Annotated in this window: 60 protein-coding genes and 2 pseudogenes (1 of these 62 running past the window's edge); 52 read left to right on the forward strand and 10 right to left on the reverse strand. The window is 36.4% G+C overall.

Annotated elements, in window-relative coordinates:
• Window positions 1–307 precede the first annotated feature (307 nt).
• Complete coding sequence (locus ACFYKT_RS13465; protein WP_389220369.1) at window positions 308–748, forward strand: GNAT family N-acetyltransferase; 441 nt, start codon at window positions 308–310, stop codon at window positions 746–748.
• An 83-nt stretch (window positions 749–831) separates the two neighbouring features.
• Here ACFYKT_RS13465 and ACFYKT_RS13470 read toward each other — a convergent pair whose 3' ends face one another.
• The 3 genes and pseudogenes from ACFYKT_RS13470 to vanR form a co-directional block, all read right to left on the reverse strand.
• The gene (locus tag ACFYKT_RS13470) at window positions 832–1,779 is read right to left on the reverse strand and encodes a D-alanyl-D-alanine carboxypeptidase family protein (RefSeq protein WP_389220371.1); all 948 of its coding nucleotides are present in this window, start codon (window positions 1,777–1,779) and stop codon (window positions 832–834) included.
• A gap of 92 nt (window positions 1,780–1,871) precedes the next feature.
• The gene (vanS, locus tag ACFYKT_RS13475; RefSeq protein WP_389220374.1) at window positions 1,872–2,999 is read right to left on the reverse strand and encodes a vancomycin resistance histidine kinase VanS; all 1,128 of its coding nucleotides are present in this window, start codon (window positions 2,997–2,999) and stop codon (window positions 1,872–1,874) included.
• A pseudogene (gene vanR / locus ACFYKT_RS13480) lies at window positions 2,989–3,683 on the reverse strand (VanR-ABDEGLN family response regulator transcription factor). The gene vanS and the pseudogene vanR overlap by 11 nt, the downstream one beginning before the upstream one ends.
• 321 nt (window positions 3,684–4,004) lie before the next feature.
• Here vanR and murB point away from each other — a divergent pair.
• From murB to ACFYKT_RS13495, 3 genes are all read left to right on the forward strand, one after another.
• Window positions 4,005–4,928, forward strand: coding sequence for a UDP-N-acetylmuramate dehydrogenase (murB, locus tag ACFYKT_RS13485; RefSeq protein ID WP_389220377.1), 924 nt, complete (start codon window positions 4,005–4,007; stop codon window positions 4,926–4,928).
• Window positions 4,929–5,022: 94 nt separating this feature from the next.
• Window positions 5,023–6,012, forward strand: coding sequence for an oxygen-dependent tRNA uridine(34) hydroxylase TrhO (trhO, locus tag ACFYKT_RS13490; protein WP_389220380.1), 990 nt, complete (start codon window positions 5,023–5,025; stop codon window positions 6,010–6,012).
• 202 nt (window positions 6,013–6,214) lie between these two features.
• Window positions 6,215–6,502: a hypothetical protein gene (locus ACFYKT_RS13495; protein ID WP_389220383.1), complete on the forward strand. Its 288-nt coding sequence runs from the start codon at window positions 6,215–6,217 to the stop codon at window positions 6,500–6,502.
• Window positions 6,503–6,568: 66 nt separating this feature from the next.
• Here ACFYKT_RS13495 and ACFYKT_RS13500 read toward each other — a convergent pair whose 3' ends face one another.
• Window positions 6,569–6,910 carry a cupin domain-containing protein gene (locus tag ACFYKT_RS13500; RefSeq protein WP_389220385.1) on the reverse strand — a complete coding sequence of 114 codons (342 nt, stop codon included), beginning with the start codon at window positions 6,908–6,910 and terminating at the stop codon, window positions 6,569–6,571.
• A gap of 247 nt (window positions 6,911–7,157) precedes the next feature.
• Here ACFYKT_RS13500 and ACFYKT_RS13505 point away from each other — a divergent pair, with 247 nt between their 5' ends.
• From ACFYKT_RS13505 to ACFYKT_RS13530, 6 genes are all read left to right on the forward strand, one after another.
• Window positions 7,158–7,358, forward strand: a complete 201-nt coding sequence (locus ACFYKT_RS13505; RefSeq protein ID WP_389220388.1) for a DUF1657 domain-containing protein — start codon at window positions 7,158–7,160, stop codon at window positions 7,356–7,358.
• A 60-nt stretch (window positions 7,359–7,418) separates the two neighbouring features.
• Window positions 7,419–7,625, forward strand: a complete 207-nt coding sequence (locus ACFYKT_RS13510) for a DUF1657 domain-containing protein (RefSeq protein WP_389220391.1) — start codon at window positions 7,419–7,421, stop codon at window positions 7,623–7,625.
• A 15-nt stretch (window positions 7,626–7,640) separates the two neighbouring features.
• Window positions 7,641–8,501 (forward strand): DUF421 domain-containing protein, encoded by an 861-nt coding sequence (locus ACFYKT_RS13515; protein WP_389220394.1) that lies wholly within the window; start codon window positions 7,641–7,643, stop codon window positions 8,499–8,501.
• Window positions 8,502–9,103: 602 nt separating this feature from the next.
• Complete coding sequence (locus tag ACFYKT_RS13520; RefSeq protein WP_389220397.1) at window positions 9,104–10,333, forward strand: coiled-coil domain-containing protein; 1,230 nt, start codon at window positions 9,104–9,106, stop codon at window positions 10,331–10,333.
• 163 nt (window positions 10,334–10,496) lie between these two features.
• A complete protein-coding gene (locus ACFYKT_RS13525) occupies window positions 10,497–12,674 on the forward strand; it encodes a malate synthase G (protein ID WP_389220400.1) in 2,178 nt (725 codons plus the stop codon).
• Between the two features lie 64 nt (window positions 12,675–12,738).
• Window positions 12,739–13,509 carry an IclR family transcriptional regulator gene (locus tag ACFYKT_RS13530; RefSeq protein WP_389220403.1) on the forward strand — a complete coding sequence of 257 codons (771 nt, stop codon included), beginning with the start codon at window positions 12,739–12,741 and terminating at the stop codon, window positions 13,507–13,509.
• A 72-nt stretch (window positions 13,510–13,581) separates the two neighbouring features.
• On the opposite strand, the gene ACFYKT_RS13535 is transcribed toward ACFYKT_RS13530, so the two are convergent.
• The gene (locus ACFYKT_RS13535) at window positions 13,582–14,439 is read right to left on the reverse strand and encodes a glycerophosphodiester phosphodiesterase (RefSeq protein WP_389220406.1); all 858 of its coding nucleotides are present in this window, start codon (window positions 14,437–14,439) and stop codon (window positions 13,582–13,584) included.
• 304 nt (window positions 14,440–14,743) lie between these two features.
• On the opposite strand from ACFYKT_RS13535, the pseudogene ACFYKT_RS13540 reads away from it, so the two are divergent.
• The 22 genes and pseudogenes from ACFYKT_RS13540 to ACFYKT_RS13645 all read left to right on the forward strand — a co-directional run.
• Window positions 14,744–14,902, forward strand: a pseudogene (locus ACFYKT_RS13540) (hypothetical protein); the annotation flags it as partial.
• Complete coding sequence (gene fdhF, locus ACFYKT_RS13545) at window positions 14,882–16,807, forward strand: formate dehydrogenase subunit alpha (RefSeq protein WP_389221179.1); 1,926 nt, start codon at window positions 14,882–14,884, stop codon at window positions 16,805–16,807. The pseudogene ACFYKT_RS13540 and the gene fdhF, both read left to right, overlap by 21 nt.
• 282 nt (window positions 16,808–17,089) lie before the next feature.
• Window positions 17,090–17,485 carry a GntR family transcriptional regulator gene (locus ACFYKT_RS13550; protein ID WP_389220409.1) on the forward strand — a complete coding sequence of 132 codons (396 nt, stop codon included), beginning with the start codon at window positions 17,090–17,092 and terminating at the stop codon, window positions 17,483–17,485.
• Window positions 17,472–18,377 (forward strand): ABC transporter ATP-binding protein, encoded by a 906-nt coding sequence (locus ACFYKT_RS13555; protein ID WP_389220412.1) that lies wholly within the window; start codon window positions 17,472–17,474, stop codon window positions 18,375–18,377. Before ACFYKT_RS13550 ends, ACFYKT_RS13555 begins: the two co-directional genes overlap by 14 nt.
• Window positions 18,352–20,301 (forward strand): DUF6449 domain-containing protein, encoded by a 1,950-nt coding sequence (locus tag ACFYKT_RS13560; RefSeq protein WP_389220415.1) that lies wholly within the window; start codon window positions 18,352–18,354, stop codon window positions 20,299–20,301. Before ACFYKT_RS13555 ends, ACFYKT_RS13560 begins: the two co-directional genes overlap by 26 nt.
• Before the next feature lie 32 nt (window positions 20,302–20,333).
• Window positions 20,334–20,855 (forward strand): RNA polymerase sigma factor, encoded by a 522-nt coding sequence (locus ACFYKT_RS13565; RefSeq protein WP_389220418.1) that lies wholly within the window; start codon window positions 20,334–20,336, stop codon window positions 20,853–20,855.
• A gap of 127 nt (window positions 20,856–20,982) precedes the next feature.
• Entirely contained in the window at window positions 20,983–21,666 is a 684-nt protein-coding gene (locus ACFYKT_RS13570) for a response regulator transcription factor (RefSeq protein WP_389220421.1), read from the forward strand.
• A 1-nt stretch (window position 21,667) separates the two neighbouring features.
• On the forward strand, window positions 21,668–22,669 hold the full coding sequence (locus ACFYKT_RS13575) for a sensor histidine kinase (protein WP_389220423.1): 1,002 nt from the start codon (window positions 21,668–21,670) through the stop codon (window positions 22,667–22,669).
• A gap of 229 nt (window positions 22,670–22,898) precedes the next feature.
• On the forward strand, window positions 22,899–23,582 hold the full coding sequence (locus ACFYKT_RS13580) for an ABC transporter ATP-binding protein (RefSeq protein ID WP_389220426.1): 684 nt from the start codon (window positions 22,899–22,901) through the stop codon (window positions 23,580–23,582).
• Window positions 23,579–26,164, forward strand: a complete 2,586-nt coding sequence (locus tag ACFYKT_RS13585; RefSeq protein WP_389220429.1) for an ABC transporter permease — start codon at window positions 23,579–23,581, stop codon at window positions 26,162–26,164. Before ACFYKT_RS13580 ends, ACFYKT_RS13585 begins: the two co-directional genes overlap by 4 nt.
• A gap of 115 nt (window positions 26,165–26,279) precedes the next feature.
• On the forward strand, window positions 26,280–27,005 hold the full coding sequence (locus tag ACFYKT_RS13590) for a (S)-benzoin forming benzil reductase (protein ID WP_389220432.1): 726 nt from the start codon (window positions 26,280–26,282) through the stop codon (window positions 27,003–27,005).
• 194 nt (window positions 27,006–27,199) lie between these two features.
• Window positions 27,200–27,889: an RNA polymerase sigma factor gene (locus ACFYKT_RS13595; RefSeq protein WP_389220435.1), complete on the forward strand. Its 690-nt coding sequence runs from the start codon at window positions 27,200–27,202 to the stop codon at window positions 27,887–27,889.
• 16 nt (window positions 27,890–27,905) lie between these two features.
• Window positions 27,906–28,487, forward strand: coding sequence for an ATP-dependent Clp endopeptidase proteolytic subunit ClpP (gene clpP / locus ACFYKT_RS13600; RefSeq protein WP_389220437.1), 582 nt, complete (start codon window positions 27,906–27,908; stop codon window positions 28,485–28,487).
• A gap of 133 nt (window positions 28,488–28,620) precedes the next feature.
• Entirely contained in the window at window positions 28,621–29,184 is a 564-nt protein-coding gene (locus ACFYKT_RS13605) for a hypothetical protein (RefSeq protein ID WP_389220440.1), read from the forward strand.
• A 281-nt stretch (window positions 29,185–29,465) separates the two neighbouring features.
• A complete protein-coding gene (locus ACFYKT_RS13610) occupies window positions 29,466–30,044 on the forward strand; it encodes a hypothetical protein (RefSeq protein WP_389220443.1) in 579 nt (192 codons plus the stop codon).
• 104 nt (window positions 30,045–30,148) lie between these two features.
• Window positions 30,149–30,709, forward strand: coding sequence for a GNAT family N-acetyltransferase (locus ACFYKT_RS13615; RefSeq protein ID WP_389220445.1), 561 nt, complete (start codon window positions 30,149–30,151; stop codon window positions 30,707–30,709).
• 77 nt (window positions 30,710–30,786) lie between these two features.
• The gene (locus ACFYKT_RS13620) at window positions 30,787–31,521 is read left to right on the forward strand and encodes a hypothetical protein (RefSeq protein ID WP_389220448.1); all 735 of its coding nucleotides are present in this window, start codon (window positions 30,787–30,789) and stop codon (window positions 31,519–31,521) included.
• Between the two features lie 96 nt (window positions 31,522–31,617).
• Window positions 31,618–32,319 carry a hypothetical protein gene (locus ACFYKT_RS13625; protein ID WP_389220451.1) on the forward strand — a complete coding sequence of 234 codons (702 nt, stop codon included), beginning with the start codon at window positions 31,618–31,620 and terminating at the stop codon, window positions 32,317–32,319.
• A gap of 28 nt (window positions 32,320–32,347) precedes the next feature.
• A complete protein-coding gene (locus ACFYKT_RS13630; protein ID WP_389220454.1) occupies window positions 32,348–32,686 on the forward strand; it encodes a DnaJ family domain-containing protein in 339 nt (112 codons plus the stop codon).
• 193 nt (window positions 32,687–32,879) lie between these two features.
• On the forward strand, window positions 32,880–33,425 hold the full coding sequence (locus ACFYKT_RS13635; protein ID WP_389220457.1) for a GNAT family N-acetyltransferase: 546 nt from the start codon (window positions 32,880–32,882) through the stop codon (window positions 33,423–33,425).
• A 102-nt stretch (window positions 33,426–33,527) separates the two neighbouring features.
• Window positions 33,528–33,713, forward strand: coding sequence for a DUF4177 domain-containing protein (locus tag ACFYKT_RS13640; RefSeq protein WP_389220460.1), 186 nt, complete (start codon window positions 33,528–33,530; stop codon window positions 33,711–33,713).
• Between the two features lie 64 nt (window positions 33,714–33,777).
• Window positions 33,778–34,242 carry a hypothetical protein gene (locus ACFYKT_RS13645; protein ID WP_389220463.1) on the forward strand — a complete coding sequence of 155 codons (465 nt, stop codon included), beginning with the start codon at window positions 33,778–33,780 and terminating at the stop codon, window positions 34,240–34,242.
• An 84-nt stretch (window positions 34,243–34,326) separates the two neighbouring features.
• Here ACFYKT_RS13645 and ACFYKT_RS13650 read toward each other — a convergent pair whose 3' ends face one another.
• Complete coding sequence (locus ACFYKT_RS13650) at window positions 34,327–35,814, reverse strand: MDR family MFS transporter (protein WP_389221182.1); 1,488 nt, start codon at window positions 35,812–35,814, stop codon at window positions 34,327–34,329.
• A gap of 134 nt (window positions 35,815–35,948) precedes the next feature.
• Between ACFYKT_RS13650 and ACFYKT_RS13655 the strand changes: the two genes are divergently transcribed.
• The 5 genes from ACFYKT_RS13655 to ACFYKT_RS13675 all read left to right on the forward strand — a co-directional run bounded on the left by ACFYKT_RS13655 (window position 35,949) and on the right by ACFYKT_RS13675 (window position 41,873).
• The gene (locus tag ACFYKT_RS13655; protein WP_389220465.1) at window positions 35,949–36,890 is read left to right on the forward strand and encodes a sugar-binding transcriptional regulator; all 942 of its coding nucleotides are present in this window, start codon (window positions 35,949–35,951) and stop codon (window positions 36,888–36,890) included.
• Between the two features lie 568 nt (window positions 36,891–37,458).
• Window positions 37,459–38,640 carry a NupC/NupG family nucleoside CNT transporter gene (locus ACFYKT_RS13660; RefSeq protein ID WP_389220468.1) on the forward strand — a complete coding sequence of 394 codons (1,182 nt, stop codon included), beginning with the start codon at window positions 37,459–37,461 and terminating at the stop codon, window positions 38,638–38,640.
• A gap of 50 nt (window positions 38,641–38,690) precedes the next feature.
• Window positions 38,691–39,311, forward strand: a complete 621-nt coding sequence (locus tag ACFYKT_RS13665) for an AmiS/UreI family transporter (protein WP_389220471.1) — start codon at window positions 38,691–38,693, stop codon at window positions 39,309–39,311.
• Window positions 39,312–39,860: 549 nt separating this feature from the next.
• Complete coding sequence (locus ACFYKT_RS13670; protein ID WP_389220474.1) at window positions 39,861–40,628, forward strand: 3-hydroxyacyl-CoA dehydrogenase; 768 nt, start codon at window positions 39,861–39,863, stop codon at window positions 40,626–40,628.
• A 345-nt stretch (window positions 40,629–40,973) separates the two neighbouring features.
• Window positions 40,974–41,873: an aminoglycoside phosphotransferase family protein gene (locus ACFYKT_RS13675; protein WP_389220477.1), complete on the forward strand. Its 900-nt coding sequence runs from the start codon at window positions 40,974–40,976 to the stop codon at window positions 41,871–41,873.
• A gap of 45 nt (window positions 41,874–41,918) precedes the next feature.
• Here the strand turns inward: ACFYKT_RS13675 and ACFYKT_RS13680 are convergent, their stop codons facing one another.
• Entirely contained in the window at window positions 41,919–42,791 is an 873-nt protein-coding gene (locus ACFYKT_RS13680) for an AraC family transcriptional regulator (RefSeq protein WP_389220480.1), read from the reverse strand.
• 302 nt (window positions 42,792–43,093) lie between these two features.
• Here ACFYKT_RS13680 and ACFYKT_RS13685 point away from each other — a divergent pair, with 302 nt between their 5' ends.
• The 6 genes from ACFYKT_RS13685 to ACFYKT_RS13710 all read left to right on the forward strand — a co-directional run bounded on the left by ACFYKT_RS13685 (window position 43,094) and on the right by ACFYKT_RS13710 (window position 46,373).
• Window positions 43,094–43,417, forward strand: a complete 324-nt coding sequence (locus ACFYKT_RS13685) for an ArsR/SmtB family transcription factor (RefSeq protein WP_389220483.1) — start codon at window positions 43,094–43,096, stop codon at window positions 43,415–43,417.
• A 3-nt stretch (window positions 43,418–43,420) separates the two neighbouring features.
• The gene (locus ACFYKT_RS13690) at window positions 43,421–43,810 is read left to right on the forward strand and encodes an SRPBCC family protein (protein ID WP_389220486.1); all 390 of its coding nucleotides are present in this window, start codon (window positions 43,421–43,423) and stop codon (window positions 43,808–43,810) included.
• A gap of 78 nt (window positions 43,811–43,888) precedes the next feature.
• Window positions 43,889–44,260, forward strand: a complete 372-nt coding sequence (locus ACFYKT_RS13695; protein ID WP_389220488.1) for an iron chaperone — start codon at window positions 43,889–43,891, stop codon at window positions 44,258–44,260.
• A 15-nt stretch (window positions 44,261–44,275) separates the two neighbouring features.
• Window positions 44,276–44,983, forward strand: a complete 708-nt coding sequence (locus ACFYKT_RS13700; protein WP_389220491.1) for an FAD-dependent oxidoreductase — start codon at window positions 44,276–44,278, stop codon at window positions 44,981–44,983.
• 28 nt (window positions 44,984–45,011) lie between these two features.
• A complete protein-coding gene (locus tag ACFYKT_RS13705) occupies window positions 45,012–45,605 on the forward strand; it encodes a YdeI/OmpD-associated family protein (RefSeq protein ID WP_389220494.1) in 594 nt (197 codons plus the stop codon).
• 60 nt (window positions 45,606–45,665) lie between these two features.
• On the forward strand, window positions 45,666–46,373 hold the full coding sequence (locus ACFYKT_RS13710) for a DNA alkylation repair protein (protein ID WP_389220497.1): 708 nt from the start codon (window positions 45,666–45,668) through the stop codon (window positions 46,371–46,373).
• Between the two features lie 56 nt (window positions 46,374–46,429).
• Here ACFYKT_RS13710 and ACFYKT_RS13715 read toward each other — a convergent pair whose 3' ends face one another.
• Window positions 46,430–47,092 (reverse strand): DUF3885 domain-containing protein, encoded by a 663-nt coding sequence (locus ACFYKT_RS13715; protein ID WP_389220500.1) that lies wholly within the window; start codon window positions 47,090–47,092, stop codon window positions 46,430–46,432.
• Window positions 47,093–47,246: 154 nt separating this feature from the next.
• On the opposite strand from ACFYKT_RS13715, the gene ACFYKT_RS13720 reads away from it, so the two are divergent.
• Complete coding sequence (locus ACFYKT_RS13720; RefSeq protein WP_389220503.1) at window positions 47,247–48,518, forward strand: flavin monoamine oxidase family protein; 1,272 nt, start codon at window positions 47,247–47,249, stop codon at window positions 48,516–48,518.
• Between the two features lie 195 nt (window positions 48,519–48,713).
• Here the strand turns inward: ACFYKT_RS13720 and ACFYKT_RS13725 are convergent, their stop codons facing one another.
• Window positions 48,714–49,298, reverse strand: a complete 585-nt coding sequence (locus ACFYKT_RS13725; RefSeq protein ID WP_389220505.1) for a TetR/AcrR family transcriptional regulator — start codon at window positions 49,296–49,298, stop codon at window positions 48,714–48,716.
• Between the two features lie 144 nt (window positions 49,299–49,442).
• On the opposite strand from ACFYKT_RS13725, the gene ACFYKT_RS13730 reads away from it, so the two are divergent.
• Window positions 49,443–50,357 carry an ABC transporter ATP-binding protein gene (locus ACFYKT_RS13730; protein ID WP_389220508.1) on the forward strand — a complete coding sequence of 305 codons (915 nt, stop codon included), beginning with the start codon at window positions 49,443–49,445 and terminating at the stop codon, window positions 50,355–50,357.
• Window positions 50,357–51,967: an ABC transporter permease gene (locus ACFYKT_RS13735; RefSeq protein WP_389220511.1), complete on the forward strand. Its 1,611-nt coding sequence runs from the start codon at window positions 50,357–50,359 to the stop codon at window positions 51,965–51,967. The genes ACFYKT_RS13730 and ACFYKT_RS13735 overlap by 1 nt, the downstream gene beginning before the upstream one ends.
• Window positions 51,968–52,225: 258 nt before the next feature.
• Here ACFYKT_RS13735 and ACFYKT_RS13740 read toward each other — a convergent pair whose 3' ends face one another.
• Window positions 52,226–52,666, reverse strand: a complete 441-nt coding sequence (locus ACFYKT_RS13740; protein ID WP_389220514.1) for a cell wall hydrolase — start codon at window positions 52,664–52,666, stop codon at window positions 52,226–52,228.
• Window positions 52,667–52,957: 291 nt separating this feature from the next.
• Between ACFYKT_RS13740 and ACFYKT_RS13745 the strand changes: the two genes are divergently transcribed.
• The 6 genes from ACFYKT_RS13745 to ACFYKT_RS13770 all read left to right on the forward strand — a co-directional run.
• Window positions 52,958–53,302, forward strand: coding sequence for a MerR family transcriptional regulator (locus tag ACFYKT_RS13745; protein ID WP_389220517.1), 345 nt, complete (start codon window positions 52,958–52,960; stop codon window positions 53,300–53,302).
• Window positions 53,299–53,751, forward strand: coding sequence for an SRPBCC family protein (locus ACFYKT_RS13750; protein WP_389220520.1), 453 nt, complete (start codon window positions 53,299–53,301; stop codon window positions 53,749–53,751). Before ACFYKT_RS13745 ends, ACFYKT_RS13750 begins: the two co-directional genes overlap by 4 nt.
• Before the next feature lie 182 nt (window positions 53,752–53,933).
• Window positions 53,934–54,476 carry a D-lyxose/D-mannose family sugar isomerase gene (locus ACFYKT_RS13755; RefSeq protein WP_389220523.1) on the forward strand — a complete coding sequence of 181 codons (543 nt, stop codon included), beginning with the start codon at window positions 53,934–53,936 and terminating at the stop codon, window positions 54,474–54,476.
• A gap of 133 nt (window positions 54,477–54,609) precedes the next feature.
• Window positions 54,610–54,756: a hypothetical protein gene (locus ACFYKT_RS13760; protein ID WP_389220526.1), complete on the forward strand. Its 147-nt coding sequence runs from the start codon at window positions 54,610–54,612 to the stop codon at window positions 54,754–54,756.
• 623 nt (window positions 54,757–55,379) lie between these two features.
• Complete coding sequence (locus ACFYKT_RS13765; protein WP_389220529.1) at window positions 55,380–56,075, forward strand: DUF2711 family protein; 696 nt, start codon at window positions 55,380–55,382, stop codon at window positions 56,073–56,075.
• 67 nt (window positions 56,076–56,142) lie between these two features.
• Window positions 56,143–57,671, forward strand: the 5' portion of a protein-coding gene (locus ACFYKT_RS13770) for a hypothetical protein (protein WP_389220532.1). Its footprint extends 298 nt past the window's final position; 1,529 of the gene's 1,827 nt are visible here — the first part of the coding sequence; it begins with the start codon at window positions 56,143–56,145; its stop codon lies beyond the right edge, outside the window.

Here is a 57,671-nt window from a genome sequence, read left to right on the forward strand (position 1 = left end):
CTAATTTGCGTTTCACTCGATTTTCTGTACGAGGAAAATCGAAGGTAGAGAACGAAATGGGGCTCGCATTAATGGCAGTGAATTTAAGAAAGTTCACTGCAAACAACTAAGGTAATAGAAGAGTTTATACGAAAATATAGAAAAAGGTGAATTTGAGTGCGCTCAAATTCACCTTTTTCTATATTTGAAGCTAGTTATGTCCCAGCCTCTTTTGTGTGAGAAGAAAATGAAAGTGAATTAGGTAGAAGGAAATTGTAGTATTAATGAAGAAAAAGATAAAAGTGAGTTAGCATAAGGAGTGTTGGTTATGAATATTACATATAAATATTATGATTCTATTCCAGATCAAAAGATACTGGAAGACATTGTATTACTGCATAAGAGTATTTTTGGCCATTCTGATCACTTGATTAGCCAAATGGAAAGTAAAACCAATTTATTAATTACTATTGCTTTGCAGAATACAAAAGTAATTGGTTATAAAATTGGTTATGCACTGGATCATGACAAATTTTATAGCTGGTTAGGCGGAGTGGATGATAAGTATAGAAATTTAGGAATTGCGAGCCATTTGATGGAAATGCAGCATGAAATGTTGAGAGATAAAGGATATAGGGCAGTTCAAACAAAAACGAAGAATAAATGGCGTAATATGCTAATTTTGAATATTAAAAATGGATTCGATGTCATTGGAACTTATACTGATGATCAAGGTGAACCAAAAATCATTTTGGAAAAGAAGTTATAATATAAGCTGAAAACCACTGAGTTGTCGAGATTTCATTTAAAATGGGGACCCCCGTTTGGGCTGTAGGAGGTTCCCTTGTACAATTATAATTGTTTATAAACTGCAAATGCATCGATAATGTTGTATTGCTCTGTATGATGACTTCCATTAGCACCTGCAGTAATAAGGAGATACTCTTGTCCATTAATTTCTGCGATGCTCGCTAGGCATAATCCCGCTTGCTCCGTATAGCCGGTTTTTCCCCCAATAATCTCCCCACCCATTAAATTGGCAGAATCGATATTTTTAAACATACTGCTCTTAAATGTTATCCCGTTTGGATGAAGATTGGTTGGCGAGGTGGAATACTTTTCTGCTGTAAAAATGGTGCGAAAGGTTTTATTATTTAATGCGTATTCCACTAGTACTGAAATATCCTTCACACTTGAATAGTGATCTGGATGATGAAGACCCGTAGCATTTGTAAAATGCGAATCTTTCATGCCGAGCTGATTTGCCTTTTTATTCATAAGTTGTACAAATTCTTTTTCTGAGCCCGCAACCTCATTTGCAAGTCCAATGGTTGCTTCTGCCCCAGATGGAAGCATCGCCCCATAAAGAAGATCAATGGCAGCTGCTTTTTCATTTGGAAGAAATCCTGCCATTGATGCATTAGCCGCGTAAAGGTCAGAAAATATCTTTTCAGGAAGTATGATCCGCTTTTGTAAATCAGGTATATTCTCAATAGCAACGATGACTGTCATTATTTTTGTTAGAGATGCGGGGAAGATGATTTCTTCACTATGTTTTTCCATCAGAATATTATGATCATCTAATTTTAATAAAATGGCATTTTGACTATGCAGATCACTTTTTACTGCTTCATTTCTGTCTAGTGTTGTATTGATTTCTATTGGATGTTCCGTTGTATCATCATTTAGTCTATCCAGTATCGGATTATAAAACTTTTCAAACGGTATAAAAAAAATCGTTAACACAATCAGAAAAGTAATTATCCAACCAGTACCATTTATCCGTTTTCTTTTTCTCATAAAAACAACTCCTAGTCTTATTGCTTCACTAATTAAAACATAAAAGAAGGAGGTAGTTTTTAATTTTTCATTATTGAAACCTTAAGATTTTCTTAAGAGTGTGTTGGAATAGTAACAGTAAAAACGGTATTTTCATCATTGCTTTCTGCAAAAATACTGCCTCCGTGTGCATGGACAATTTCTTTAGCGATAGCCAGTCCTAATCCAGCTCCACCAGTGTGTGAAGTGCGGGAAGAGTCCAGTCTATAGAATTTTTCGAAAATCATATCTAACTTATGAGGGGGAATAGCCTTTCCTTTATTCGTAAAAGTAATGATTGTATTTTCATCATTGCTAAAAGCACGAATTTCAATGATGCTGTTTTCATCGCTATAAGCAATGGCATTTTTTAATATATTATTAAAGACCCTTGCTATTTTAATTGCATCAGCATTAATTTTTAGACTTTCTTCCACATTTACAATTGCTTGCTTTCCATAAGGAGCAAGTAAAGGATAGAATTCATCTGCCATTTGCAAAAGCATATAGTTCAAATTGATTGTTTCTTTATCAAGTAAAATGGTTTGTAAATTGAATCTTGTAATTTCAAAAAATTCATTGATTAGTTGTTCTAAACGTGTTGCTTTTTCTAATGTGATTTTCAAGTATTTCTCTTTTTGCTCTAATGGCATATCTGATGCCTCATCTAAGAGACTTAAATAGCCGATTACGGATGTCAGAGGAGTCTTTATATCATGGGCTAAATATACGACAAGATCATTTTTCCGCTGTTCTGCTTCCTTCGCATCCTTCGCCCGCTTTTCTAGCTTACTTTTAACGGTCTTTAACTTTTTTTCCATAAACTCAAGCTCAGAAGGCAGATGAATTTCTGTTTCCGATTCCTCTGTAAGCAAATCTACTCCTTCACTGATTTCATTAAAATAGCGTGTAAAACGAGAGAGTGCTACATAAAAAATAATTAGAAGCAATAGTATGAACCCTATTGCCAGCCATAATGATTTATTCCGCCGAAATAAAGAGGAGTAAATATTCTGTGAAGAATAGAAATCAAGATGTAGTACGTTCTCGCAAAAGCTAATAAACATATCGGCAAAAGGTGCCTGCAAAACACCGTCAATCAGCACATAATAGATGAAAAAACCGACAAGGAGAGTTAAGAGTAAAATTAATGTAATTTGAAGAATGATTTTCCTTTTTAATTTACTAAATTCATTTTTCAATTGTATAACCTACTCCCCAGACTGTTTTAATGTATGTTGGATTTTCAGCAGAATCATTCATTTTTTCACGTAGATGTCTAATATGAACCATCACTGTATTATTGCTGCTCAGGTATTTTTCACCCCATACTTCCTTGAATAATTCCTCAGAACTTACTACACGTCCGCGGTTCACACATAGAAACCAAAGAATGGAGAATTCTGTCGGGGTTAGCGACAGGTTCTTTTCGTTTAATTGACATTTCCGCGTATTCTGATCAAGTACCAGTCCTGAGAGGGTAATGATATTGTCATTTTCTTCGGCATCTTGCTGATTATACTTTGTAAATCTCCGAAGCTGCGCTTTTACACGGGCAATTAGCTCCAAAGGACGAAAGGGTTTTGTTATATAGTCATCTGCGCCTAATGTAAGCCAGTAATCTTATCGATTTCTTCATCCTTGGCTGTTAGCATAATAATGGGGAAATGAAATTTTTCTCTGATTTTTTGACAAATAGCAAATCCATCTGTTTCCGGCAGCATCACATCAAGTATGGCAAGATCCAGTTTTTCCGTGTGAATGCAATTAAGAGCTTCCTTAGCAGTGTAAAACTTATACACGGTATAATTTTCATTTTTTAAATAAACTTCGATTAAATCTGCAATTTCCTTTTCATCATCAACGACTAAAATATTTATACTCATTAGTACAATTCCTCCAAAGTCTCTAACCTTCATACCTACTTTAACAGCTTTTTGAGAGGATTCAACTATTTGGGCAGGCTGATGGATCACTTATATGAAACCTAAGAAATCTGATTACTGCAAATAAATAGATGCCAATTCAAAAGGATGAAAAGATTAGTATAGTATGCTATAGTAGCAAGTAGTTTTTATACATTTAGGTATAAAAACTTAATAATGTTCTATCAGAGATAGTCATTTGATCGACACACATTTCTGGGATAGGTATCATTTAATATAGAAGGAAAAGGATATCTATATAGGGATTGAAGGAGAAAAATGATGAGTAAATATCAACATTTTATCAAAAGCATTTCGGCTGATGTAATGGAGGAAAATATTAAATTATTGGAGCCGATTAGAAATCATACGTTTACAAAACTTGGTGGAGAGGCTGATCTTTTTATTACGCCATCTAGTTTTGCTGAGATACAGACAGTCTTAAAGCAGGCAAAAAAGTTTAATCTGCCTGTCACCCTGCTTGGAAGTGGTTCAAATGTAATTGTGAGAGATGGGGGCATCCGGGGAATTACATTATGTTTCACTAAGTTTAATCAGATAAATATTAGAGATAATGTTATTATGGCCCAAAGCGGTGCCGCAATTATTGCTGCCTCAAATTTTGCCCTAGAACATGAATTGACTGGCTTAGAGTTTGCATGTGGCATTCCTGGAAGTGTTGGTGGAGCATTATATATGAATGCTGGTGCATATGGGGGACAAATTTCAGATGTACTTGAGAAAGCAACGATAATGACAAGAGATGGCGAAATCCATTCTTTATCAAAAGAAGAATTACAATTAGGCTATCGTAAAAGTATTTTCATGAATAATGATTATGTTATTTTAGAAGCGGAATTTCATCTTAAGAAGGCTGATCCAAAATGGATCAAACAGCAGATGGATGAATTCACGATTGCTAGACAATCAAAACAGCCGCTGGAATATCCATCTTGTGGAAGTGTTTTTAAGCGGCCACCTGGTCACTATGCTGGGAAATTAATTCAAGATAGCAAGCTTCAAGGTACAAGAGTTGGTGGAGCAGAAGTGTCGACAAAACATGCTGGCTTCATCGTTAATATTGATCAGGCTACCTCAAAAGACTATATTGATTTAATTAATGTAATTAAAGGGACAGTTAAGAAAAATTTCGATATTGATTTAGAAACAGAAGTAATTATTATGGGTGAAGAATCTAAGAACTAGTGAAATTGTAAGAATAAGCAATAAGGTAAGTTAAAGCCTGCCTAAATGCATTAATATCTTGCAAATATTAATAATGATAGGTGGTAACATGAAAATGTCAGATAAAAATAAACCGTTTAGAGTTCTTTTGTATTATATGTATGTTCCTATTACTGATCCTGAAGAGTTTGCAAGTGAGCATTTGAAATTGTGTAAAGAACTTGAATTAAAGGGCAGAATTCTTGTCGCTGAAGAAGGAATTAATGGAACTGTATCCGGGACAATCGAACAAACCGAGCAATATATGGACATAATGAAAGCTGATCCTCGTTTTGCTGAGATGGTTTTTAAAATAGATGACGCTGAACACCATGCTTTTAAAAAGATGCATGTACGTCCAAGAAAGGAACTTGTAACTCTTCGATTAGAGGATGACATCAATCCGAAGGAAGTAACTGGCCAATATTTAAGTCCGAAAGAATTCTATGAAGCGATGCAGGATGAGAACACAGTAGTGATTGATGCCAGAAATGATTATGAATTCGATTTAGGTCATTTCAGAGGGGCAGTAAGACCTGACATTACGGCATTCCGCGAATTACCTCAATGGATCAAGGAAAATAAAGAGGAGTTTGCTGATAAAAAAATCTTAACGTATTGTACAGGCGGCATCCGCTGCGAGAAATTTTCCGGCTGGCTAGTAAAAGAAGGATTCCAAGATGTAGGTCAGCTTCATGGGGGCATTGTGTCATACGGAAAAGATCCTGAGGTTCAAGGGGATTTATGGGATGGACAATGCTATGTATTTGATGAACGAATTAGCGTTCCGATCAATCAGAAAGAACATGTTATTGTAGGAAAAGATTACTTCACTGGGGAGCCATGCGAACGCTACGTAAACTGTGCTAATCCTGAGTGTAATAAACAAATTATTTGCTCTGAAGAAAATGATCACAAATATTTACGCGGATGTACACATGAATGCCGCGTTCATCCACGAAACCGATATGTGATAGAACATGAATTAAGTGATGAAGAAGTATCTGTGAGATTGAAGAAAATTGAAGAATATAAGTTAGAAATCAGAAATGAAATCGCCAAGTAATGCTCAAGAAAAAATTTGCATATTTATAATAAAACATGCTAACGGCCAAATTCGTTATCATGTTTCTTAATTAGATAATATTCAATAAAAAACTGTCATGCCCATCAATGTCAGCTTATTAGATATTGAGTTTTATCCCTATCCACGGACCTGCTAATATAGTTAGTAAAGTTTATACGATGAGGAAAATGGAGGGGGTTTAATGCAGCTATTATTTTGGCCATTTATGATCGCTTCACTGATTGTTTCTATTTTTGCAATAAGCTTAAAAAAGCCAAAGCTTCTTGTGTTAGCCTCGATTTTTATCTTGCCTTTATCTTTATATCTTGCAGCCACACCGAAATTCGCCATATGGGGCTTGCTCTTTCCCCTTTTTTATATTGGGGCCGCGTTCTCCTTAAGAAGAAAATATATAGGGCTAACAGTCTTATTAATCTCCCCCAATTTTTTTCTGATTGGTTGGCTAGCATTCATTGTTATAAATCAATAATTGAAACCAAAACAGAGCTTGGAATTTCCAAGCTCTGTTTTTTATCCCAGAATGCTATTTAATTAATCACACATTTTGTGCATATCGTTCATCTGGAATTTTATTTAACATAACATAGAGACTCGTATTTTCTTCACTGCTATTAGTAAAGGCAAATTCCTCTTCGCCACCAGCCAGGATCACATCTTTTTCTGTTACTTCTGTAGGGACACCATCAATTGTTAATGTACCCCCACCTTGGATCACCATTAAATAAACGGCAGATCCTGGGTGTTTATGAGCAGGAAGCTGTTGACCAGGCATAAAGTTTAAGACAAAAACGGTGCTTTCACCTTCACGAAAAAGAATCCTTTTAGTAAATTGTTTCTCATTAAATTCTTGTGCAGCGGCAATTGATTTCTTTTCCATTTATAAAACCTCCATATAGAGAATTATTTATCAATATCTTAATGATAATCAATTTCAATTAGGGGTGACGTGATATAAATCACAAAAACTTTCTTTGATCACTATATTGTTTGTCAATTTAAAGTTTATATGTGGATTCATTTTGAAGAGATAAGAGCTAATTTCCAGAAAAAAAATTAATAATCTAATGAGAAAAAGAAATAATACGATGTGTAAGTATTAATTCTAAATGAAAGTAGGGAATGATATGACTGTAGGGACAAATATTAAACAAACGATTGCAGGTTTAAAAAGCGCACAGGCAAGTTTTGAAACGTTTGCACTTGAGACAGATAATAAAGCTGCTAAGCAATTATACCAGGATGCTGCACAACAGACTCAGACCATTATTGACAATGTTCAACCTCGTCTGCAGCAAATACAGCAAGAGGAACCACAATATAAATAATAGCCCCAAACTGGTTGGCTTCTAGCCAACCTTTTCATTATTTAATTAGAAGGTGAGAAAATGACAATTGTTTCTAATGTAAATCAATGTGTAGCAACGATTAAGTCAATAGAAGCCCAGCTTTCAAGTTTGGCGTTAAATTCCCAAGACGATAATTCCCAGAAAATATTTCATGAAATGATGAACATGATGAATGAAATAAAGAAAGACCTTCAATACCGTGTAAATGAAATGGTACTAGAGGAACCGCAATATAAACAATCGTAGGCTGGAGCTGAGGAAATGTCTGATTGGAGCCATATTATCGTCCGTTCTATTTTATTTATGTTAGTATTGTTTTTCTTTACGAAGATACTTGGCAAAAAGCAAATTTCAGAAATATCCTTTTTTGAATATATCTCTGGAATAACAATTGGAAGTGTAGCAGGCGAAGTCATTATGGGTCTGGATAGCAATATGGGACATGGGATATTAGCTATTTTCTTATTTGGAATCATAACATTTCTGGTCGATTTTATTTCTTTAAAAAGCAATTCATTCCGTGATTTTGTTGAAGGGAAGGGCACCATATTTATTAAAGATGGAAAGATCATGGAGGACAATTTAAAGAAAGAAAAATATTCAACGGACGAGCTTGGCAGTCTGCTCCGGCAAAGAAGTGTTTTTAATGTCGCAGATGTAGAATTTGCTGTATTAGAACCAACAGGAGACTTAAGTGTTCTGTTGAAAAAAGAAAATCGGCCAATAACTGCAAAAGATTTAAATATGAAGATAGCAAGTGACAAGGTTCCGCAGATGATTATTCGAGATGGAGATATCGTTCATGATGCCCTTGCTGCTGCAGGCAAAACCCGCAAATGGCTAGACCTTGAATTAGAAAAGTTGAATGTGACCATTGACAATGTTTTTTATGGACAAGTTGATTCATATGGAGAATTGACCGTCGATTTATTCGATGACAAAATTCAAGTACCATCGCCACAAACAAGACCGCTTTTAATGGCGATGCTGAAAAAATGCCAAGCTGATTTAGAAATATTCGCACTAGAAACAGAATCAGAAGCGGCAAAACAAATGTACAATAAAAATGCAAAAAAACTGAATGAAGCCATTCAAATACTAAGTCCATACTTAAATAATTAATCTGTTTTCGTAAGGCTATTTTCTAAAAGATTGTTGTTTTTTAATAAATTTTTTTCTCAAAAAGACTAGTTGATTGGAGCGGAAGGTGCGAGACTCCTGCGGGAAGTGTGGGACAGGTGAGACCCCGCAGGAGCGGATGCTCCGAGGAGGCTCAGCGCCCACCCCGCGGAAAGGGAGCATCCTGGAGCGGAAATCAACTTCTACCATTACATATTAAATAGCAACAATGTTTGCTAAAACAGTCTTTCGTAAACAAGGCCTCCAGCTCAGGGTCAAGAAGGTAATTCATTAAATGCATAGGGTTTGGTATACCCCTTCTAAAATAAATTAGTTATAGAATAGGATGTTTGCTAGCTACTTTTCTATGAAAATGAGGGTCAAGAGAAACTACGAATTTGAAAATAATGGTACCAATTGAAATATACCTGTAATATTAATAACATCTTCCTGTCAAATTATGATGATATAATGCTTTTTGAGAGTGTAAATAATAAAATATTTGTCGAACCAGATAGAATAATAAAAAATAAATCATATAATTGTCAAAATAAGTAGTTTATACATATGAAAGCAACTAGGGGAAATGGAAGGCAGGCTGAATAATGAAAAAGAAGCTAGTAATCTTAAACACGACATTAATGCTTGGATTAGGGAGTGCGTTTGCAATCCCAGCTGTAAAAGCAGATTCCTTATATACTCAAAAATCAGAAATTCAAAAAGAAAGATTAGGGATTCAATCAAGTATCTCTAAGGCAGAACAAGAATTAACAGCTGTTCTCGAAGAACTTGCTCAACTGGATCTACAAATTAAGAGGGTCGATCAAGCAATTGCTGATAACAATAAATTAGTAAAGAAAACGGAAGCAGATATTATTGCTACAAATGCTGAAATTGAAACACTAAAAAAAGAAAAAGCCGTGATCCAAGAAAGAATTGATAAACGAAATATCATCTTGAAACAACGCGCAGTTTCTTACCAAGAAAATGGAAGCTCTTCGATCGGTTATGTTGAAGTTCTTCTAGGTTCTACAAGTTTCGGCGATTTTATTGAAAGAGTTGGGGCTGTAACTAAAATTGTACAGGCTGACCAAGATATATTAGCCGAGCATGATGCTGATAAGAAAGTTTTAGAAGAAAAACAAGCATCTATTGAAAAGAAACTTACTGATTTGCAGGATATGAAATTAGAGCTTGAAGGAATGCAAGCTTTAATGCAAGAACAAAAATCTCAAAATGACGAATTAAAACTACAGCTAGAAAACAAGAAGAAGGAAACAGCATCTTTAAAAGAAAGTTTAAAATATAAAGATGGCGAGCTTGCTTCAAAAGAAGCTAAAATCAGAGAAAGAATTGCTAACCAATTTGTGCATGTTTCCAAAAATACTTCAGTAAGTACAAATTCTGGTTCATCTAGTGACAATTCTACTGCTAGTGTACCTGTTTCAGGCGGAGATTTAGGTTCAATTATCTCTGCTGGGTATAAATATATTGGTAATTCTGTGTATGTATTTGGCGGAGGAAGAACGGCATCCGACATTGCGAATGGAAGATTTGACTGTTCAGGATTCGTTTCATGGGCTTTCGCACAAGGAGGAATCAGTGTACCATCAAGTACATCTGGCTTGAGACATTCAGGTTCTAAAGTTTCAACTAGTGACATGAAACCTGGTGATTTAGTATTCTTTGATACTTATAAAAAAGATGGACATGTAGGTATTTATCTTGGTGGAGGCAGATTCCTTGGTTCACAAAATTCAACTGGTGTTGCTATCGCTAGCTTAACTAGCGGTTATTGGAAAGATCATTTTAACGGACATGTTCGCCGTATATAATTAGTAACTGGCCATATTCGTATGCTTGCGAATATGGTCAGTTTTTTTGTGTATAATTTTTTGAAAATTATTGAAATTAACCTAACGGCATGTTATTCTCTTTTTAACAAAAGAATGAAACAGTGTTTCGTAATAACAAACAATATAACAGGAGGCATAATCAATGAGCAGTTACAAAGAAATTGGCAAGTTACAGGTAGCAGAGGAACTCTATGAATTTATTAATTTGGAGGCACTTCCTGGAACAGGAGTGAAGCAAGCAGAGTTTTGGGATGGATTGGCAGAGATCATCAAGGACCTCACACCTACAAATAAAGCATTATTGGCGGAGCGGGACAAACTTCAGAATGAAATAAATATTTGGCACAAGGAAAATACGAAGGGTAACTTTAGTGATTATAAAGCTTTTCTTGAACGTATAGGCTATCTTGAAGAAGAAGGCGATGATTTCGAAATAACGACTGAAGCGGTTGATGATGAAATTGCTATCCAGGCAGGGCCTCAATTAGTCGTTCCAGTAAATAATGACCGATATGCTCTTAATGCGGCTAATGCTCGCTGGGGCAGCCTCTATGATGCACTTTATGGAACAGATGTAATTAGTGAAGAAGACGGAGCAAGTCGAAGTGGAAGCTATAACCCTATTCGAGGTGAAAAGGTTATTGCCTTTGCACGGGCTTTTCTTGATAGAACAGCTCCGTTAAAGGAAGGATCTCATAAAGATGCCATTCACTATTGTATTGTGGATGAGCAATTAAGAGTGGTTCTAAGTAATGGACTTGAGAGTGGGCTGGCAAATGAAGAGCAATTTATAGGGTATCAGGGGGAATTAGACAAACCTGCTGCCATTCTATTAAAAAATAATGGGATTCATTTCGAAATACAAATTGACCGCAATCATCCAATTGGCAAGCTTGATCAAGCTGGAGTTAAAGATATCCTCCTAGAAGCAGCGTTAACAACGATTATGGATTGTGAGGATTCTGTAGCCGCTGTTGATGCACAGGATAAGGTTCAAGTATACCGCAGCTGGTTAGGGTTAATGAAGGGCGATTTATCTGTAACTTTTACAAAAGGAAATCAATCCGTAACAAGACAGTTGAATCCTGACCGCAGCTATATGGCTCCAGATGGCCAATCCATTGCATTATCTGGCCGCTCTTTAATGTTTATCCGTAATGTAGGGCATTTAATGACCATTCAGGCTATTTTAGATGAGAATGGGGAAGAAGTGTATGAAGGGATTATAGATGCGGCTGTTACAAGTTTAATTGCGAAGCATTCATTATTAGGCAATGGCCAGTACCAAAATTCTAAAAAGGGCTCTGTCTATATTGTTAAGCCAAAAATGCATGGTTCAAAGGAAGTAGCCTTTGCCAATGAATTATTTAAACGAGTAGAGGACTTACTTGGTTTTCAGCGAAACACAATTAAGATTGGGGTAATGGATGAAGAACGTAGAACATCAATAAATTTAAAAGCGTGTATCCGTGAAGTGAAAGAACGGGTTGCATTCATAAATACAGGTTTCCTTGATCGCACAGGTGATGAAATGCATACATCAATGGAGGCAGGACCAATGATTCGCAAAAATGATATGAAGTCATCAACTTGGTTACAGGCCTATGAAAAATCAAATGTCAATAATGGGTTAGCAGCAGGTTTTCAAGGCCGTGCCCAAATTGGAAAAGGAATGTGGGCAATGCCTGACTTAATGGCAGAAATGGTGAAACAAAAAGTGGGACATTTGAAAGCTGGTGCCAATACGGCGTGGGTGCCTTCGCCAACAGCTGCCACATTGCATGCACTCCATTATCATGAAATTGATGTAAGAGAAGTACAAAATCAATTATTGAATGAAGTTAAGGATCTAAGGGATGAGATTTTACAAATGCCAGTTGAAGCTAACCCGCAATGGAGTGCCGAGGAAATTCAGGAAGAGCTTGATAATAATACACAGGGGATTCTTGGCTATGTTGTTCGATGGGTGGAGCAAGGAATTGGCTGTTCGAAGGTTCCGGATATTAATCATATTGGGTTGATGGAAGACCGTGCGACATTAAGGATTTCTAGTCAGCATGTTGCTAATTGGCTTCATCATGGGATCTGTACACAAGAGCAAGTAGTTGAAACCTTAGAACGGATGGCATTAGTGGTAGATGAACAAAATGCTGGTGACCCAAATTATCAACCAATGGCTCCAAAATATGAAGAGTCCATTGCCTTCCAAGCAGCATGCGAATTAATTTTTGCTGGGTATGAACAGCCAAGCGGCTATACAGAACCGATCCTTCATCGCCGCAGACTAGAAGCAAAAGCAAAGTTAACTATTAAGCAATAATAAAGCAAGGAGTTGTTATTGCTCCAAAAAGTAGTGGATGTTTTTCCATCAGGAGTGAAGCATTTTGGATAGAGAAAATATGGTTAAATCAGTAAGTCGGGCGCTCGATATAATAATGCTAGTCAGTAGGAAGAAAGTTGGGCTTGGTGTTACTGAGATTGCAAACCAAATGGATATTAACAAAAGCTCGGTTTACCGAATCCTTTCAACGCTCGTTCAATATGGCTATATTGAACAGGATAAGGACACCGAAAGGTATAAATTAGGCTATAAATTTTTAGAAGTTAGTTCAAGGCTTTTAGAATCAATTGATTTAAGGACTGAAGCGAAGCCGTTTTTACAGGAGCTTGAAAAAGAGACGAATGAAGTGATCCATCTCGTTGTATATGATCAGGGAGAGGTTGTGTACATTGAGAAGCTTGATGGAAATGAAGCGCTGCGGATGCATTCTAAAGTGGGAAAAAGAGCACCGATGCATTGCACGTCAGTCGGAAAAGCAATCCTTGCTCATCTGCCGTCAGCATTGGTTCAAGATATTATTGAACGAAAAGGATTGCCTTCTCATACAGATAAGACCATTACTGATAAAGATGTGTTTCTTGAGGAGCTTGCTGAAGTAAGGAGTAAAGGCTTTGCATTGGATCTGCAAGAAAATGAGTATGGGATCACATGCATTGCTGTCCCTTTATTCGATCATTTAGGAAAAGTTGCTGCAGCGGTTAGTATTTCAGGCCCGTCAATAAGGATGACAGAGGAAAGATTGAAGCAGTTGCAGCCACGGATGATTGAAATTGGTAAGCAGATTTCCGCAAGGCTCGGGTTCCGTAACACCTAGTGTGGTGTTGCGGAACTTTTTTTAGTGAAACCATACTAATTTTGCAAAATTCATCTTTTATTTGCAAGAAGCTTATTTTCTCCATTCCTCTGAAAGTGAACCTGTAAAATCTGTAAATACGCCGGTAATTCCCCATTCAATTAATTGTTCCAGGTCTTGCTTAGAATTTACCGTATAAGGATGAACAAGCAGTCTTGCCTTTCTTGCCATTCTAATATAATCTTCATCAATCATCTGATAATTCGGGCCGATTCCTGCTGCATATTGCTTCCATTTTTTTATTTCTATTTCTGTTAAGCGCGCAGGACTTTTATACGATAGAAGTTGGATTAATGGAATGGTGGGCTCCTTAGCATGAATCTTTTTGAGGCTTTTTTCGCTAAAAGATTGGATCATCACCTTATCAATTAGACCATACTCCTGAATTAAGCGGATGAGCTTTTCCTCCATTTTCGAGTAGTTATCAGGTGCTTTTATTTCGATGTAGTAATTTGTTTCTTTCCCGAAATGGTCAAAAATTTCTTTCAAAGTGGGAACTGTTTGAATTTCGTAAATAGGGTTCGCGTATTGAGGGGATTTTTTATTGAACCAGGATCCTGCATCAAGCCTTTTTAATTCCTCTAATGAATGAGATTTCACATTGCCTATTCCGTTTGTAGTCCGGTCCACTGTCTGATCATGCATGGCTACAAGTATCCCATCCTTTGTCATTTGTAAATCAATTTCGATGTAATCAGCGCCAAACTCTTGAGCTAATTGATAGGATGCTAACGTATGTTCAGGGGCATAGGCGGAGGCTCCTCTGTGACCAATTATTATAAAAGAATCTGAGATGGTGGATGTAGTGAGTGCTTTCAATTGAGAGTATCCGTAAACAAATAGTAAGAGCAGCAAGCAAATAGCAATTATTTTCACATTCATGATCTTCATACTTATCTCCTTATATTTAATAGGAAGGCATACTTCTTGTTCAAGCCATTTTGATATTGTTAGCATATTTAAGATTTTTCCTAATTAGAATAAGATGAAGAGAAATACTTTCATTCTATAAAATACTGCTAGGGAGCAATTAAATGGATTTTTTTCTATAGCCGCTAACCTATTTTTCAAATATTCATAATGTAGTATAATAGAAAGTGTATTATGTGAATTTTGAAGCGGTGTAAAGGAAAATGGAATCGCTTTCAAAATAATTGGGAAGAGGATCATTTCCAATGAAAAGGGAGGATAAATGATGGGTGAGGCTGCAAAGGTAAAAACAGTCTGCGGCTATTGTGGCACAGGCTGTGGGCTCGTTGTCGAAGTTGAGAATAATAAAATTGTGAAAATACGCGGAGATAAGGAAGCACCAGTTAATAAGGGGCAAACATGTGTGAAAGGATCGTTTGCTTATGAATATGTTCATGCTAAGAGCCGTTTAACTTCTCCATTAATCCGCAAGGCGGGGGAACTTGTAGAAACAACTTGGGAAGAAGCGTATGCCTTTATTGCCGGAAAGCTTCAAGGAATCAAATCACAATTCGGTCCTGAAGCGATCACGATGTTTGCGACGGCTAGAAGTACGAATGAAGTGAATTATGTAACCCAGAAATTTATGAGAACAGTCATTGGCAGCAATAATATCGATGGCTGTAACCGAACGTGACACGCTCCAAGCGTTGCCGGTCTGGCAACTGTATTTGGTAGTGGATTTCCAACGAATAGATTAGAAGATTTTGATCATACAGAAGTTCTTTTGCTCATGGGTTCAAATACAACGGAAGCCCATCCGATCATTGCTAATCGCATGAAGAAAGCAGTGAAATCAGGATTGAAAATTATTGTGATTGATCCACGCCGGATTGATATGGTGAAAAGCTCACACCGTCATTTGCAAATTAATGTCGGCTCAGATATTGCCTTAATGAATGCCATGATCCATGTCATTATTGAGGAAGAATTATATAATCCTGCGTTTATTAATCAATTTACAGTTGATTTTGATTCGTTAAAAGAACAAGTGAAAAGGTATACGCCTGAGTTTGCCTCAACAATCACTGGTATCAAACCGCAAGATATTATCGACACAGCAAGAGAATACGCGAAAGCGGACAAAGCAATGATTGCCTACACACTCGGAATTACTGAGCATCATTGTGGGGTTAATAATGTTTTTGATATTGCCAACCTTGCTTTATTAACTGGCCATATTGGAAAACCAGGAAGCGGGATCATGCCACTTCGTGGGCAGAATAATGTGCAGGGTGCGGGAGATATGGGCTGTCTGCCTAACATGCTGCCGGGTGCTGTTAGCATAACGAACGATGAATACCGTGCGCGATTTGAAAAAGCATGGGGGATGGAGATAAATCCGATCTCTGGAGATACACAAACTAGAGCATTTGATAAGATGGATACTGGTGCAGTGAAAGCACTTTATTGCCTTGGGGAAAATCCGTTAGTAGCGGATGTTCATATGACACATACAAGAAAGCTTCTTGAAAAATTGGATTTATTAATTGTTCAAGATATTTTCTTAACAGAAACAGCTAAGCTTGCAGATGTTGTGTTGCCTGCTAGATCATGGGGAGAAGTTGAAGGAACGTATACAAATACTGACCGCCGAATTCAGCGGGTAAGAAAAGCCGTTGATGCCCATCCGAATACGAAGGATGACTGGGTTATTCTTTGTGAACTAGCTACATTAATGGGCTATCCGATGAGCTATAATACGAGTGAAGAAATTTGGGAAGAGCTACGTGAGCTGGCTTGGGAAATGTATGGCGGGATGCCATATTCAAGACTGGAGAAAGAATATAGTCTCCATTATCCTTGTCCAGATGAGTCACATCCAGGCACATTTATTCTGCATGAGAGGTATCATAATCAGGAAATAGCAAGTGGCAATCAATCGCCATTTGTACCGGTAATATATACAGAACCAGTAGAGCTGCCTGATGAAGAATATCCTTTTACTCTTACGACTGGTAGACGGTATGAATCATATAATACTCATACGCAAACCCGTTTTTATGCAGGCGGTGTGAAGATTAAACAAACAGAGGAATCACTTGATATTCATCCAGAAGATGCCGCCAAGCTTGGTATTGAAACTGGAGAACTAGTTGAGATCAGCTCAAGAAGAGGAAGCCTCCAGGTAAAGGCGAAAGTAACCGAGCAAGTTGCACCAGGACTTGTGTTCATGAGCTTCCACTTTAGTGATGTCCCGACGAATGTTTTAACAATCAATGAATTTGATCCGATATCAGGAACGGCAGAATTTAAGGCCTGTGCAGTAAAGATTCGTTCATTAAAATGATTGCTTAAAGGAAAAGTGCTGAGCACTTTTCTTTTTTTTGTCGTGAATAGAGTTCAGTTTACTAGTTAACTAACACATTTCTAGATTTATCTAGCATTTTTTTATCGTTATCTAGTACTTTATAAATCTAATCTAGCATTCTCTAAAGTTTATCGAGCATTTCAAAAAAATAACTAAAGTTTTATATAAAAGGGATTGATTTCCTTCTCATTTGTATTATAATCAAACTGTATCAACTGTACTAAGCATCATAGTACACTATATACAGATGGGAGAGTGCGTATGTTTGAGTTAGATATAAGAAGCCGAAAGCCGATCTATGAACAATTGGTTGAAAAGCTTAAAGAACTCATAATAACTGAAGTGTTAAAGACAGATGAACAGTTGCCTTCCGTCCGAATGCTAGCCCAACAGTTAACGATCAATCCGAATACGATTCAAAAAGCATATCGTGAACTTGAAGTTCAAGGATATATTTATTCAATTAAAGGAAAAGGCAGCTTTGTTAGTCCAGCAAGTGATGGACTTAATACGGAGAAGCTCCTTAAGGTAAAAAAGGATATTATGAAGCTGTTGTCAGAAGCGATGTACTTAGGTGTAACAGCAGATGAGCTAATAACAATGATTAAAGAAATAAATACTACCATCGGAGGAGGGATAGAAAATGATCAAAATTAGTCATATCCGCAAGTCATTTGATGAGCATGAAGCTATTGAGAATATAAGTCTTACAGTTAACAAAGGCTCAATATACGGATTGCTCGGTTCGAACGGTGCAGGGAAAACGACGCTTTTAAAGATACTTTCTGGACTTTATATACCAGATGAGGGATTAATTGCAATTGATGGGCAGTCGGTCTTTGAGAACCCAGATGTCAAAAACAAGATCTTTTTTATCCCAGATACACCTTATTTTCTTCCTCATTACACGCTCAAGCAGATGGCACAGTTTTATCAAAGCAATTATCCTAGGTGGAATGAGCAACGCTATCAAGAACTGGTTGATATGTTTCAAATAGATGTACATAAGAAGATCCATCGTTACTCCAAAGGAATCCAAAGACAAGTGGCATTTATCCTTGCTTTATCTACTGTGCCAGAGGTATTGCTTCTTGATGAACCTTTAGATGGGCTGGATCCAGTCATGAGGAAAAAGGTGAAAGGTCTTTTAATTGACGATGTGGCTGAAAGAGAAATGACTGTTTTAATTTCTTCTCACAATTTAAGAGAAGTGGAGGACCTTTGTGATTTTGTAGGGATTATGCATAAAGGACAAATGATGATTGAAAAGGAATTAGACGATCTTAAATCTGATACTCACAAAGTTCAGATTGCCTTTAAGGGCGGTGCGCCAGTTCCACCAGCTATATTAAAATCTGTTAAAGTCCTTCATAAAGAGAAGAGGGGAAGTATTCTCTTATTAATTGTAAAAGGAAAAGAAGAGGAAATTACAGCAAGTATAGAAAAATATCAACCTGTTATTTTCGATATCCTTCCACTGACACTTGAAGAAATTTTTATTTATGAAATGGAGGATGTTGGCTATGCAGTTGAAAATATCCTTGGTTAATAAAGAAATAAGAAAGATGATTATGAGAAGTGTCGGCTGGGTTGCGATTGTTCACTTTCTAGTACTAATCTTTTCGGTGCCATTAGAAATTTTAATGACGACTACTGGGGAACAACGGCAATATATTAGAGCAGAAAGCCTATTCTCATTTCACTATGAGATACAAGTCGTATTAAATATTGGTATTCCTGTCCTAATGGCTATTTTTTTATTCCGATTCCTTCAGGTGAAGTCCTATAGTGATTTCATGCATAGTCTTCCAATAAAGAGGGAGCGACTTTTTCATCAATATGCTTTAACAGGAATCATTCTTTTAATCATGCCGGTATTGCTGATCACTATCATCGTTTGTGCCTTGTATCAACCGCTGAACTTAGCTGAGTTTTTTTCATGGGCAGACATTTTTAAGTGGCTTGGTATCACAATTATGTTTAATCTTCTTGTCTTTTTGGCAGGGGTTTTTACTGGAATGATTTCGGGCATTTCCGCTGTTCAGGGCGCTCTCACATATGTATTTTTATTACTTCCAATTGGATTGCTCGTTCTTTTAGCGTATAATCTTCCATTTTACCTATATGGATTTGCTAATCGATATGTGATGGAAAGTAAGGTTGAAGCATTTTCGCCATTAGTTGCAATTAGTCAAGTAGATTATAGACCTCTAGGGCTAATTGAAATCATTGTTTATTGTGCACTCATCTTGATTTTATATGGTTTAGCTTTATGGGTTTACAAAAACAGAAAGCTTGAAGCTGTGACACAATCACTCGTATTTCCTTTGTTAAAACCCATTTTCAAGTATGGGATGACTTTTTGCTCGATGCTTCTCGGTGGATTGTACTTTGGGATCATGGAGGGAAATACAACTTGGCTGATTGCGGGCTATGTGATTGGCGCTATCCTTGGCTATTTACTCGCCGAGATGGTTCTGCAAAAATCTTGGCGGATCATTATTCACATTAAAGGACTTATTATATATGCAGGAGCAATAGCTCTCTTGGTCATTCTTTTTCAATTCGATTTTACCCAGTTTGAAAAAAAGGTGCCTAATTTAAGTGAGGTCGAACGAATTCACTTAAGTAATAGTAATTACATGTATAGTGATGCCGAAGATCCTTTTTTCCTGACCACTGTCGAAAATATGGATTTAATTAGAAGGCTGCACAAAGAAATCATTGCAAACAAAAGCAAGAATACAGTGACTAACAAGAGTGAGCATGCTTTTTTTGTTTATGAATTGAAAAATGGCAAGAAGCTTGTTCGGGATTATATGATCGACAAAAAAGAATATGCTCATTATTATAAATTGATTCATGAATCTGAAGAATATAAAAGGGTTACAAATGGGATTTTCAAAGTGAATGAGGATCAAATAGAAAAAATCACAATCAACCCTTATGGATCCATTCAGAAAAAAGCTGTAATAGTAGATCCAGCAGACTTGAAGGAAGCAATGGCCGTATTAAAAGATGAAATTAATACAGCAACCTATGAGGAAACAATCGATAATAGGGATCCTCTTGCATTCATTGAAATCATGCAAAAAAATGACAAAACGGTGGGGCTTGAATGGAGAATTTCATATAAGAAGTTTGAGGAATGGCTGGATAAAAAAGGGTTACTAGAGCAGGCAAAAGTATCAGCAACTGATATTTCATATGCCTATATTGTTGATGCAAATGATCTTGAAATCAATTATGCACAGGGGTATTCGTATGAAGAGCTATTTGAACAAATGAGTAAAATTAGCCATGCCATCAAAGTAACAGATAAAAACAGACTTGAAGAAAGCTTGATAAATGCCACCGGATTTCATGATGGGCCATACATGATTGGATTTTATTATAAAGCGGACGGGTCCATTGAGATTAAAAGCTTTACGGGTGAGCATATTCCTGATTTCGTTCAACAATATTTTAAATAAATCAGAGTTGAAGATGAGAGAGGAGGATATGAGTGAATTGCTTTTGCATGGATATGAATGAAATATGTAAATTGTACAGCAAACGATTATTTCAAGTCACCTACTGCATTACAAGAGACTATTACTTGGCTCAAGATGCCGTACAGGAAACATTGATTAAGGCCTATCAAAAGATGGACACAATTGAAGAACCGGAGAAAATAGGTGCTTGGCTTTCTGCGATCGCAACAAGAACAGCCATTGACATTGTTCGGAAGGAAAGAAAATTAAGTGAACGTACGGCGAGTCATATCGAAATCGAGACGACAAATATAAAAATGGATCAAAACGTCGAACAAGAAGTAGAAGTAAATCTCTTAAAAGAACAAATCTATCAAGCAATTGACTCACTTTCCCTCGATCAAAGGAAAGTGTTTCTACTAAAAATAAATAACGGATTAAAGGAAAAAGAAATAGCCAATCTATTGAAGCTGAATCAAAATACCGTAAAGACAAAAATCTATCGTGTAAGAAAGCAGCTAAAGGAAATGCTAATTGAAAGCTTGTCTGCATAATTTCAAGAGATGGAAAATAGAAAGCACATGGCCGATTAGGATAGAAAGTTGCCATGTGTTTTTTTGTAATGGCGATTATGATATTTTAAAGTAATACGAGAGACCAAAAAGGCAGGATGAGTATCAAATGAAAATATTAATAGTTGAAGATGATAAAACCATTGCAACGGGGCTTGAATATTCATTGCAGCAGGATTCCTATTCTACTGTCATTTGCTTTGATGTTGCTTCTGCGAAAAAAGTTCTTGTAGAACAATCGGATCAATTGAATTTATGTTTATTCGATTTATCCCTGCCAGATGGAAGCGGATATGAATTATGTAAGATTGTAAAGGAAAGTAGCGACATACCTGTTATATTTCTAACGGCAAATGATGATGAAATTAATGTTGTGATGGGGCTTGATATGGGGGCGGATGATTATATAACAAAACCCTTTCGTATTCGCGAACTTCTGTCACGAATAAAGTCAGTCTTAAGGAGATACCAGAAAAGTCCACAAAAAAATTCTAATATCTACATAGAAAACATTCGAATTAATACACTTGAAGGCAAAGTGTTTAAGCAGAATGAGGAGATGACCTTAACTGCATTGGAGTACCGATTATTGCTCATTTTCGCAAATCATATCGGACAAGTACTGACAAGAAATCAGTTGCTAGAACAAATTTGGGATGTGGCAGGTGATTTTGTAAATGACAATACGTTGACCGTTTACATTAAAAGACTGCGTGAAAAACTGGAGGATGATCCGCAAAAACCGACATTGATTAAAACGGTAAGAGGATTGGGCTATAAGGTGGGTGGATAGGATGCTCCGTAATCGCGAAATAACCATTTTATTAATAGCGATGTGTACAATTAGTTTAGCTTTGATTATGATTGCAGCCTATTTTTCATACACAGCTGCTTTATTCGTATTCATTACCTCTATTCTTCTTATTGGCTGCAGCCTATTATTCACACGCTGGCGATATAGGGAAATAGAGAAGCTCTCCAGCTATCTTCGCCATATAACTAATGGCAATTATTCTCTTGATGTCCGTGATAATCAAGAGGGAGAGCTGAGTATATTAAAAAATGATATATACAAGGTGACACTTATGCTATCTGAACAAAAGTCATTGTTAAAGCAGGATAAGGTTCTGCTAACCGATGCGATCTCAGATATTTCCCATCAGCTAAAAACACCGCTGACCTCGATGATGATGATGGCGGATTTCTTAAATGATGCCAAGCTGCAAAAGACAAAAAGAATGGAATTCACACACAGTATTCGTCAGCAGCTTGAACGAATGGAGTGGCTGGTTTCCTCCTTATTAAAGCTGTCAAAAATTGATGCGGGCACCGTTGCATTCAAAAAAGAACAAATATCTGTGAAAAGACTAATTGAAAAGGCGTTGGAAGCAGTTTTGATCCCGATGGATATTAAAGAACAATCTATTTCGATTGAAGGGGAAGAAAAGACTTCCTTTGTTGGGGATCTTAATTGGACGAGTGAAGCGCTTATAAACATACTAAAAAACTGTGTAGAGCATACTCCAACGGGTGGAGCCCTTACGATTTCCTTTTCAGAAAATATACTTTATACCGAAATAGTGATTGCAGATAACGGTGAGGGAATTCCAAAGGAGGATATTCCATACATTTTTAACCGTTTTTATAAAGGAAAGAATGCAGGAGAGGATAGTGTTGGTATTGGCCTTGCGATGGCCCACAGCATTATCAAAAGCCAAAACGGAGACATTCATGTAAAAAGCAAACAGGAGAAAGGCACGCAATTTCAACTGAAGTTCTATAAACAAATTATTTAATAATAGGCCATTTTTTAATGATTGTTATTGTTGAATAGATTGTATGAATGAAAACTATTGATGCAAAGGTCAATAAGCTTGGTTGATTGGAGCGGAAATCAACCTCTACTCACTACGTTTTAATTAGCAATAATGTATGTTAAGTGACTAAATTGTCATATTCTAAGTCACCTGTAAGTCATTTTAGGCAGATAAACTAAAAGCATCAGCAATATATGGAGGGATATCAATGGATATTTTAAAAATAGAAAATCTGTCTAAAATATACGGCAAAGGTGAAACCGCAGTAAAGGCGCTTGATAATGTTTCATTTTCGATCAGAAAAGGAGAGTTTGTAGCAATTATTGGTCCGTCAGGTTCTGGGAAGTCAACCTTGCTCCACATGCTTGGGGGAGTGGACAGGCCAACAAGTGGTAAGGTGCTTGTTGATAATACAGACATTTACCAGCTAAATGAAACCCAGCTTGCCATTTTTAGACGAAGACAAATTGGCTTAATCTATCAGTTTTATAATCTTATCCCTGTTCTAACAGTAGAGGAGAATATTACTCTTCCATTGCTGCTTGATGAACATAAAGTCGATAAGCAGCAATTGGCAGAGGTTGTAAAAATATTGAATTTGCAAAACCGTTTAAATCATCTTCCTAATCAGCTGTCTGGCGGACAGCAGCAAAGGGTTTCAATCGGCCGTGCGTTAATTAGTCATCCAGCAATTATGCTTGCTGATGAGCCAACAGGAAATCTTGACAGTAAAAACAGCGGTGAAATTATTGATCTTCTAAAAATGTTTAATAAAACATATAACCAAACACTAATCGTCATTACCCATGATGAACGAATTGCTCTGCAAGCGGATCGCGTGATCACAATTGAAGACGGAAGGGTTGCCAATGATGAGGTGATTCGTCCATGAACATCGTCAACAAACTAACGGTGAGACATTTAAAGCAAAATAAGAAACGGACGCTTGTCACCATTATCGGCGTTATTATTTCTGTTGCAATGATAACAGCTGTTGCAACGCTTGGATTCTCTTTTATGGATCTGATGCAAAGGCAGACAATCGCAAGTGATGGAGAATGGCATGTTCAATATAAGGGTGTCAATCAAGACCAGCTCAAGGCTATCGCAACAGATGAAGAAACGGAAAAAGTGGTCCTATCAAGGGAACTTGGTTATGCAAACTTAGAAGGAAGTCAAAATGAAAACAAACCGTATGTTTTTGTGAAGGAGTATGATACAGGTGGTTTCAAGCAGTTTCCAATTGAACTAAGTCAAGGCAGATTGCCAAAGGCACCGAATGAAGTCGTGCTATCAGAGGAAATTGCTTTAAATGCGAAGGTTGAATATACAATTGGGGATTCGCTACAGCTTGATGTGGGTGAACGTAAAGGTCTAGGTGACTATATATTAACGCAGATTGACTCACTGCAAAAAGAAAATGGAGAATTAATTGAAAGCTTGGATGGACAGGAATCAAAAAATTATACAATCGTCGGTTTCATCAAGCGCCCGACATGGGAACCGACCTGGTCACCAGGCTATTCGATTCTCACTTATTTAGATGAAAAGACGATTACAGAAGAGGATCCTGTTCATGCAACCGTCGTATTAAAAAAGGTGAAACGCTCATTATATGACCATGCAGAGAACTTGGCGAAGAAGAATAATATACCTCTAAAGTCTATTTCTTACAATAATGAGTTGTTGCGCTATTATGGTGTGACAAATAATGATGGACTAAAGAGTACACTTTTTTCTTTATCAGCGATAATTATGACCATCATTATTATTGGCTCGGTTTCATTGATCTATAATGCCTTTGCCATTTCAGTTTCTGAGCGGGCGCGTCATTTAGGAATGCTTTCAAGTGTAGGGGCAACGAAAAGGCAGAAGAGAAACTCGGTATTTTTTGAGGGTGTGATTATTGGGTTAATCAGTATTCCTATAGGTATTCTAAGCGGACTTGCTGGTATAGGGATTACTTTTTTGTTTATTAATTCGATCATCGAGGGTGCTCTAGGAGTTACGGAAAAGCTAACAGTCACTGTTACACTAGGCTCTATCCTAATTGCCTGTGGAGTATCCATCCTAACGATTTTTATATCAACCTTTGTCCCAGCAGTAAAAGCTTCCAAAATCTCTGCTATTGATGCCATCAGACAAACAGCAGATGTGAAGCTAACGAGAAAAGCCGTGAAAACATCCAAATTCATTCGAACACTTTTTGGCATCGAAGCAGAAATCGGTTTGAAGAACTTAAAGAGAAACAAACGCAGATACCGGGCCACTATTTTTTCATTGGTAATCAGTATAGTTTTATTTTTATCCGTATCTTATTTTACAACTAGCCTGAAGAAATCATTGGTACTGTCACAATCTGGTGTGGACTATGATATTCAGGTATCTGTCAATCAAGATAGGGATGACTTGATAAAGACAATTACTTCTCTTGAAGGTGTGACAGAATTTAATGTGGTGAAAGAATTAAACACTACCTCTTTTATAAAGGAATCAGCGATTGCGGATGAATTGAAGAAAATGGTAGATACTGGGGAAATTACTCTTGAAAATGGGAAGTATGCGTATTATATTCGCTTTCATGCGCTAAATGAGGATAGTTTGAAGTCTTATGCGAAACTAGTCGGTACTGATTATGATCAACTGAAAAATCCTGAGCAAATTTCTGGTATTGTCATTGATACAATTAAGTATGAAGATATGAATGCAGGAAAGTACGTTGAAACAAAAGCAATTCATACGAAAATAGGAGAAAAATTTAATGTATTATATGAAGATTGGGAAACAGGAGAGAAGACGAATTTAGACAATGTTGAGATTGCAGCAACAACTGACCAATACCCAATGGGCGTTCAATCAAATGGAGTAGGTGGATTAGATATTATTGTCTCCGAACAAGTGATGAATAAGCTGACTGAGAATATTTCTAATCCGGAAATCGCTAGCTACCTTTATCTGAAAAGTTCAGATCCGATGAAAACCCAGCAGGAAATGGAAGAAATGAAAGAAAGCAGTTTTTCCTTCTATAATGTGTATCAAGGACGACAGCAGGAAGAGCAAATGCTTATGCTCATGTCTGTCTTTACTTATGGGTTTATAGTCTTAATAACTGCGATTTCGATTGCAAATATTTTTAATACTATTTCAACAAGCATTGCCCTTCGAAAACGGGAATTTGCGATGCTGAAATCGGTGGGAATGACACCTAAGGGTTTTAATAAAATGATTAACTATGAAAGTATCTTTTATGGAATCAACTCATTACTATTTGGCCTTCCATTGAGTATCATTGTCATGTATTTGATTTATAAAGGAACGATGAACAGCTTTTCTTATGCGTTCACTCTCCCTTGGACAAGTATGATCTACTGTCTAATTGCAGTATTTGTCATCGTTCTTTCTGCGATGCTTTACTCAAGTGGAAAGGTGAAAAAGGAAAATATTATAGATGGATTGAAGCAGGAAAATATATAGATGGATTCAAAGGGGAAGAAGAATTTCTACGTGTTGTAGGATTCATCTTCCTTTTTTTGTGAGTGATGTGTTACCTTCATTAGTAAGTACATAATGTAAAAAAGGGGAGAAGGCAATGAACGTCTATATTATTACAGGTGCATCAAAGGGAATCGGGTTCGAACTCGCAAAACAGTTGAGTGAAGCTGGACATTGTGTTGTTGGGATGGCAAGGACAGATTGTGGATTAGACGGAATGAAATGCTACCGAACAGATTTATCGGAGTTGGAGAAGTTGGAATCACTAATGGCTGATATACTGACTACTGTCCAGTTAGATGCGGGCTCGATCACACTGATTAACAATGCAGGGATGGTTGAGCCGATTGGATTAATCGGTACAGTTGAGGCTCTGGAAATGTCAAATGCCATTGCTGTTAATTTAACTGCACCAATGATCCTTTCCAATACGTTTATCTCAAAGCTGGAAAATTTTAAAGGGAAGAAGCGGATCGTTAATATTTCGTCTGGAGCAGGTAGAAATCCATACGAAGGCTGGGGGACATACTGCACAACAAAAGCTGGTCTGGATCATTTTTCAAGAGTCATTGCACTTGAACAAATGAAAGCGGAAAATCCAGTTGAAATTGTGTCAATTGCCCCAGGTATTATCGATACCGGCATGCAGGAAACGATTCGTGCAAGCAGCGAGGAAGCATTCCCGCTTCTAGAAAAGTTCATTGATTACAAAGATCAAGGAATGCTAGTCAGTGCGGAGCAAACTGCTAAGAAGCTTATTTCAATCATAGAGAATGAAGGTTTTGATAAGATTGGTCCAATAGCGGATATTCGTCATTTTTGAATACAAGTGGGGCATGGATGGAATTATTTATTGGCGGAGGCTTCATAACGTCCGAAAATCTGGGAATCAGAAAAATTAGCAGTTAAGACCGTTTCGAAACGCGTAATATATCTATAAAAATTTTATTAAACCCGTATCTTTTTATCCTCGATAAACCGTTATAAAGGTAAGGAGGTTCAAAAGGAGTGAATAGAATGGTTAGCAACAGAAACTTGATTGCCAATGAAAAGGTTCAGATAGAAGGATGTAATGAATGGAATAAGCTATATCCAGCTCTTCGAAGATACTGCCACTTTCTTGCGAAAAATAATTGGGATGCCGATGATCTTGTTCAGCAGTCATTCCTAAAAGCAATGCTGCATTATCAGTCATCTGACGTAAATCCGGCACTTTTGAATAAAATTGCCTATCATCAATGGATTGATACCATTCGAAAAAGAAAACAAGAGATAGTTGGTATTCTTGAAGAGGATGCTGGCAAGGTTGATGCAGTTGATTCTGACAGACTGATTGATACAGTGAAGCTATTATTGAGAAATTTAACGCCAAAACAAGCAATTGTTTTCTTGTTAAAAGAAGCATTCAGCTACCAAGCAAAGGAAATTGCTGATTTACTGGACACGTCAGAAATGGCAGTTAAATCATTAATTCACCGAACGAGGAAACGACTGGTGAAGGAAACCAATCTTCAATCAATCGAATCCTTCTGGTGTGAAGAAGAAAGGGAGCTGTTGGGTAATCTCATTCATCAATCCCTACAAGCTGAGGATCCGACAGTGTTAATTGACTATCTAACTGAAATACCGTCATTGGCAGAAGTTCCTAAACTTACTAAACAAACACATTCTAGCTCTCCACTTAACCTTTATTGTATGGCTGCATAAATAAGGAGGAAGATGAATGGGAACGATACCATATGTCATTGAGCAATCTAACCGTGGAGAAAGATCTTATGATATTTACTCAAGATTGTTAAAGGATCGTATTATAATTATCGGTGAGGAAATTAATGAGCAGGTTGCAAATAGTGTTATCGCTCAGCTTCTGTTTTTGGAAGCTGATAATGCTGAGAAAGATATCTCGATTTATATTAATAGCCCAGGAGGGTCCACAACAGCCGGCTTTGCGATATTTGACACAATGGAATATATTAAACCAGATGTTAGCACGATCTGTATGGGAATGGCGGCATCATTTGGAGCATTACTGCTTATCGCAGGAACAAAGGGAAAAAGATATGCCTTGCCGAACAGCGAAATCATGATTCATCAGCCTCTTGGTGGTGCGCGTGGTCAAGCAACAGAAATTGAAATCTCGGCCCGCAGGATCTTAAAACTTAAGGATCATGTGAACGAAATTATTGCTGCACGTACAGGTCAGCCAGTTGAGAAGATTGCCAAAGACAGTGATCGTGATTTCTATATGAGTGCAGAAGAAGCTTTAGAATATGGGATTATTGATAAAATTATTACACGAAAATAAATAAAGAACGCTTTGCTTCGATTAGAAGTAAAGCGTTCTTTATTTGTTATTTGAAAATTGGGTAAATTCGAAACTATTTCAAAGTTAACACGTAGATCATAATATGGAAGTCAATTGCAAGGGGGATGTAAAAATGACGAAAAATTATGAGCCAAGGCATATTGCGTTGGCAATCTCTATTGTAATAGCTATTCTTTCACTGTTTTTAATCATATTTATCCCACAAACCGTTGCAGATATTGTTCATTATTCTTCTGGTGTCTGGCATGTGTTCGTACCGAAGGAAAATTTAATCGTGTATGGAATTGGTTTCTTTCTTCTCTTTTTAGCATCGCTGATTCTTTTTATTTTCAATATGAAGAAGCGAGGGATTTATTTAAGCATAGCGTGTGTTTTATTAAGTTTGATTCCATTTTATATGGGATCACAGTCTTATCTTATTTTCTCGAATGACTCAATTTCACTGTCACCGATTTTATCATCGAAAGTAACTGATTACACATGGAATGATGTCAAGTCGGTTACATTTTATGAAGGAGAGGAAGGGGAACGATCGGAATACGTATTTATTTTTCATGATGGACATTCGATTACACTTGAAGATAATGCTTACTTCCAGAAAATTGTTACCAATTTAGAAATCAAACTAGCAGAGGTCAATTTAAGAGTGGATAGGGTTATGTTAGATTCTCATTAAACTTAAACAAGCGTTACTGGAAAATACAGTAACGCTTGTTTATCTAGAGTCTAGAATTTTTGAATGAAAGTGGTAAAATTTAGTGTAAGGGTTAATATCAAAGGAGCTTTAATGTATGGATCAACTTATTGATGGGGATTTAAAAATACTTTGTGAAAAGGATTGCGGGAATACTATGCTTTATGTCATGTTTACGATTGTACCAATCTGCGTAAGTCCGCGAAAATGAAAGAAATAACCTCGTATGTAATTGGTCAGGAGCTAGAAGTGGAGGTGTAATTATGTACGTAATAGACTATTTCTTTGACCTTTTATTGGCACCATTTAATCTATTTCTAATCGGCATATTAATCATTATTGGTACAATCATTATGAGCTTATTTTTCAAAAGTAAAAAAACGGTGGCAATGGCAATGATCATTGTTGTCTTTGGAACAATCCTCTTATTTAATCAAATGCAATATACGACCTTTCAAAAGCTAGTTGATGATCAACTTAATGAGAAAACGATTGTTCAAAGTATGTCCATTCATATTGATGACCTAAGTGGGGAAGTGCCAATAAGTAAAGCATATGTAACGATAAAAGATGAAAAAATCATTAAGCAAATTTTAAATGATTTATCCGATATTAAATTAAAAAAAGAGCAGAACCCTGCTAGTTATTTTAAAGAATATCGATTAAGCATTATTACGACCAATCAAAAAGAGAAATATGCACTTACCGAAAGGCTAGAGTTGTTATTAGATAATGAATACCTCAATAATTATAAAATAGTCAGTGAGTCAAATCATTTAAAAACGATTAAATCACTCATCGACAATAAAGAATTGGATTGGACTTTTTATCAGAATAACTAGAGTTCTTTCAATTTCAGTATACTTGAACAACAGTGAATCCTTCCTTTTCCATGTATTGGCTTAGGATGTTACTGAAAATAAATAATATTTAGGAGAGGTTTATTGTGATAGAAGTAAGTGCATTTCCTATAATTGAAACTGATAGACTGATTTTAAGACAAGTAACAAAAGATGATGCAAACAGTCTACTAAAGTATTTGTCTGATAAAGATGTAATGAAGTACGTTGGGTTAGAGCCATTTAAGTCGATTGATGACGCATTAGATGAGATTTCATGGTATGAATCAATAGTAGAAAAGAGAACAGGGATAAGATGGGGGATTACGTTGAAAGACCAAGGGGAGGTAATTGGCAGCTGTGGTTTTCTTAACTTGGTTTCACAGCATTATCGTACAGAAATTGGTGTTGAACTAAGCAGAGAACATTGGGGGAAGGGAATAGCAAGTGAGGCTTTTGAAGCTGTTATTCGATATGGATTTGAACAGATGAATTTACAACGGATAGAAGCGTTAATAGAACCTCCTAATATACCGTCACAAAAATTAGCAGAACGTCAGGGATTTATTAGAGAAGGACTTTTGAGAAGTTACGAGTATACTTGCGGTAAATTTGATGATTTATATATGTATTCATTGTTAAAGCAAGACTTCAATATAAAGCAATAATTATAGATTGTGAATTATTTGGATTAAAGTAAAGGGAATTTCGGCTGGAAATTAGATATAACTCGAGGAGTATGTGAATGAAAAAAAGATTTATTTTCTTTTCAATCGGTATTATTTTGTTCTTATTATCTCTTCCTTTAAGCACAAAAATGGGGATGGAACTCATCCATAATCAAAAAATGAAGAAACAATATCAGATTACAAATATTAGCCAAGGCTTTCCTGCTACTCCATCTACATTTAAATACAATGATCATCTCGTAGAAATTAAGGAGGAGGAAATAAAAGATGAAGAATATACCGATCCTTGGGAAAATAAAATTAGCCTTGGAGATTTAGCAATTTATATAGATAAAGTACAAATTGATAGACTAAAAGAGCATCCCATTCGAATAGATGAAGAAGGCTTAAATAGATATTATGGCGAAATTGCTTATTTACTTTTAGAAGATAAAAACATGGATCAAACTCAATTCGTTTTGTTACTGAAGAAAACAAAGGAAATACAAAAAGAAATGCCGAACGGAGATATTGTTGGTTGGGTTCCTGAGGAGAAATTAACATATGCAATGTATGTATTAGATGAAGATGGAAATATAGATCGTCAAACATTTCGTTTAACAGAGAGAAGTGCCTTACAGACCCAATTAGTGAATGCTGGAGTGGTTGCGCCAACTCGAATGGGTTATTACACGAACGCATGGGAAGGCTATCCATCTCTTTTCTTTCCCCTCATCTTTCCATTTCTTACCTTGTTAATCGGATTCACTTTAATGCTTTTTTGTTTTCCGTATAGAAAGTTCACCAAATAGAAAGGTTAGCCCTGAAGAGTACCAACTTTCCCTAATAAAATCCATTAAGAAACAAATTTCACGAATTTTCGTCTAAAGAGAAAAAGGGTGATTTCGATGAAAAAGATCAGCATGTTCTTACTTATTTTACTCTTCTTAACGGGGTGCCGAACAATGCCATTTGGCGGTTATGGAGTAATTGATTGGGTTGATTTTGTCAAATTGGATGGAAAAACTTACTACGGCATACATTCTGGCGTTTTAGCCGATCAAAGCTTTGTCGGTGAAATGATCGGTACGGTTAAATTTAAAGTGGCGGATAATGTAACAAATCCGAACTATAAAATTCGAAATGGTGATGCAGCTTTCCATGAGAAGGGGACTGAGATTTTCAAGATAGAGGATCACCCTCATTTAATCGCTTTGAGGTCTGAACATTCCATTAACGGATACGATGTATACTACTCAATTGATGAAATGGATTATCAATGGCGGTTTAAAGATATGTCTCTCGTAAAGGTTAAGAAAATTGAAATTTATCAGGCTTATACTCGAGAAGGGAATAAACGGATTGCTGATATAAGTAAGGTGGAAGAAGTTAAACGATTTCTTCATCTACTAGAAAGTAGTGAAATACAAACTACTTTTCAACCGAATACCGAAAAAAGAGATCCTACTTATTACGAAATGATTTTTTACACTGAGGATCCCATTGCTTATAAATTCAACATGCAGTTTGATGGTTCCACCTATTATTGGCACCCTTGGGATACGGCGATCTTATCTAATGATATAGGGCAGTTTCTTTATCAAGAGTGAATTAATTAGTGACTTAGGAGGTGTTCTTATGGACAGAGAATATAATGACCTAATTGGTGATATTTTGAAGAGTGCTGGTGAGAAAGATAATTTTAATAATAAAGGCAAAGGAAAGCCGCTCCCTAAAGAATATTTGCAGATGGATACATTCCAGCACTTTCAAAAGATCGCGAAGGATGCTGGTTATTTACCACAATGGGTAAAGCTGCAAAAGGAAATTTCTCAATTAGTTCACTCGTGCAAAACAGATAAGGATGTGGACGAGATTAATAAAAAAATTAAAAAATACAATAAAATTTGTCCTCATCAATTACAAAAGGGTCCTATTAGCTTGGATCGTATTGAAACATATAAGAAAGTTTGGTGAATGGGGTACACTATTTAATTTAGATGGAAGTGAGTACTTAAAGGTATGCTTTAATAGGTCTATGGCGCTTATATTATGCCATCCGTAAACTAGGGACAATAATCCTCCCCCTGTCTCTCTACAAGTTAGTAATGTTTTCCTTGATGATGAAATTGCTATGTCTGAACTAAGAATCGAATTGGAGATTGAATTAATGTTAATTGACAAAAAAGAATTTGAAGGTAATGGGATTCATTATTTTGTAAGATTAGCAAAGGTTATAGATGCACAAGAGCTGTCTGAATTAAGAGTACAAATAGACGGAGAAACCGAAAATCTAGACAGAGAAAAAGGAGAGGGGTTCATAGACGCATCAGGTTTTGAAAAGTTAATTAAATCTGATACTGAAAATAACACGAACTTATTTTTAGTTGCGGAAGTTAATGACAGAATTGTTGGATTTTCAAGATGCGAAGGAAATCAGTTGAAAAGATTTTCTCATAAAATTGAATTTGGCGTTTGCGTATTAAAAGAATTATGGGGACATGGGATTGGGAAAAACCTATTGAAAGAATCTATTTCTTGGGCAGATACCAATAACATCAAGAAAATCACATTGAATGTTTTGGAAACAAATGATAAAGCCATCAAACTTTATCAAAAGCTTGGATTTGAAATTGAAGGGATATTAAAAAAAGACAAAATCCTCTCCGATGGAGAATATTATAACACGATTATTATGGGAAGATTTAAAGAGTAATATTTTTATATTACAGCTCGTATTCGGTTACTTTTAGCATGTAAAAATAGATGAAAATAAACTTTATGATAATTATATTTTCTTAGTAGGAGTGATAATTGAATGTATGAATATAAGTTTGTAGAGACTTATCTTGGCAGTTTCTTTTCCTCACCACAACATCAAGAAACGATTCATGAATATGCTGCTGATGGATGGAGACTAGTGCAGGTTTTGCCAACCGAATATAATGGGAATGGCAAACCGTTGGGGTATGAGATCATATTTGAAAGGCCTGTGCAAGATTAAATCAGTTCTATTAATCTTCAAATATAAAGATAGATAAATATTAGTAGAAATAAGGAGATTATAAATGGCTTTGAAACATGATTTTTTTCTTATCCCAAATACAGTAGATTTAGATCAACTTGTGATGAATTATAATAAACACTCCGATATTATTGACAGTGTAGTTTTACATGATGACATTATTTCCTATATGAGTGATACTTTGAAATGGATCCCAAGTAAAAATCCAGGTCTTAGAGGTATAACCCCATGTAAAGGAATTAACTATCATGGGGTAACCCTTTTTGATTCTGAGTCGGCGCCTATTTTGAAGAGTGTATTTTCAGCATGGAAGGACTTATTTCAGAATTCACCAAAGGTATTAAAACTAACGGGAATGTATGTCATGATTGAAGGGGTTGAGGGTGAGGGACATTATGAAAAGCTAGTCTTTAATCGTGATGAACTCATAAAGAACTTTGAGAAAATGATCTCATTTTCAAATCAGTTGGCTGAAGGCAATTGTTATATATATCATTGGGGAGTATAAGTATGGGACAAGGGGGCAGGCTCCTTGTCCCATCTATTTTATTTTTGAATTATTTGGGACAGTTAACCTGTCCCTCCGTCCCAATTATCTTAATGCAAGTTCAGACTCTTTTTTTCTGATTAGCAATCCTGTTACAGCGAATGAGCAGATAGCTAGGATGACGAGTAGGATAAATACGGAGTGTAAGCTTGTTTCTAATGCTTGTCCTTTTAACTCGTCACTTAATAATAAGCCTGATACGGCGATCCCAATGGTTTGTCCCAAGCTTTTCATTAAATTATGGGAACCCATTGCGGCGCCACGTAAATTCCATTCAACAGCTGATTGGACAGCGACCGTAAATGCAGTGAAAGCAAGACCGAAGCCAAAGCCAATACATGCTGTAACAATCATCATCACTGGCACAGTTGTATCTGTCTGGAAGAATACAAACCCGGTACAGCTTAGAATTATAAAGACAGTACCTAATAAAGTTACATGTGCAATGGATTTATTGCCTAACCATTTTCCTGATATAATGGCTCCGATCGGCCATGTGACAGACATGGGCAGCATGGCAATCCCTGAAAAAGTGGCATTTAAATTAGTCACACCCTGTACCCATAATGGAATGTAAAACGTGATCGTGACAAGGATAAAACCTAATAAAAATCCGGAAATATTTGAAATGGTAATAAGTGTATTCTTAAATAGAGAAAGCGGAAGCATTGGCTCTTTTCCTTTTGCTTCAATCCAAATAAATAGGCAAAGACCGATGAAAGCAACCGCTAGGAATCCGGTTATACTTCCCGTTAGTTGTTTATGCTCTTTTAGCAGTGTTAATGCGTATAAGAAGGATGTCATACATACGGCAAATGTGAGAATCCCTGCATAATCGATCGTTTGCTTTTTCTTTTCTATCTGCTCTTTTAAAGAAACCCATAATAAAATCAATGATATAATTCCAAACGGCAGGTTCATGTAGAAAATCCAATGCCATGAGATGGTGTCGACAATGAATCCGCCAACAAGTGGGCCAGTTATTCCAGCAATCCCCCACACACTACTGATCCACCCTTGAATTTTCGCGCGGAGCTTAAATTCAAATACATCCCCGATAATTGTAAAAGGAATTGTTGTTAAGGCTCCAGCTCCAATCCCTTGAATCAAGCGAAATAGAACGAGCTGCTCCATCGTTTGTGATAATCCTGAAAGCATGGAACCAATTAGAAAAATAATCGTTCCAATGGCAAACATTAGCTTTCTGCCATACAAGTCAGCTAGCTTCCCAAATACAGGCGTACTGATTACGGTTGCTAATAGGTATACGGATATGACCCATGTATAAAGATGGCTGCCGCCTAAATCTTCTACAATTTTTGGCATGGCCGTACTTACAATTGTGCCTTCAATTGCCGTTAGAAAGGTTGCAATTAATAAGGCAATAATAACGGACTTATGTTTTGTTTCGCTATTCAATTTTAGTCTCCTCTTTTCTTGCTTGATTAGCCAATAGAAAACCTTCCAATCGAAAGGAAATTGGAAGGTGTTTAATATGCAATAAACAGTATAACATGTTTTTCGTGGAATTATTAATGAAAAAGCGGTTTGCCGAAAAAGTCATAGAGAATTTCAAAGCTCTCTGATATGATAACTTTATTAATCATGTTTTTGACAGGAGATAACAGGGACAAGGAACCTGTCCCCATGTCCCGCGAGGTGATTGGATGGAAAAAGGTAAAGTTAAAAAGATTGTTGATGCAGCGAAGATGTATTATTTGCTTGATTATAATCAGAATGAGATTGCAAAGGCTATGGGAATTTCACGACCAACGGTATCGAGGCTGCTGCAATTGGCGAAGAGTGAGGGGATCGTGAAGATTCAAATTACGGATCCTACGGAGGAAAGCATGGATTTCTCCCAGCGGCTTGAGCAGAAATTCGGTTTGAAAAAAGCAATTGTTGCATCTATACCACAGTATGAGGATCATATTATTAAGAATTACTTAGGAGAAAAAGCAGCTCTTTACTTACATGAGATCGTTAAAGATAATGATATCATTGGTGTAACCTGGGGAACGACACTATATCATATTGCCATAGAGTTACAACAAAAGTTTGTGAAGGATGTAAAGGTCATTCAATTAAAGGGCGGAGTCAGCCATTCAGAAAAAAATACATACGCTTCTGAAATATTGTATTTATTTGGACAAGCATTCAATACGGTCCCCCATCATCTGCCACTACCTGCCATTGTTGATCATGTGCTTGTTAAGCAAGCGATGGAAGCTGACCGTCATATTCAAAAAATACTAGATCTAGGAAAACAGGCGAATATTGCCCTATTTACATCAGGTCCAGTTAAAGATGAGTCTCTTTTATTCCAATTGGGGTATTTTACTAAAGAGGATTTAGATATGCTGCATCAGAATGCAGTTGGAGATATTTGTTCAAGATTCTTTAACATTAATGGAGAAATATGTAATCGGAATTTGAATAATCGAACACTTGGGATTGCGCTAGAAGAGTTGAGAACAAAAGAATATTCGATTCTCTGTGCAGGGGGACCTAATAAACTTAATGGGATTTACGGAGCACTTAAAGGCAAGTATGCAAATGTGCTTATTACCGATCAATATACAGCTCAATTTTTATTAGAAAAAGTGTAAAAATGCTACTTCATTTGAAGTAGCTATTTTTTTGCACTGAATTAAAAAAGGAATTCATATTGCTATGTTAAAATTTTTCCATTTGTTCAAAAAAGGTGATGAGTAACTATATATATTTTTCGATTTATAAGAAATGAGCAGTAATTTCTCACTATACAAAGCATTTGAAATAATTTTATTTTACATTTGTTCAATATACGATATACAAATGTTCATTTTCTTGATATAGTTTTTGTGAAATGGTTTTCATTTTTAAGTTAGGAAGATACGAATATGGAATGTTTCCGTATGATTACTTCACACTGCTGAAGTAAGTGAATGGAATGGATGTAAAATTATGTGAAAACATTCACATGGTTTTATTCGAGAAATTTCATTTACGTTAAATATAACTATTGGTGTAAGAAACGTAAAAATGCGGAAACTAAGTGAATACGAACAGTTAACAAGGCGGGGGCAAGAAAGGGACTAATTTTTTCCTCCATGCGAAAAAATGCTTCCAGGTTTCTATTCTTCCAATGATTTAAAAAAGACGGAATTCATCAAAAGACTTAATGGAGGTACTCTTATGAAATATATCATTGCTATTCTTGGATTACTCGTTGTCGTCGGCTTAGCAGTGCTTGTGAGCAGCGACAGAAAAAAAATTAAGTACAAACCGATCATCTTGATGATCATAATTCAATTAATTTTGTCATTCTTATTACTCAATACTAAATTCGGTCTCGTGCTAGTAAAGGGAATTGCCAATGCGTTTGGGAAATTACTTGAATACGCAGGGGAAGGAATATCCTTTGTCTTCGGTGGAATTGCAAATGAAGGCCAAGCACCATTTTTCCTAAATGTTCTGCTGCCAATTGTATTCATATCCGTTTTAATTGGGATTTTTCAATATTTAAAAATCCTTCCATTAGTTATGAAGGGTATCGGGGTGGTTTTGAGTAAAATCAATGGAATGGGGAAATTGGAATCGTATAATGCGGTTGCTTCCCTCGTAGTTGGACAATCTGAAGTTTTTATTACGCTAAAAAAACAGCTTGGTCAACTTCCACCGCATCGTATGTATACACTGTGTGCTTCAGCGATGTCAACTGTTTCCATGTCCATTGTTGGCGCATATATGACGATGATTGAACCTAAGTATGTTGTTACAGCACTTGTTCTTAACCTATTTGGCGGGTTTATCATTGCTTCAATTATTAATCCATATACAGTAGATGAAAAAGAAGATATATTAATCGTTCAAGAAGGGGAGAAACAGTCCTTCTTTGAAATGATTGGTGAATATATATTAGATGGATTTAAGGTTGCTGTCATTGTAGGTGCCATGCTGATTGGATTTGTTGCATTGATTGCGGCAGTGAATAGTGTTTTTGATATGGCATTTGGAATTACGTTCCAGGAAATTTTGGGATATATTTTTGCTCCGATTGCCTTTATTATGGGTGTTCCAGCTTCTGAGCTTATTTCGGCAGGTGGGATCATGGCAACCAAATTGGTGACAAACGAATTTGTTGCGATGATAGAGCTGACTGAAATCGCTGGAAACATGAGTGAACGTACACTAGGAATTATTTCTGTTTTCCTTGTATCCTTTGCTAACTTCTCATCTATTGGAATCATTTCTGGTGCTGTAAAAGGATTACATGAGAAACAAGGAAATACAGTTGCACGATTTGGGTTAAAGCTTCTGTACGGGGCAACGCTTGTTAGTGTTCTGACTTCAATAATCGTAAGTATTATTCTTTAATAGCCGAAATTTAACAAAGGAGGCTCAGGCTGGGAATACCAGCAATTTATATGGGCATTGTCGGATTATTCCTTTCAGGAGCAACTTTATTTCTAAATAGTCTTATGCTGCTGGGAAAAGCAAATGCTAAAAGTGTAGCAGTATTTAATTTATTTATCGGTTCTTTGCAAGTAGTGACACCATTTTATTTAATTGTCATTTCGGATCAAAGTAACTGGGCATTTTTTAATAATGGGGTTACCTTTCTATTTGGACTCACATTTTTATATGTTGGTGTTACGACACTAATGGGATATGAGGGAAATGGTTTAGGCTGGTTTTCCTTGTGGGTTGCCATAATTGCGCTCGTTTATGCCGTTGTCGCTATCGCCCGCTCCCAAGACATTCTCGGTATGTTAACTTGGATTCATTGGTCCTATCTATGGTTATTATTCTTCTTAACAATGGCTTTAAAGAAGGATATCGACAAGTATGTAGGAAAAGTAGCACAGATACAATCATGGATAACACTAACGATTCCATCTTTATTTACCATGCTGGGGATATTAGACATCGCCTGGATTCGTAATTTATTGATCGGTTTGTTAGTCCTATCTATCGTGTATTATATTGGTTCTGCTTGGATGACTAGAAAAAAGTATTCAATTGAAGCAGGTCCCTTACACAATTAATCATGCAAAAACTACAAATAAACGCATGGGAATTTCTTAATGAAATTTCACATGCGTTTATTTTTATTTAGGCAAGACGAGTACGTATCAAATTCATTATTCATTTTAAAAGGTAAGCATATTTCAATGCTTACCTTTCTGAGGAACTTGGATTAGATTGTACTTCTAAAGATTGCTTATCGCTTATGCAAGAGAAGGCATTTTTAATAAATAGTTCAATCTAAAGTACGCATGACTGACTAAAAATGCAATTCTGCTACTCAAAAGAATGATGCTTGAGATGAAGCTGAGAAGAATCTTCAAAGTATATCCCTCCAAATTCAATTTAGTGTTAGTAGATAACACTAATGTTAGTTTGAAGCAATGAAGTAAATTTATTCAATATAAATCTAATTGTTATTGAAGTAAGCGCCAATAAGGAATGCATTCAGATAAAATTGCAGTTACCCCCTCGTTTTTTTGAATAATAAAATAATTACCTGTTTTTGCAGGAGAATATAGCACCAGAATGGAAAACAGATAAATAAATATCTGAATGGGGGTTAAATAATGAACATCAAAACTTGTCGTGCAATTGTTACAGGTGGTGCATCAGGATTAGGTGAGGCAACGGTTAGAAACATTGTGAAAAATGGGGGGAAAGCTTTAATTGTAGATTTATCGGAGGAACGCGCAAAGCGGCTGAAGGAAGAGCTAGGGGAAAATGTATATTATACATTAACAGATGTAACGAAGGAAGAGGAAGTGAAGGCTGCAGTTGACTACGGATATGAGCAATTTGGGGAGATCAATACAGTCGTAAATTGTGCTGGAATTGGAATCGCAGCAAAGCTTCTCGGACGTAAAGGAGTCCATGAACTGGACCTATTTTCAAAAGTGATTGCGATTAATTTGATTGGAACCTTCAATGTAATCCGACTAGCTGCCGAGCGGATGATCCAAAATGAAGCAAATGAATTTGGAGAAAGAGGAGTCATCATTAATACGGCATCAGTTGCTGCATTTGAGGGACAGATCGGCCAAGCTGCATACAGTGCGTCTAAAGGGGGGATTGTCAGCATGACTTTGCCTATCGCAAGGGAGCTTGCAGCATATGGAATCCGGGTAATGACGATTGCACCAGGACTGTTCCACACTCCAATGTTCGATTCTCTGCCAGAGGAAGCAAGAACTTCATTAGGGAAAATGGTTCCATTCCCATCAAGGTTAGGGTTTCCAGAGGAATATGCTATGCTCACAGAAAGCATTATGACAAATCCAATGCTTAATGGAGAAACGATTCGCCTGGATGGTGGGATTCGGATGCAGCCAAGATAACCAGGAGGATAGAAACACGGAAGAATTTTGAAGGAAATTCTATTAAATAATCAAAGTGAAGGAGTTACTTATCGGGGGAGTGGGGATAAGTAACTTTTCTTTGTCTTGAGAAATGGCAAATAAGTTTATACGGAAAGGCTGTTTTCTAAAGGATTGTTGTTTTTTGTTAAATTTAGGAAAAAGAAAACAGTTAACAAAAAATTTAGTTGATTGGAGCTCCTGGAGCGCAAATCAACTTCTACCCATTTATAATTAAAGCAATAATGTTTGCGAAAACAGCCTACAGAAAAGATGGTGAGTAAAGAGTTCCCATGATAAACAAATTTAGAAAGGAGTAACTTATAAATGCTAGAATCTGAAATGTTAGATTTTGTGAAAAGCAATCTATCTAATACAACAGTGAATGAAATAGAAGTAAATAATAAGGGCTGGGATAATCATATTATGATCATCAACAAAGCAATCGTCTTTCGATTCCCTAAATCAAGGGCACTTTTAACAAAAGTAGTAGATGAAGTAAAGTTATTGGAATGCTTGTCATTGAAAGAACCAATTGTAAAAATTCCAAAATATGAGTTGGTTTATAACGGAAATAAGCCTAAAGCTGTAAAGTATCCTTTAATAAAAGGAAAATCATTAAGTGAACATGCCATTTATGATTTAAGTGCTAATCCGGAAAATGCAAAGATTATTGGTGATTTTCTGACTAAGCTACATAGCATTGATCTTTCAGAGTTGGAAGGAACGAAATTAGATACGGTTCACACACTTAATTATTGGCAGGGTTTATATTCTTCTGTTAAAACTGTTGTTTTTCCATATTTGAATCAACATCAACAAGAGGAAGTAAACGAAATATTTGCTGATTTTATTCGAGATTTTCCAAGTTTAACTTATAAGAAAACGGTTATACATGGCGATTTGACTTCATCAAATATGATTTTTAATAAAGAGGATGGACTTGTAACAGGCATTATTGACTTTACAGATGCTCAGATAGGGGACCCCGCTTTTGACTTTGCTGGATTATATTGGAATTTCGGTCCGGCCTTTACAAGGGAAGTATTATCCTGGTATAGCGCTTCTGAATCAGTAGATACATTGTTTAGTAGAGTGAGCAGCTTCTATGGATTACAGCCCATTTTTCATGAACTGATATATGCAATCGAAAATAATCATAGGATTCATGTGGATCGAGCTTTTGAAAAAATAACTAACTTGAGAATGGGAAGGACCGTCTTATAAATTGGACGGTCCTTCTCGTTGTAAGATTTAAGAAATCTTCTTCCGTTACTTCTTCAAAACGGGTATCCATATTTCGCTTTTAAAAGTGGGTGAGGTGACATCTTTACTTTCATTCCATAGGATTTCTGGGCCTTGTACTTGTTCGTAGCTTGAGGATGGGAACCATTCGGAATAAATACGCCCCCATACGTTTTGCAGTGTATCAGGAAATGGCCCAACTGCTTCGAATACTGCCCAAGTGGATGCGGCAACTTCGAGCATAGCAAAATTATCAGGACAATCCATTGATGTTGCTACACCAATATAATGATCAAGCTCGCCTTTTTCCTCCATTCTTCCTTCTGAAAAATTCGTTGAGGCACTAATTAAACCAAGTGGTGCAACATTAGATAGGCTCTTAAGCTGTGTAATCATTTCACCATCTAGACTTTGCCACATCGCAGCAATTTCCGGGTTAACCCCGTTGAAAATAATCGGAACTCTTTTCTTCAGCCCTATAATTTGAAAAGCCTCTTTTTCTTCCATTCGATAATTCATGGCACTTCCTCCTTTAATTGTTAACTGGAAGGTCATTGGTGGATAAGCTTTGAGAGATTGACCAGCATTTCTTGCTTCAGATGGTGTAATCCCATGCATATTTTGAAAGGCTCTTGCAAAGGAGTCTGGCGAGCTATATCCATACTTCACTGCAACATCAATCACTTTTATGCTGCTATCTTTAAGCTCAAATGCAGCAAGAGTAAGACGTCTATGACGAATATATTCAGCAAGTGGCATACCTGAAAGAAAGGAGAACATTCTTTTGAAATGATATTCTGAACAATAAGCATGTCTTGCCACTTCATTAAAATCAATTTCATTCGTCAGATTTTCTTCAATATAAGATAGTGCGTTATTCATATTTCTAAGCAAATCCATTTAGGTGACCTCCCTTTATAAATACAATAGCAGGAGTTGGATAGAACCATCCGACTTTTTATGCTCGATTATGTAGGTTTATGAATGATTAGAGTTTGATTTCTTAAACTTTATAGCCTTTTAACATTAATTAATTTCACCTTGTTTCTAGGAAATTAATTCTATTTGTTTAACAAATAATAAAAAAAATTAAGTTGTTTTTTTATGTAATCCTTATGATTAAAGTAAAAATTGACAGGACACCAATTGGTATCATATGATAATAACACCAATTGGTGTCTAATTTATAAGGTGGGAGGATTTTGAACGAGAAAATTAAAGAGCGCGATGTTTATGTGGCTATTGCCGACCCAACAAGACGTTCATTGCTGCGTTTGTTGGCTGATGCAGAGGAGCTGCCTCTTTACGAATTAACGGGTCAATTTCAAATGGGGCGTACAGCTGTTTCTAAGCATTTGGCAATCCTTAAAGAAGCTGATCTTGTTGCTGACCGTAAAGTAGGGAGAGAAACAAGGTATCGGCTAAATGCAGCCCCTCTACAGGAAGTTAAAGATTGGGTCTCCTTTTACGAGACATTTTGGAAGGAAAGAGTGGCACTTTTACAAAATCTATTATTGGAGGAATAAATCATGGCAGAAGTATCATTAGATTTTCAATTCACAAGTTCAATCAATAAGGTGTGGAGTGCATTAACAAATTCGGATACGCTTGCAAAATGGACAATGGAAAATAACTTTAAACCAATCGTAGGACATAAATGTCAATTTCGAAATGAGCAGTGGAATTTAGTTGTTGATTGTGAAGTATTAGTAGTGGACGAGCCTAATAAATTATCCTACACATGGATAGGCGGCCCGATAAACACGATCGTCACGTGGACTTTGAAGGAAGAGAATGGAACAATCTATTTACAGCTTGAACAAACAGGATTCGAAAAAGAAGATCAAGCCTTTAATGGGGCAAAATATGGTTGGGCGAGCAATGTAGAAGAACTAAAAAAAGTGCTTGGAGAAATGTAAAGCCAAACCTAAAGTTGCTAATGCTTATTAAGCTATTGAATCATCAAGAACTGACGGTTCAAAATAGGAGGAAACGAAATGGAAGCCTTTGCAGAGTTTTTAGAGAATATTGATAACCCACAGCATCGGGAACGAACAGAAGAAGTTCTGGCTTGGGTTTTTAGTGAATTTCCAAGTTTAAAGCCGAAATTTGCATGGAAACAGCCTATGTTTACCGATCATGACACATTTATTATTGGCTTTAGCTTATCCAAACAGCATTTAGCTGTTGCCCCAGAAGAGGCAGGAATTAATCATTTTTCTGATGAAATTGTACAGGCTGGCTATAGCCATACCAAGGGGTTGATGCGTATCCCATGGAATAGTCAGGTGGATTTTTCATTACTTAAGAAAATGATTGACTTTAATATTACAGATAAAGCAGATTGTTCAACCTTCTGGAGGAAATAAAAAAGGAGAGGGAAAATGAGTTTTTTTCAAGATGTATTTTCGGTATTCAAAAAGAGAGATTTAGTCTTTTTAGAAAGCTACAAAGAAACAGAAGGTGTTTATACCTTTTTATTTGAAAAAGAGAAAGATTTTACCTGGAAAGCAGGGCAGCATGGGTTAATTAGTATTACTCATAAAAAAATAAAAACTGCTACCAAACCGTTCACTTTGGCATCTGCTCCCACAGAGAATATTGTTAAAATAACAACGAGTATTGGTGATGACCCAAGTGAGTTTAAACAAGCGCTGTTAGAGTTAAAGCAGGGAATGAAGGTTCGTACGAGTGGGCCTTTAGGTCCTTTTTATCTAAACGATAACAGCCCTTCACTCCTGATTGCAGGCGGTATTGGCATTACACCATTTCGTTCGATGCTAAAACAAATCGAGGCAGAAGGGAATATGGGCGAGAAACAAATACATCTACTCTATATAGATAGCAAAAAGTCATATTTATTTAAAGATGAACTTGATGAAATGGCTAACCATCCTTCTATAAGTGTTACGTACCTGGATTCAAGAGATGACTTACATCAAGAAATTGATAAGTTCACGAGCCTTTATAAGGACAATGGTAATTATTATATTGCAGGTTCGAAGTCAATGGTAGATTCTATTTCCGGTCATTTGCAAAATAATAATATTGCAAAACGGAACATCAAAAAAGATGCCTTTTATGGGTATTAATTAAGAATAGTAAGAAGGGAGGTTCCTGATGACGAATAGTAAATTGAATCGTAAGGTTGATGGGTTTTTGAAAAAGGCCAAATCATGGAAGGAAGAATTTGAGAAGCTAAGAGAGATCGTTCTTGATTGTGAGCTGACCGAAGATTTTAAGTGGATGCATCCTTGCTACACGTTTGAGGAAAAAAACATCGTTTTAATACATGGATTTAAAGAATATTGTGCGCTTCTATTCCACAAGGGTGCTTTGTTAAAGGATCCTCATGGGATACTAATCCAGCAAACGGAGAATGTACAGGCGGGACGCCAAATTCGGTTCAAAAATCTTCAAGAAATAGTTGAAATGGAATCTATTTTGAAAGCCTATATTCATGAAGCTATCGAAGTGGAAAAAGCCGGTTTAGAAGTGACTTATAAAAAAACTGAAGAATATGCAATGCCTGATGAGCTTAAAAGTAAATTGGATGAGATGCCTGACCTGAAAATCGCTTTTGAAGCATTGACACCGGGACGTCAAAGAGCATACATTTATTATTTTTCCACTGCGAAACAATCCAAAACTAGAGTGTCAAGGATTGAAAAATATATCCCGCAAATTCTCGAGGGTAAAGGATTAAATGATTAGTCTTTTCGATGAGAATAAATGAATCAATGTTACTTCATTTAAGAATGGAAGTGTAAAACGATGGATTTCGAAACGGTTATGCAGGAACTGGAATCACTAGGCAAGGAACGGCTGAAAAAGATGTACATGGGCAATGGGGCACAGGAGCCGCTTTTTGGGGTGGCGACAGGAGCAATGAAGCCGATGGCAAAGATCATCAAGAAAAATCAGCCTTTAGCTGAGCAGCTATACGCCACTGGAAACTATGATGCTATGTATTTTGCTGGTGTTATTGCAGACCCAATGATTATGACGGAAGAGGATTTTGAGCGTTGGATTGATGGGGCATACTTTTATATGCTGTCTGATTATGTGGTTGCTGTAACTCTAGCAGAAACTGCAATTGCGCAAGCTGTTGCTGATAAATGGATCGCAAGCGGTGACGAGCTTAAAATGTCGGCAGGCTGGAGCTGTTACTGCTGGTTATTAGGTAATCGAAAAGATAATGAATTTAATGCAAGCAAGCTCGCCGGTATGCTTGAACTGGCAGAAAAGACGATTCATGATTCACCAGAGCGAACAAAATCTTCCATGAATAATTTTATTTACACAGTCGCAATTTCATATGTTCCACTTCATGATAAGGCGGTTGAAACGGCAAAGGCAGTAGGTCCAGTCGAAATCAAGCGGGAGAAGAAAAAAAACAGCATTCTTCTTGCATCCGAAAATATTCAAAAGGAAATCGATCGTGGGAAGCTTGGTTTTAAACGCAAATATGTAAGGTGTTAGCATTCAACAATAAAGAATCCATTTTGATCAATTTTTTCAAAATGGATTCTTTTTAATTAGACGAATAATTGATTAATCCGTTCGCGGTCATAATCTAATATCCAATCATTGAATTTCTCATAAAGGGGGCGTAATTCCTCTTTATTTGAGGCGATCACGTCACAGCCTCGATCATCGTAGAGGTGGTAAATCATTTTTCTAGTAATATTTATAAAATAAATATCTATTCCATTTCTGGGAAAACCCTTTAAGATTCGAGATGGGTGTGGAAAATCTTCATAACTAATAGCCGTTAAAAGCGGTTGATAGCGTATGTCCGTCTTTCGGCAAGGGAGAACAAATCGGTGTGTAACCATATCTTCATCCTCCTCATCCTCTAAGAAGACACTCGGCAACATCTTATGCTGTAGTGTGTACCTTAAACTTTTTTCCTTTATGTATTTTTGATAGACCTTTGTTGGTCTGTTTTGCAAGAAGGTGTCATTCCTTTCACAGTGAATGTCGGTAATTAGGAGCATTTCATCTCTTTCATTAAAAACTTCATTAAAAATTCCCTTCATTCTTTCCTCCATTTGCTTAAGATTATTTTTATCCTCATGTTCTGCCCAAGGCATCGAAATTTCAAAACGAATCCCGTATTTCCATAAGTAGAAGAGGGGCGGTCTAAGCGTTAGACTGTCAAAGCTTTCATTCATAAATTGGGACAAAAGGTTATTCATACGAAGCCTCCAAATAATTGATGATTAATAATTGTTTACTTTGTAAAAATAATAAGGACATGTGATAGTAATTATTTTATTTATTAAATGGATGAAATACAAACTGCTTGTTTTTAGTTGATGGCTGGAAGGGACCTTGAATAAGGGTGAAACAATGCACGAACATTACGATGTCATTATTATTGGAGCTGGGCTAGCTGGATTATCGGCAGCTAAAGTTTTGAATGAAAAAGGTGTCAATTTCAAAATAATAGAAGCTGCCTCACGGGCAGGAGGGAAAGTATTATCTAGTGAACGTATGGATCGTTATTTTGAACTTGGTGCTCAATTTGTAAATGAAGATATGACCGAAATGACAGGTCTTATAAAGGCAGCTGGAATGGAGATCAAACGAACCGATATAACGGAGAATTCAGTTGAAATCGATGAAATAACGAAAAAAGCAGTTGATCGTTTTTTAAATGATATACAAAAAGAATTAAATGCTGAAATGAAAGCAAAGGATGAGCGATTGTCTAATCTATACGAAAAACGGATTAAAGATAATCATTTAATAAAAATTATTAGAAGCTACCATTCAGAACTGCTGAATATTAACCCAAAATATTTAAGCAGTAAGGCAGTAGTCGATTCAAGTGAGCGATATTTATCAAAGAAAAGTGACTTAACACATCAAGCATCTGGGCCATTAAGTAATCTGATCCTCTATTTAGAAGGAATTTCACAAGACAGGATTGTTTATAATGAACCGGTCAAGGAGGTATTCGAAACAGATAAGGGGTATTCGGTCCGTTCCGTTAAAAATGAGTATAAAGCAAATGCTGTTATCGTGGCTATTCCACCAACAGCAGCAAGCCGGATAGTATATAGTCCCAACCTGAAGAGCCATTTCCAAGAAGCACTAAACAGCTACACGGACGGAGCAATTATTAAAATTACTTGGGTGTATGAAAAGGCTTTTTGGCATCGATACTTGGTTGAAGAAAAGGTTAAGCGGCTAAAAGGGGTTATTTATACAAACCCAGAAGGAATTGCAGTTGTTGATTCTTCGAAAGCAGAGGAAGAGAGCCGCTTGACGATGTTTATTGGTGCGGACATAGCGAAGATGCTGGCAAAAAGGGATAAGGCTCAAAGATTAGAATTTGCTCTAAGGCTCTTAATAGATGTATTTGGTGAAAAGGCACGCAATTATGTAGATGCTGAAGAAAGAATATGGGTGGAAGACCCATACTGTGGCGGTGGTTATAGTGCCAAAATTCATTATGGCGGATTATATAATGCAGCTGATTTATTGAGAGAAGCTTATCATAAGCTTATTTTTTCGAGCAGTGAGATCGCACATAGCTTCCCTCACTTTATGGAAGGGGCCGTCCGTTCAGGAAAATATGCTGCTAATTGCATTTTAGAAGCAATCGATGGGAGGTAAATATGTGGGACGGGGAAATGTGAACTAGTCCCTCGTCCCAAAATAATGAGAATGGCGAACATAATTATCGTTTTGTCCAATAAACCGATGGCGACGGCGAATATATTCGTTTTTTGACCAATAAACCGATAAGAGCGGCCAATAAATTAGTTTTTTGTCCAAGATAGGCTTAAGCACAGGCAACTGTCACACTTTTTAGTCCCCTTTTCCAGCTATACCGTAAAAGAAAAGCTTCGTTAGCTCCTCTGCCATTGGAAGTGTCATTTTGCCAAAATCATCGCGTTGCATAGATTCCTGAAACATCTTTAAATATAGCAAAATGGCTTCATTTGATATAGATGAATCAATATAGCCTTGTGCCCTCCCTTTATTAAAAAACTCGATAAAGAGCGGTAGGGCATCATTTATATATAATTCTTCAACATAACTTTGTCCACTGGCATAATCCTTCATAAAATCCTGAAGAAACTTTTCACTTATTTGATTGATAATGGCCCCTTTTTCAAACATCAGCTTTGTTATTTTTTCATTAAATGGAAGGTCACTTTCAAGGAACTTCTTTTGTTCATCCCATACTTGATCGACATAAAACTTAAACACACACTTGGCTAAATTATCTTTGCTTTCAAAGTAATTATAGATGGTGACTTGAGATACATTTGCCTTTTTCGCTATTTCCGCAATGGATACCTTTTGGATTCCGTATTCAATGAATAAGGCTAATGCAGCTGTCAATATGTCTTTTTTCTTTTGCTCCCTACGTTTTTCAAAACCATCCATTTCTTTCACCTCATTGTTAGTTTAATAAAAAATATGTAATAGAACAATAAAAATAGTTCATAAACTATTGAAGAGAAGCTTGCTTTTGTATATTATGAACTATATAGATAAAAATATTTCATAAATTAGAGGGGAGAATGTAAAGTGGCCATTTTAAATGCAACCCATTTAACGAAAAAATTTGGTAAGTTTACTGCCTTAGATGGTGTAAATATGGAAGTAAATGAAGGGGAAGTCTATGGTTTCATTGGGCCGAATGGAGCAGGGAAATCAACGACGATTCGTATATTACTTGGCATGTTAAAGGCGACAAAAGGAGAGGCTAAGATTTTTGGAAAAGATGTATGGTCTGATGCGGTTGATATTCATAAGCAGATTGCTTACGTGCCTGGTGATGTGAATCTATGGCCGACGTTATCTGGTGGCGAAGTGATCGACCTTTTCATGAAAATGAATGGCAGTACAAATAAAGGAAAGCGTGAAGAGTTAATCGAGAGGTTCAATTTCGATCCAACGAAAAAGAGCAGAACGTATTCGAAAGGAAACCGTCAAAAGGTTGCGTTAATCGCTGCATTTGCCTCAGATGCTGATCTTTTTATTTTGGATGAGCCGACATCAGGATTGGATCCATTGATGGAGCATATCTTTCAGGAATGTGTACTGGAGGCAAAAAGAGCAGGTAAAAGTGTTCTCTTATCCAGTCATATTTTATCAGAGGTAGAAAAATTATGTGATCGAGTAGGTATTATCCGTCAAGGAAAAATGATTGAAACAGGAACTTTAGATGAACTGCGTCATTTGACTCGTACGAATTTAACGATTCAAACGAAAGAACCAATCCCTTCACTAAAAGAACAAAAAGGCATTCACAATATAGAAAAGAAAGATTCCGAGCTTACATTCCAAGTGGATACAGATGAAATGGATGCTGTTATTCGTTATATCGCTGGGTTTGGCATCGTGAAACTAGAAAGTGCTCCACCTACACTAGAAAATTTATTTATGCAACATTATCAAGGAGCAGAGCACTCTAAATCTAGAGTGGAGGGTACTTTGTAATGGGTACGCAATATTTTAAAGGGACGAAGACATTAACAGGATTCATTTTTAGACAGCAACGATTTAAAATCCTTGTTTGGTTAATTAGCTTAATTGTCATTACCTTGTCTGTTGCTGCTGCTTATCCAGGTATTTATAAGGATGAACAATCAAGGCAGGCAGCTTCCTTCACGATGGATAATCCAGCGATGATTGCCATGCTTGGACCTGGATATGAAATCGATGAATATGTAAACTCAGTCGGTGCGATGTTTTCCAATGAAATGCTCCTCTTTACAGCCATTGCGGTAGCAATCATGAGTATTTTACTTGTAGGAAGGGCAACACGTGCGGATGAGGAAGATGGCCGGATTGAAATGATTCGTGCTCTTTCTGTTGGCCGTTTGTCTTATGCGTGTGCGACAATGATTGTGATTGTAGCTACAAATATATTACTTGCTATTTTAATAGGGGTTGGATTGACTTCCCTTGGAATAGATGGGATGGATGTTGAAGGTTCTTTCTTATATGGTGCTAACCTTGGTGCAGCAGGCCTTGTATTTGCTGCCTTAACAGCCGTTTTTGCGCAAGCTTCGGAAACATCAAGAGGAACAACGATGTTTTCTTTTATGGCTTTAATTATTGCTTACCTTATACGAGCAATGGGAGATGTAAGCAGTGAGGCATTATCATGGCTATCACCGCTAGGCTGGACGGTTAGAACGGGCGTATTTGCAAATAATGATTGGTGGCCAGTTTTCGTCTCATTAGTCTTTGCACTTGTAGTTGGACTTGTGGCTCTTTATTTACAATCCATTCGTGATTTAGGATCTGGATTCATAGCAGAAAGAAAAGGGAGAAAAAATGCTTCAGCCTTTTTACAAACATCACTTGGATTAACTTTCCGGTTACAGCGAACGAATGTGATTGCATGGGCAATTGGTTTATTTGCTTTAAGTAGCTCATTTGGAGCGATCCTAGGTGATTTAGAAATGTATTTTGCTGATATTGAATTTATGGAAGCGTTTATTGAAGCAGAGTCAGATTATACGCTGACTGAGCAGTTTATTACGCTGTTAATGGCAATTATGTCTTTAATCAGCCTCATTCCAGCAGTGATGGTCGTATTGAAACTAAAAGGGGAAGAAACGAAGAATCTTACAGAAAACTTTTACAGTCGTGCTGTATCACGAACGCGTGTGTTAGGAAGTCATTTCCTTTTCGCTGTTGTTGTAAGCTTGATCATGCAATCACTAGTTGCACTAGGGCTATGGTTGGTTAGTGGGTCGGTAATGGATGAGCCATTATCATTTGTGACTACTTTCTCATCTGCATATGTTTATTTACCAGCGATATGGGTGGTCGTTGCATTAACTATTTTATTAGTTGGGGCTGTTCCAAAGCTTACTGGATTGGTTTGGCTATACGTCGTCTATTGCTTTGTTGTCGTCTATCTTGGTGATTTGCTTGACTTTCCTGAATGGATGAATGACTTATCGGTATTTGGCTATATCCCACAAATCCCAATAGATGACATGAATCTCATGGAGATGGCAGTTTTAACATTGATTGCCATAGGATTATCTGTGATTGGCTTTACTGGCTATAATAAGCGAGATATTGCTGGATAAGAAAGGTGGCTTAGCACTCATCACTCTGGATTGCTGAGCCACAGAGAGCTGAAATCAACTTCTGCGTATTTACTTAAAAGGAGATAATAGCCTAATTGAAATACGATTGTATAATCATTGTGCTCATTTTTTTATCTACTTTTAAGCTGTACAAAAAAAGTTGGGAGAAGTGAACAAGGAACAGTTTCCTTGTTCACTATAATCCTTACAATGAATCCTGTTTTTTTTCTGTAGTTCATATAGTTTGAGGAGTCCATTTTACCATCTATAAGCGCCTTCACATGTATTAGCCTTTGGTTCATAATAACAATGCTGCTTATATTGGCCAGTAAATGGCTGATCATACCATGTCGGTGGACACGGAGCATACGGATTAAAATACCAAAGCGCGTGTTTAGAAGGATGATCCCACCAATAGTCCAAGGTTTGTTTGGCTAATTTCTTTTCCACACTCCTTGCTCTGTTATAAAATACATTCCCTTTTTGTACTGCTTCAAAAGAATAATTTCCTCCTTGTATTTGAAAGATTACATGTGGTACGGAGGTCAAACCTTTAAAATCCAGACAATTCGCTTTTAACCGATTTACAATTACATTACCAACCATAAGCATCCCAAGTTTTCCTTCCCCTTCGGCCTCTGCTCTCATCATCCTTGCCATTAACGCAACATCACTGTCGGTATATTTAACTCTTGCCATTTATTATCACCTCTAAGTAATATTGTATAAAGAAATCCTGCAAAAATGATAAGAATTGTTTCTAGAAGATAAGTGGGGACGGTTCTGTTGTTTCGGGAAAACAGGTATTGATATAGTTTTATAAACAGCAGCGCTTCCTATCGCGGGAACAGCTGCTGTTTTAGCATGGTCCTAATTATGTTTAATTAATTATTTGTTTATTAGTTCTCTTTACACTTAAAATTAAAGGATAAAAATAAATATTGACCCTGTGGTGCACCCCACAGTTTATCCTATTGGTGGGAGGACAGTATGTATAAGATTAGTGATTTTTCTAATATGACTGGTTTAAGTAAAGAAACTTTACGATACTATGCAGAAGTTAAATTACTTGAGCCAGCTTACATTGATCCTAATAATAACTATCGCTACTATGATGATGGAAGTTACTTTTTGGCAATCCTCCTAGTAAAGTTAAGAAGGTTGGGCTTTACTATTCAGGAAATGTTATCTGTGATGGAAGATGAGTCATTTGAAAATCTAGAGGGTTTATTAATACAAAAAAGAATTAAAATTCAAACTCAGATAGAAGATCTTTTGCTTCAAATGGAAGAAATTGATGATTTTCTTGAATCTGGGAAGGAGGAAGACGAGTGATTCAGTGGAAAGAAGAAGTGATTATTAAAACAAATATTGAAAAGATTTGGCATTTATTTTTTGATAAAAACATCAAGAAAATTATGCCTAAAGTGGAGGAACATATATTAATTGAAAAGACAGAAGAGCAAGTTGGAGCAAAGCATCAGCAAACATATCGAGAAGGAAAGCGCCTGGAAACCTACATTGTAGAAACATTGGCATATGAAGACCATGTAAACAAAAAACAGAAGCAAATAAGATTTGTTTTAGGAAAAGCTTTTGAAATTTCCCTTACTTTTATATTAGTTAAAATCGATGAAACACACACGAAATTCATTTATGAGGGGCAAAACAAAGGTGTTAATTTCGTAGGAAGAGCAATGCTAAAGCTAGGCAGCGAGAAAAGCAATAATAAAGTAGTAAAAGAGTTTATGGAAAAGGTTGAAGAAGAAGCTTTACGAGTTTAGAAGGTGAATTGTTATACGAGGAAAACAAAATCATTCTTTAGATATTGAAGCATCGAAAAATCAAACTCGATTACATGTGATGGAAGAGTTGCAATCGATCCTTTAATTGTTGTAATCTATGGGAAAAAGAGGAAGGTGGGACAAGGAACCTGTCCCTCAGTCCCCAAATAGGAGGCGTAAAGATGATATCGCGTATAGAGTATGACAAAATTAAAGCAGAGACGTTAGCATTCTTTCAAAAAAATCAAATTATCTTAACAGAACAAGAGGTTGAGAGACTAGAAATAGCAGATTTTGGTCTTAATCGTATTAGAGAAATTGGCTTGCAGTTAATTGAATATATAAATACGGAACGTTGCTGTGCGAAGGACTTAGTGCTTCTTCCAAGACAGACTTGTCCAGAGCATTTGCACCCTCCTGTAGGTACGTCACCAGGAAAAGAGGAAACATTTAGATGCCGTTATGGAACCGTTTACTTATATGTGCCGGGACCGAAAGTTGACCAACCGAAGGCAGTTGTTCCAAATGATAAATTAGATACATTTACAGTATGGAATGAAATCATTCTTAACCCAGGGGAGCAGTACACATTGCACCCTAATACACTCCATTGGTTCCAAGCTGGGGAAGAAGGGGCTATTGTATCTGAGTTTTCTACTAAAAGTACAGATGAAAATGATATTTTTACAGATGAAGAAATTATGAGAATACCGGTTGTTGAATAAAATTAGAATTTTTTTGTGTTGAGCAGCACAGCTATTTATTCTAATAAAAGCGCCTTGTAGATTATTTTCTGCAAGGCTTTTGATTGTTCTCCTATTCTATTTTTAGCATAAACAATTAATGAGCAGGAAAATGATGAAAAATGTCCAAATGAATAAGGAGAATTTATTTAATAATGTACCAGTCAATGGGGTGATTGACGGATTAGGAGCGGCAGATTATTTAATAACACTTCCTGTCAGAAGGATGGTTAACCGTTTAATAGAAAAGAGGCTGTTCTAATTCAGCTGGAACTTATTTAAGTAATGGCAACAAGTGAGAACTGTTTGAGCTTCAGCGATGTGTAGACCCCTAACCAAGGTCCTTTGTCGTAAAAAGAGGCTCAGCTTATGAGAAACGTATTCTAAATCAAAGCCAAGCCGCTTTAAAATTTTGCACAGACATTAAATTCTGTACGTCTGTGTTTCTTTAAAGATCGAATTATGAAATTGACTCACTTAATTTTAGACTCTATTAAAACTGAATGTTGATTTTACAATGATTGATAAATAAGCGAAGAAATTCCGGCTTTATTAGGAAATACCTCTATTTCCTTAAATATTAGCGGATTTTTTCCGCTTATATTGTCCAAATGGATGGATTTTGTCTTATTTAAAGCAGTTAACCGGTATTTCTCATCTTATCTTCACTTTTTCCGCTTTCTTTTTTACATTAACCGGAATTATTCCGCTTATATTTTACTTCTTTAGCTTTCTAGGCAGAAATCCTCCGTGTGTAAATTCTCATACATACACGAAAATCAGCAATGAAGAATAACAGAGCCTAATTTTAAAGTAATTTTCTAACATTTAAAGACAAGCAAATAATATTTGTAAACGATTATTTTAGAGAGGAAGGTGGAACTTATGACTAAAGTAAGGGTGCTACCTGAACCACATAGATATGCAATTTGTGCCCGCGCAGACATCCCAATTAAGGAGTTTTATAAAGGTGTATTTGAAGAAGTCTATATTTTCTTTCACCCCTTTATTAAACCAAAAACAATTGATTATGACTTATTTAATCCAAATACATATCCCAGTAAAAATGAAATTAGGGATAATTGTGAAATGATTACATGGGAAAAATTCCAGTCTTTAGCGGGGGTGGATAGTCTTAAACAGTTAGATACTGGGCTAAGAACAATTATTTTGGGATTGAAAAAGGAATATCAGGATGTACAATCTGCTAGGTTAATACTAGAAACATGTGAAAAAGAGAGGATTATTCAACCTACTGAAGGTTTTTTTCCAGAGTTTGTTATGAATCATTTGCTAAAAAGTATAAAAACAATTGGTCATGATTGGATATGGCTCGGAGATGAATTTTGTACTGAAAGAAAATTAGAGTATATAGATGATTTGATTTCTGATAACAATGTACTGGGCGAACGAAAAAACCTTTTCACACATGATAGTAGTATATTAATAACCACTCATTGGGATAGTCACTTTTCTTTATTATGTTCAAATAGAGATACGGTAAAATACTTGGTTGACTTATGTGGATTGGAAGGGTTTTTTTGTACTGAAAAAACGGAGATTTACTGGTGTGTACCTTAATTCGTTGTGTTAATTCTATAATTTAGAATTAACATTAGTATAATAGTATACAGAAAAGGAGTGCAGTATGGGTTTCAAAGATGAATTAAAGAAAGAAATACGTAATGCAATAAGAGATGTAGAAAAAGAAGTGAATCGAACATGGATAGTGGATTATAAGGGTCATTCGATTAAAATTGTTTTCCAAATGAAAGAGGAGCAGTTGATCATTGATGGTGTAACAGTTGCTTCGAAAAAACGAAACAATATTCTTTCACATATGATCCCTTTTTCGAAAATGTCAGGAACGATAGAGTTAGAGAATGGACATAAGCATCATGTGTTCGTAAAACTTGGTGGCTACCGAAATTTGAACTGTATTGTCAAAATAGACAAGGAAACGATTTTGGATGATTCACAGCAGCTTGAGATGTTACCTTGGAATCACAAAGAAAAAATTGTTCCTTTTCTTCAGCAGCAAGTGCAAATTCATCATAAAATTATAGACGAATCTATGCCAGACGACGTATATGTGTATGATGAAAATCAGCCGAAATTGAGTCCTGGCTTTTCCGACCTTTTGATAGATAAGGTTCCTACTCCATTTTATGCGAAAAAGCTATTGAAGCTTTTTAAGGAACAAATCGAAAATCCTAACAACAAAACAAGAAAAGCAACCTACGAAAAAATAATATTTGATCAAATGGCCATCTATACCAACGAGTTTATAGAGCTTTTACTTCAGGCTCAACTGGAAGAAACACTCTTACAGAATGAGGCTCTATGGCTATTAGAGCATGCTGCTCATAGAGAAGTTGTGAAATTCTCTATTATTGTGCTAGGTTGTACGGATTGTGAGAAATATAAAGAATTACTATTCACAATTGGATTGCATGAAGAATTTACTGCGTATGTCCTTTTTGCATTGAAAAATGGCATAAAGGAGAGCAATAACGAAATTTGGCGACTTGCTCAATCTGTCCATGGCTGGGGAAAGGTTGCAGCTGTTAAACAATTAGATGCACCGTCAGAAGAAATAAAGCATTGGTTTCGAACAAAAGGCTGTGAAAGTAGCATAAGTCTTGCATATTTAGCTTATGTGTGTGCAGAAAAGGGAGAACTGGATGAAGTTCTTTACGAGAATACTATTTCAAAAGAGTTGTACGATGGAGCAGGTCTCATTATTGAAGGGCTCCTCCATGATATGTCCACCGAAGGAATGGATGATTATTCAGATGCTGGTTTGATTCTTTCGCGCTTTGTTTACCATTCAAGTACACATTGTAAAACAATGGACAATTTTTATGTATTATTAAAAATCAATGAATATATCAATGTTGATTCAGAAGTATGGGAAGAACGTTTCCTAAATAATTGGAGGCACCATGAGCGTAATACCATTCTAGAAGCAATTGAACCGTTAATAAAGGATCGAAAATGGGCAGATCTGGCGATGAATGTAATTAATCATGATTACGATTATCATGCACTTGAAATTGTCCGTTTTTTCGAATTAGATGTCACCAAGCAATTATTTGTGTTATTAGAAAAATATCCGTTAAACGATGCACTATATTTTGTCATAATGGGTACAAATAATCGCTCGTATATTGAAGA

The sequence above is a fragment of the Cytobacillus mangrovibacter genome (assembly GCF_042865275.1).
In the GTDB taxonomy this organism is placed as follows: domain Bacteria; phylum Bacillota; class Bacilli; order Bacillales; family Cytobacillaceae; genus Cytobacillus; species Cytobacillus mangrovibacter.

Excerpts from the sequence above, each read along its gene's own strand:
- ACFYKT_RS13520 (WP_389220397.1), top strand. The coding sequence starts at position 9,104 with ATGAAAAAGAAGCTAGTAATCTTAAACACGACATTAATGCTTGGATTA.
- ACFYKT_RS13560 (WP_389220415.1), top strand. The coding sequence starts at position 18,352 with ATGCAGTTGAAAATATCCTTGGTTAATAAAGAAATAAGAAAGATGATT.
- ACFYKT_RS13470 (WP_389220371.1), bottom strand. The coding sequence starts at position 1,779 with ATGAGAAAAAGAAAACGGATAAATGGTACTGGTTGGATAATTACTTTT.
- ACFYKT_RS13535 (WP_389220406.1), bottom strand. The coding sequence starts at position 14,439 with ATGAAGATCATGAATGTGAAAATAATTGCTATTTGCTTGCTGCTCTTA.
- ACFYKT_RS13660 (WP_389220468.1), top strand. The coding sequence starts at position 37,459 with ATGAAATATATCATTGCTATTCTTGGATTACTCGTTGTCGTCGGCTTA.
- ACFYKT_RS13760 (WP_389220526.1), top strand. The coding sequence starts at position 54,610 with ATGAAAAATGTCCAAATGAATAAGGAGAATTTATTTAATAATGTACCA.
- ACFYKT_RS13625 (WP_389220451.1), top strand. The coding sequence starts at position 31,618 with ATGAAAAAGATCAGCATGTTCTTACTTATTTTACTCTTCTTAACGGGG.
- ACFYKT_RS13765 (WP_389220529.1), top strand. The coding sequence starts at position 55,380 with ATGACTAAAGTAAGGGTGCTACCTGAACCACATAGATATGCAATTTGT.
- ACFYKT_RS13755 (WP_389220523.1), top strand. The coding sequence starts at position 53,934 with ATGATATCGCGTATAGAGTATGACAAAATTAAAGCAGAGACGTTAGCA.
- ACFYKT_RS13725 (WP_389220505.1), bottom strand. The coding sequence starts at position 49,298 with ATGGATGGTTTTGAAAAACGTAGGGAGCAAAAGAAAAAAGACATATTG.
- ACFYKT_RS13525 (WP_389220400.1), top strand. The coding sequence starts at position 10,497 with ATGAGCAGTTACAAAGAAATTGGCAAGTTACAGGTAGCAGAGGAACTC.
- clpP (WP_389220437.1), top strand. The coding sequence starts at position 27,906 with ATGGGAACGATACCATATGTCATTGAGCAATCTAACCGTGGAGAAAGA.
- ACFYKT_RS13510 (WP_389220391.1), top strand. The coding sequence starts at position 7,419 with ATGACAATTGTTTCTAATGTAAATCAATGTGTAGCAACGATTAAGTCA.
- ACFYKT_RS13720 (WP_389220503.1), top strand. The coding sequence starts at position 47,247 with ATGCACGAACATTACGATGTCATTATTATTGGAGCTGGGCTAGCTGGA.
- ACFYKT_RS13690 (WP_389220486.1), top strand. The coding sequence starts at position 43,421 with ATGGCAGAAGTATCATTAGATTTTCAATTCACAAGTTCAATCAATAAG.
- ACFYKT_RS13570 (WP_389220421.1), top strand. The coding sequence starts at position 20,983 with ATGAAAATATTAATAGTTGAAGATGATAAAACCATTGCAACGGGGCTT.
- ACFYKT_RS13745 (WP_389220517.1), top strand. The coding sequence starts at position 52,958 with ATGTATAAGATTAGTGATTTTTCTAATATGACTGGTTTAAGTAAAGAA.
- ACFYKT_RS13700 (WP_389220491.1), top strand. The coding sequence starts at position 44,276 with ATGAGTTTTTTTCAAGATGTATTTTCGGTATTCAAAAAGAGAGATTTA.
- ACFYKT_RS13465 (WP_389220369.1), top strand. The coding sequence starts at position 308 with ATGAATATTACATATAAATATTATGATTCTATTCCAGATCAAAAGATA.
- ACFYKT_RS13505 (WP_389220388.1), top strand. The coding sequence starts at position 7,158 with ATGACTGTAGGGACAAATATTAAACAAACGATTGCAGGTTTAAAAAGC.
- ACFYKT_RS13655 (WP_389220465.1), top strand. The coding sequence starts at position 35,949 with ATGGAAAAAGGTAAAGTTAAAAAGATTGTTGATGCAGCGAAGATGTAT.
- ACFYKT_RS13735 (WP_389220511.1), top strand. The coding sequence starts at position 50,357 with ATGGGTACGCAATATTTTAAAGGGACGAAGACATTAACAGGATTCATT.
- ACFYKT_RS13580 (WP_389220426.1), top strand. The coding sequence starts at position 22,899 with ATGGATATTTTAAAAATAGAAAATCTGTCTAAAATATACGGCAAAGGT.
- ACFYKT_RS13495 (WP_389220383.1), top strand. The coding sequence starts at position 6,215 with ATGCAGCTATTATTTTGGCCATTTATGATCGCTTCACTGATTGTTTCT.
- ACFYKT_RS13610 (WP_389220443.1), top strand. The coding sequence starts at position 29,466 with ATGTACGTAATAGACTATTTCTTTGACCTTTTATTGGCACCATTTAAT.
- ACFYKT_RS13620 (WP_389220448.1), top strand. The coding sequence starts at position 30,787 with ATGAAAAAAAGATTTATTTTCTTTTCAATCGGTATTATTTTGTTCTTA.
- ACFYKT_RS13630 (WP_389220454.1), top strand. The coding sequence starts at position 32,348 with ATGGACAGAGAATATAATGACCTAATTGGTGATATTTTGAAGAGTGCT.
- ACFYKT_RS13715 (WP_389220500.1), bottom strand. The coding sequence starts at position 47,092 with ATGAATAACCTTTTGTCCCAATTTATGAATGAAAGCTTTGACAGTCTA.
- ACFYKT_RS13665 (WP_389220471.1), top strand. The coding sequence starts at position 38,691 with ATGGGCATTGTCGGATTATTCCTTTCAGGAGCAACTTTATTTCTAAAT.
- ACFYKT_RS13575 (WP_389220423.1), top strand. The coding sequence starts at position 21,668 with ATGCTCCGTAATCGCGAAATAACCATTTTATTAATAGCGATGTGTACA.
- ACFYKT_RS13740 (WP_389220514.1), bottom strand. The coding sequence starts at position 52,666 with ATGGCAAGAGTTAAATATACCGACAGTGATGTTGCGTTAATGGCAAGG.
- ACFYKT_RS13585 (WP_389220429.1), top strand. The coding sequence starts at position 23,579 with ATGAACATCGTCAACAAACTAACGGTGAGACATTTAAAGCAAAATAAG.
- ACFYKT_RS13705 (WP_389220494.1), top strand. The coding sequence starts at position 45,012 with ATGACGAATAGTAAATTGAATCGTAAGGTTGATGGGTTTTTGAAAAAG.
- ACFYKT_RS13550 (WP_389220409.1), top strand. The coding sequence starts at position 17,090 with ATGTTTGAGTTAGATATAAGAAGCCGAAAGCCGATCTATGAACAATTG.
- ACFYKT_RS13640 (WP_389220460.1), top strand. The coding sequence starts at position 33,528 with ATGTATGAATATAAGTTTGTAGAGACTTATCTTGGCAGTTTCTTTTCC.
- ACFYKT_RS13635 (WP_389220457.1), top strand. The coding sequence starts at position 32,880 with ATGTTAATTGACAAAAAAGAATTTGAAGGTAATGGGATTCATTATTTT.
- ACFYKT_RS13695 (WP_389220488.1), top strand. The coding sequence starts at position 43,889 with ATGGAAGCCTTTGCAGAGTTTTTAGAGAATATTGATAACCCACAGCAT.
- ACFYKT_RS13710 (WP_389220497.1), top strand. The coding sequence starts at position 45,666 with ATGGATTTCGAAACGGTTATGCAGGAACTGGAATCACTAGGCAAGGAA.
- ACFYKT_RS13675 (WP_389220477.1), top strand. The coding sequence starts at position 40,974 with ATGCTAGAATCTGAAATGTTAGATTTTGTGAAAAGCAATCTATCTAAT.
- ACFYKT_RS13555 (WP_389220412.1), top strand. The coding sequence starts at position 17,472 with ATGATCAAAATTAGTCATATCCGCAAGTCATTTGATGAGCATGAAGCT.
- ACFYKT_RS13595 (WP_389220435.1), top strand. The coding sequence starts at position 27,200 with ATGGTTAGCAACAGAAACTTGATTGCCAATGAAAAGGTTCAGATAGAA.
- ACFYKT_RS13515 (WP_389220394.1), top strand. The coding sequence starts at position 7,641 with ATGTCTGATTGGAGCCATATTATCGTCCGTTCTATTTTATTTATGTTA.
- trhO (WP_389220380.1), top strand. The coding sequence starts at position 5,023 with ATGTCAGATAAAAATAAACCGTTTAGAGTTCTTTTGTATTATATGTAT.
- ACFYKT_RS13500 (WP_389220385.1), bottom strand. The coding sequence starts at position 6,910 with ATGGAAAAGAAATCAATTGCCGCTGCACAAGAATTTAATGAGAAACAA.
- ACFYKT_RS13590 (WP_389220432.1), top strand. The coding sequence starts at position 26,280 with ATGAACGTCTATATTATTACAGGTGCATCAAAGGGAATCGGGTTCGAA.
- ACFYKT_RS13670 (WP_389220474.1), top strand. The coding sequence starts at position 39,861 with ATGAACATCAAAACTTGTCGTGCAATTGTTACAGGTGGTGCATCAGGA.
- ACFYKT_RS13680 (WP_389220480.1), bottom strand. The coding sequence starts at position 42,791 with ATGGATTTGCTTAGAAATATGAATAACGCACTATCTTATATTGAAGAA.
- murB (WP_389220377.1), top strand. The coding sequence starts at position 4,005 with ATGAGTAAATATCAACATTTTATCAAAAGCATTTCGGCTGATGTAATG.
- ACFYKT_RS13605 (WP_389220440.1), top strand. The coding sequence starts at position 28,621 with ATGACGAAAAATTATGAGCCAAGGCATATTGCGTTGGCAATCTCTATT.
- ACFYKT_RS13645 (WP_389220463.1), top strand. The coding sequence starts at position 33,778 with ATGGCTTTGAAACATGATTTTTTTCTTATCCCAAATACAGTAGATTTA.